The sequence below is a fragment of the Klebsiella sp. JB_Kp042 genome, assembly GCF_040065275.1.
Classification (GTDB): Bacteria; Pseudomonadota; Gammaproteobacteria; order Enterobacterales; family Enterobacteriaceae; genus Klebsiella; species Klebsiella quasipneumoniae.
In genome coordinates this window covers 1-57087 of sequence record NZ_JBEAJL010000088.1, presented here as the reverse complement: position 1 = coordinate 57087, position 57087 = coordinate 1, and the positions used below count along the sequence as shown (strand labels likewise).

Annotated in this window: 52 protein-coding genes and 1 pseudogene (1 of these 53 only partly in view); 34 read left to right on the top strand and 19 right to left on the bottom strand. The window is 58.5% G+C overall.

Annotated features, from left to right (window positions below; genetic code table 11):
- Together nagA and nagB are read right to left on the bottom strand one after the other, a co-directional pair.
- Positions 1 to 990, bottom strand: partial view of an N-acetylglucosamine-6-phosphate deacetylase gene (gene nagA, locus ABLV54_RS16305; RefSeq protein WP_032455137.1) — the 5' portion only. The gene continues 159 nt to the left of window position 1, outside the view; only the first 990 of its 1149 coding nucleotides appear in the window; the start codon lies at positions 988 to 990; the stop codon falls past the left edge of the window.
- Positions 991 to 1104: 114 nt separating this feature from the next.
- A complete protein-coding gene (nagB, locus tag ABLV54_RS16300) occupies positions 1105 to 1905 on the bottom strand; it encodes a glucosamine-6-phosphate deaminase (protein WP_012542446.1) in 801 nt (266 codons plus the stop codon).
- A gap of 316 nt (positions 1906 to 2221) precedes the next feature.
- Between nagB and nagE the strand changes: the two genes are divergently transcribed.
- Positions 2222 to 4177 (top strand): PTS N-acetyl glucosamine transporter subunit IIABC, encoded by a 1956-nt coding sequence (gene nagE, locus ABLV54_RS16295; protein ID WP_023288849.1) that lies wholly within the window; start codon positions 2222 to 2224, stop codon positions 4175 to 4177.
- A gap of 178 nt (positions 4178 to 4355) precedes the next feature.
- Positions 4356 to 6023, top strand: coding sequence for a glutamine--tRNA ligase (glnS, locus tag ABLV54_RS16290; RefSeq protein ID WP_004885933.1), 1668 nt, complete (start codon positions 4356 to 4358; stop codon positions 6021 to 6023).
- Positions 6024 to 6077: 54 nt separating this feature from the next.
- Here glnS and ABLV54_RS16285 read toward each other — a convergent pair.
- Positions 6078 to 6386, bottom strand: a pseudogene (locus ABLV54_RS16285) (methionine synthase).
- A gap of 75 nt (positions 6387 to 6461) precedes the next feature.
- Here ABLV54_RS16285 and chiP point away from each other — a divergent pair.
- Both chiP and chiQ read left to right on the top strand, forming a co-directional pair.
- Positions 6462 to 7865 carry a chitoporin gene (gene chiP / locus ABLV54_RS16280; RefSeq protein ID WP_023288850.1) on the top strand — a complete coding sequence of 468 codons (1404 nt, stop codon included), beginning with the start codon at positions 6462 to 6464 and terminating at the stop codon, positions 7863 to 7865.
- 47 nt (positions 7866 to 7912) lie between these two features.
- Positions 7913 to 8245 (top strand): ChiQ/YbfN family lipoprotein, encoded by a 333-nt coding sequence (gene chiQ / locus ABLV54_RS16275; RefSeq protein WP_050532982.1) that lies wholly within the window; start codon positions 7913 to 7915, stop codon positions 8243 to 8245.
- Positions 8246 to 8296: 51 nt separating this feature from the next.
- Here the strand turns inward: chiQ and ABLV54_RS16270 are convergent, their stop codons facing one another.
- The 8 genes from ABLV54_RS16270 to ybfF form a co-directional block, all read right to left on the bottom strand.
- On the bottom strand, positions 8297 to 9592 hold the full coding sequence (locus ABLV54_RS16270) for an MFS transporter (RefSeq protein WP_023288852.1): 1296 nt from the start codon (positions 9590 to 9592) through the stop codon (positions 8297 to 8299).
- Between the two features lie 54 nt (positions 9593 to 9646).
- Positions 9647 to 10786 (bottom strand): tricarballylate utilization 4Fe-4S protein TcuB, encoded by a 1140-nt coding sequence (gene tcuB / locus ABLV54_RS16265; protein WP_023288853.1) that lies wholly within the window; start codon positions 10784 to 10786, stop codon positions 9647 to 9649.
- Positions 10773 to 12176 carry an FAD-dependent tricarballylate dehydrogenase TcuA gene (tcuA, locus tag ABLV54_RS16260; protein WP_248861043.1) on the bottom strand — a complete coding sequence of 468 codons (1404 nt, stop codon included), beginning with the start codon at positions 12174 to 12176 and terminating at the stop codon, positions 10773 to 10775. Before tcuA ends, tcuB begins: the two co-directional genes overlap by 14 nt.
- Before the next feature lie 97 nt (positions 12177 to 12273).
- On the bottom strand, positions 12274 to 13200 hold the full coding sequence (tcuR, locus tag ABLV54_RS16255; RefSeq protein WP_023288855.1) for a tricarballylate utilization LysR family transcriptional regulator TcuR: 927 nt from the start codon (positions 13198 to 13200) through the stop codon (positions 12274 to 12276).
- Positions 13201 to 13327: 127 nt separating this feature from the next.
- A complete protein-coding gene (gene fur, locus ABLV54_RS16250) occupies positions 13328 to 13780 on the bottom strand; it encodes a ferric iron uptake transcriptional regulator (protein WP_004885952.1) in 453 nt (150 codons plus the stop codon).
- A 291-nt stretch (positions 13781 to 14071) separates the two neighbouring features.
- The gene (gene fldA, locus ABLV54_RS16245; RefSeq protein WP_002894765.1) at positions 14072 to 14602 is read right to left on the bottom strand and encodes a flavodoxin FldA; all 531 of its coding nucleotides are present in this window, start codon (positions 14600 to 14602) and stop codon (positions 14072 to 14074) included.
- Positions 14603 to 14753: 151 nt separating this feature from the next.
- Positions 14754 to 15047 carry a LexA regulated protein gene (ybfE, locus tag ABLV54_RS16240; RefSeq protein ID WP_002894767.1) on the bottom strand — a complete coding sequence of 98 codons (294 nt, stop codon included), beginning with the start codon at positions 15045 to 15047 and terminating at the stop codon, positions 14754 to 14756.
- 133 nt (positions 15048 to 15180) lie between these two features.
- The gene (gene ybfF, locus ABLV54_RS16235; RefSeq protein WP_048297063.1) at positions 15181 to 15954 is read right to left on the bottom strand and encodes an esterase; all 774 of its coding nucleotides are present in this window, start codon (positions 15952 to 15954) and stop codon (positions 15181 to 15183) included.
- 183 nt (positions 15955 to 16137) lie between these two features.
- Here ybfF and seqA point away from each other — a divergent pair, with 183 nt between their 5' ends.
- The 3 genes from seqA to ABLV54_RS16220 are packed head-to-tail and all read left to right on the top strand — an operon-like array spanning position 16138 to position 18851.
- Positions 16138 to 16686, top strand: coding sequence for a replication initiation negative regulator SeqA (gene seqA, locus ABLV54_RS16230; protein WP_032428668.1), 549 nt, complete (start codon positions 16138 to 16140; stop codon positions 16684 to 16686).
- A 32-nt stretch (positions 16687 to 16718) separates the two neighbouring features.
- Positions 16719 to 18359: a phosphoglucomutase (alpha-D-glucose-1,6-bisphosphate-dependent) gene (gene pgm, locus ABLV54_RS16225; protein WP_023288859.1), complete on the top strand. Its 1641-nt coding sequence runs from the start codon at positions 16719 to 16721 to the stop codon at positions 18357 to 18359.
- A 54-nt stretch (positions 18360 to 18413) separates the two neighbouring features.
- Positions 18414 to 18851, top strand: a complete 438-nt coding sequence (locus ABLV54_RS16220) for a hypothetical protein (RefSeq protein ID WP_049014755.1) — start codon at positions 18414 to 18416, stop codon at positions 18849 to 18851.
- Here ABLV54_RS16220 and kdpE read toward each other — a convergent pair.
- Genes kdpE through kdpF form a run of 6 tightly spaced genes read right to left on the bottom strand, consistent with a single transcriptional unit; the run spans position 18833 to position 26618 of the window.
- Positions 18833 to 19510 carry a two-component system response regulator KdpE gene (gene kdpE / locus ABLV54_RS16215; protein WP_002894776.1) on the bottom strand — a complete coding sequence of 226 codons (678 nt, stop codon included), beginning with the start codon at positions 19508 to 19510 and terminating at the stop codon, positions 18833 to 18835. The genes ABLV54_RS16220 and kdpE overlap by 19 nt on opposite strands.
- The gene (gene kdpD, locus ABLV54_RS16210; RefSeq protein ID WP_032455149.1) at positions 19507 to 22194 is read right to left on the bottom strand and encodes a two-component system sensor histidine kinase KdpD; all 2688 of its coding nucleotides are present in this window, start codon (positions 22192 to 22194) and stop codon (positions 19507 to 19509) included. The genes kdpE and kdpD overlap by 4 nt, the downstream gene beginning before the upstream one ends.
- The gene (gene kdpC, locus ABLV54_RS16205; RefSeq protein WP_050532980.1) at positions 22195 to 22770 is read right to left on the bottom strand and encodes a potassium-transporting ATPase subunit KdpC; all 576 of its coding nucleotides are present in this window, start codon (positions 22768 to 22770) and stop codon (positions 22195 to 22197) included. It lies immediately after the preceding gene.
- A 10-nt stretch (positions 22771 to 22780) separates the two neighbouring features.
- Complete coding sequence (kdpB, locus tag ABLV54_RS16200) at positions 22781 to 24829, bottom strand: potassium-transporting ATPase subunit KdpB (RefSeq protein ID WP_004885966.1); 2049 nt, start codon at positions 24827 to 24829, stop codon at positions 22781 to 22783.
- Positions 24830 to 24849: 20 nt separating this feature from the next.
- Entirely contained in the window at positions 24850 to 26529 is a 1680-nt protein-coding gene (kdpA, locus tag ABLV54_RS16195; protein ID WP_023288864.1) for a potassium-transporting ATPase subunit KdpA, read from the bottom strand.
- Complete coding sequence (gene kdpF, locus ABLV54_RS16190) at positions 26529 to 26618, bottom strand: K(+)-transporting ATPase subunit F (RefSeq protein WP_020323459.1); 90 nt, start codon at positions 26616 to 26618, stop codon at positions 26529 to 26531. Before kdpF ends, kdpA begins: the two co-directional genes overlap by 1 nt.
- A 307-nt stretch (positions 26619 to 26925) precedes the next feature.
- Here kdpF and ABLV54_RS16185 point away from each other — a divergent pair, with 307 nt between their 5' ends.
- Together ABLV54_RS16185 and phrB are read left to right on the top strand one after the other, a co-directional pair.
- On the top strand, positions 26926 to 27135 hold the full coding sequence (locus ABLV54_RS16185; RefSeq protein ID WP_004142243.1) for a DUF2517 family protein: 210 nt from the start codon (positions 26926 to 26928) through the stop codon (positions 27133 to 27135).
- Between the two features lie 182 nt (positions 27136 to 27317).
- Complete coding sequence (gene phrB / locus ABLV54_RS16180) at positions 27318 to 28760, top strand: deoxyribodipyrimidine photo-lyase (RefSeq protein WP_050532979.1); 1443 nt, start codon at positions 27318 to 27320, stop codon at positions 28758 to 28760.
- Here the strand turns inward: phrB and ABLV54_RS16175 are convergent.
- Complete coding sequence (locus tag ABLV54_RS16175; protein WP_050532978.1) at positions 28732 to 30210, bottom strand: MFS transporter; 1479 nt, start codon at positions 30208 to 30210, stop codon at positions 28732 to 28734. The genes phrB and ABLV54_RS16175 overlap by 29 nt on opposite strands.
- A 267-nt stretch (positions 30211 to 30477) precedes the next feature.
- On the opposite strand from ABLV54_RS16175, the gene ABLV54_RS16170 reads away from it, so the two are divergent.
- From ABLV54_RS16170 to nei, 6 genes are read left to right on the top strand one after another with little or no spacing between them, the layout of a single operon-like run.
- Positions 30478 to 31221, top strand: a complete 744-nt coding sequence (locus ABLV54_RS16170; protein WP_004885970.1) for a type 2 GTP cyclohydrolase I — start codon at positions 30478 to 30480, stop codon at positions 31219 to 31221.
- Positions 31222 to 31235: 14 nt separating this feature from the next.
- A complete protein-coding gene (gene pxpB, locus ABLV54_RS16165; RefSeq protein ID WP_050532977.1) occupies positions 31236 to 31892 on the top strand; it encodes a 5-oxoprolinase subunit PxpB in 657 nt (218 codons plus the stop codon).
- Positions 31886 to 32818: a 5-oxoprolinase subunit PxpC gene (gene pxpC, locus ABLV54_RS16160; protein WP_023288869.1), complete on the top strand. Its 933-nt coding sequence runs from the start codon at positions 31886 to 31888 to the stop codon at positions 32816 to 32818. Before pxpB ends, pxpC begins: the two co-directional genes overlap by 7 nt.
- A complete protein-coding gene (gene pxpA / locus ABLV54_RS16155; RefSeq protein WP_050532976.1) occupies positions 32808 to 33560 on the top strand; it encodes a 5-oxoprolinase subunit PxpA in 753 nt (250 codons plus the stop codon). Before pxpC ends, pxpA begins: the two co-directional genes overlap by 11 nt.
- A 29-nt stretch (positions 33561 to 33589) precedes the next feature.
- Positions 33590 to 34234 (top strand): pyroglutamyl-peptidase I, encoded by a 645-nt coding sequence (gene pcp, locus ABLV54_RS16150; protein ID WP_048334976.1) that lies wholly within the window; start codon positions 33590 to 33592, stop codon positions 34232 to 34234.
- Between the two features lie 15 nt (positions 34235 to 34249).
- Positions 34250 to 35041, top strand: a complete 792-nt coding sequence (gene nei, locus ABLV54_RS16145; RefSeq protein ID WP_023288872.1) for an endonuclease VIII — start codon at positions 34250 to 34252, stop codon at positions 35039 to 35041.
- Between the two features lie 85 nt (positions 35042 to 35126).
- Here nei and gltA read toward each other — a convergent pair whose 3' ends face one another.
- On the bottom strand, positions 35127 to 36410 hold the full coding sequence (gene gltA / locus ABLV54_RS16140; protein ID WP_023288873.1) for a citrate synthase: 1284 nt from the start codon (positions 36408 to 36410) through the stop codon (positions 35127 to 35129).
- Between the two features lie 640 nt (positions 36411 to 37050).
- Between gltA and sdhC the strand changes: the two genes are divergently transcribed.
- From sdhC to cpoB, 19 genes are all read left to right on the top strand, one after another.
- Positions 37051 to 37455 carry a succinate dehydrogenase cytochrome b556 subunit gene (sdhC, locus tag ABLV54_RS16135; protein WP_004142216.1) on the top strand — a complete coding sequence of 135 codons (405 nt, stop codon included), beginning with the start codon at positions 37051 to 37053 and terminating at the stop codon, positions 37453 to 37455.
- Positions 37449 to 37796 carry a succinate dehydrogenase membrane anchor subunit gene (sdhD, locus tag ABLV54_RS16130; protein WP_002894949.1) on the top strand — a complete coding sequence of 116 codons (348 nt, stop codon included), beginning with the start codon at positions 37449 to 37451 and terminating at the stop codon, positions 37794 to 37796. Before sdhC ends, sdhD begins: the two co-directional genes overlap by 7 nt.
- The gene (gene sdhA / locus ABLV54_RS16125; protein ID WP_004179067.1) at positions 37796 to 39562 is read left to right on the top strand and encodes a succinate dehydrogenase flavoprotein subunit; all 1767 of its coding nucleotides are present in this window, start codon (positions 37796 to 37798) and stop codon (positions 39560 to 39562) included. Before sdhD ends, sdhA begins: the two co-directional genes overlap by 1 nt.
- Before the next feature lie 15 nt (positions 39563 to 39577).
- Positions 39578 to 40294, top strand: coding sequence for a succinate dehydrogenase iron-sulfur subunit SdhB (sdhB, locus tag ABLV54_RS16120; RefSeq protein ID WP_023288874.1), 717 nt, complete (start codon positions 39578 to 39580; stop codon positions 40292 to 40294).
- 391 nt (positions 40295 to 40685) lie between these two features.
- Positions 40686 to 43493 carry a 2-oxoglutarate dehydrogenase E1 component gene (gene sucA, locus ABLV54_RS16115; protein WP_023288875.1) on the top strand — a complete coding sequence of 936 codons (2808 nt, stop codon included), beginning with the start codon at positions 40686 to 40688 and terminating at the stop codon, positions 43491 to 43493.
- Positions 43494 to 43507: 14 nt separating this feature from the next.
- Positions 43508 to 44734, top strand: a complete 1227-nt coding sequence (gene odhB, locus ABLV54_RS16110) for a 2-oxoglutarate dehydrogenase complex dihydrolipoyllysine-residue succinyltransferase (RefSeq protein WP_023288876.1) — start codon at positions 43508 to 43510, stop codon at positions 44732 to 44734.
- Positions 44735 to 44837: 103 nt separating this feature from the next.
- Positions 44838 to 46004 (top strand): ADP-forming succinate--CoA ligase subunit beta, encoded by a 1167-nt coding sequence (gene sucC / locus ABLV54_RS16105; RefSeq protein WP_002895039.1) that lies wholly within the window; start codon positions 44838 to 44840, stop codon positions 46002 to 46004.
- Positions 46004 to 46873, top strand: coding sequence for a succinate--CoA ligase subunit alpha (sucD, locus tag ABLV54_RS16100; RefSeq protein ID WP_004885990.1), 870 nt, complete (start codon positions 46004 to 46006; stop codon positions 46871 to 46873). Before sucC ends, sucD begins: the two co-directional genes overlap by 1 nt.
- Before the next feature lie 828 nt (positions 46874 to 47701).
- A complete protein-coding gene (gene cydA, locus ABLV54_RS16095) occupies positions 47702 to 49270 on the top strand; it encodes a cytochrome ubiquinol oxidase subunit I (protein ID WP_002895047.1) in 1569 nt (522 codons plus the stop codon).
- Positions 49271 to 49285: 15 nt separating this feature from the next.
- On the top strand, positions 49286 to 50425 hold the full coding sequence (gene cydB, locus ABLV54_RS16090) for a cytochrome d ubiquinol oxidase subunit II (RefSeq protein WP_004885993.1): 1140 nt from the start codon (positions 49286 to 49288) through the stop codon (positions 50423 to 50425).
- 15 nt (positions 50426 to 50440) lie between these two features.
- Positions 50441 to 50554 (top strand): cytochrome bd-I oxidase subunit CydX, encoded by a 114-nt coding sequence (gene cydX / locus ABLV54_RS16085; RefSeq protein ID WP_004100325.1) that lies wholly within the window; start codon positions 50441 to 50443, stop codon positions 50552 to 50554.
- A gap of 130 nt (positions 50555 to 50684) precedes the next feature.
- Positions 50685 to 50969 carry a cyd operon protein YbgE gene (ybgE, locus tag ABLV54_RS16080; RefSeq protein ID WP_008805691.1) on the top strand — a complete coding sequence of 95 codons (285 nt, stop codon included), beginning with the start codon at positions 50685 to 50687 and terminating at the stop codon, positions 50967 to 50969.
- Between the two features lie 149 nt (positions 50970 to 51118).
- Positions 51119 to 51523: a tol-pal system-associated acyl-CoA thioesterase gene (gene ybgC, locus ABLV54_RS16075; RefSeq protein ID WP_002895056.1), complete on the top strand. Its 405-nt coding sequence runs from the start codon at positions 51119 to 51121 to the stop codon at positions 51521 to 51523.
- A complete protein-coding gene (gene tolQ, locus ABLV54_RS16070) occupies positions 51520 to 52212 on the top strand; it encodes a Tol-Pal system protein TolQ (RefSeq protein WP_004152221.1) in 693 nt (230 codons plus the stop codon). The genes ybgC and tolQ overlap by 4 nt, the downstream gene beginning before the upstream one ends.
- 3 nt (positions 52213 to 52215) lie before the next feature.
- Positions 52216 to 52644 (top strand): colicin uptake protein TolR, encoded by a 429-nt coding sequence (tolR, locus tag ABLV54_RS16065; RefSeq protein ID WP_002895061.1) that lies wholly within the window; start codon positions 52216 to 52218, stop codon positions 52642 to 52644.
- Positions 52645 to 52743: 99 nt separating this feature from the next.
- Positions 52744 to 54084 (top strand): cell envelope integrity protein TolA, encoded by a 1341-nt coding sequence (gene tolA / locus ABLV54_RS16060; RefSeq protein ID WP_004885996.1) that lies wholly within the window; start codon positions 52744 to 52746, stop codon positions 54082 to 54084.
- 131 nt (positions 54085 to 54215) lie between these two features.
- Positions 54216 to 55508 (top strand): Tol-Pal system beta propeller repeat protein TolB, encoded by a 1293-nt coding sequence (tolB, locus tag ABLV54_RS16055; RefSeq protein WP_023288877.1) that lies wholly within the window; start codon positions 54216 to 54218, stop codon positions 55506 to 55508.
- Between the two features lie 34 nt (positions 55509 to 55542).
- Positions 55543 to 56067, top strand: a complete 525-nt coding sequence (pal, locus tag ABLV54_RS16050; RefSeq protein ID WP_002895068.1) for a peptidoglycan-associated lipoprotein Pal — start codon at positions 55543 to 55545, stop codon at positions 56065 to 56067.
- Positions 56068 to 56076: 9 nt separating this feature from the next.
- Positions 56077 to 56871 (top strand): cell division protein CpoB, encoded by a 795-nt coding sequence (gene cpoB / locus ABLV54_RS16045; protein WP_050532975.1) that lies wholly within the window; start codon positions 56077 to 56079, stop codon positions 56869 to 56871.
- The last annotated feature ends 216 nt before the right edge of the window (positions 56872 to 57087 follow it).

Below are 57087 nucleotides of genomic sequence, written 5' to 3'. Positions count from 1 at the left end.
TTCGTCCAGCGCCACACCGCAATGCTCAACCAGATTACGCACCCCTTCAATCATGGTCAGGGAAGATCCGCTGAGGGTGCCGTTTTCATCTACGCACAGCCCGTTGCGGTAGTATATTGTTTTCCCGGCAAAAATGAACTGGTCAATATTCGCCCCCGCCGGCGCGGTGGCGTCGGTGACCAGGCACAGTTTGTCGCCTTTCAGGCGCTTGGCGTTGCGCACGTTGGCGTAATCGACGTGCATCCCGTCGACAATAATACCGCAGTAGACATCCGGCTCGTCAAAAATCGCCCCGGCCAGACCCGGTTCGCGGCCGGTAATGTACGGCATTGCATTATACAGGTGGGTGGCGAAGGTAATGCCCGCGCGGAAGCCCACTTTCGCCTCTTTCAGCGTGGCGTTGGAGTGGCCCGCGGAGACGACGATCCCGGCGGCGACCAGTTTGCGGATCACTTCCGGCTCGACGCGCTCAGGGGCGAGGGTCACTTTGGTGATCACATCGGCGTTGTCGCACAGGAAATCGACCAGCGCCGCGTCCGGTTTACGCACGTAGTCGGGATTGTGGGTGCCTTTCTTAACGATATTCAGCCAGGGTCCTTCAAGATGCAGACCCAGCGCCTGGTTCGGGTGCTTTTGCAGGTATTCGCGCATCACGCGGACGCCTTGCTTCATCAGATCGTCGCTGGAGGTAATCAGCGTCGGCAGGAAGCTGGTGCAGCCTGAGCGTTCGTTGGCCTTCTGCATGATCTCCAGCGTTTCGACAGTGACCGCGTCAGGGCTGTCGTTAAACTGCACGCCGCCGCAGCCGTTGAGCTGGACGTCGATAAAACCGGGGGCGAGGATCGCGCCGTTGACTGAGCGCTGCTCGATGTCAGACGGCAAATCTGCCAGCGGACAAAGACGTTCGATAAGGCCATTAGCGATAACAACCGCATGGTCATCGAGAATTTCATGACCGGTATAAACCCGGCCCTGGGTTAATGCATACATTACGACCCCCGGTATATACGTCTCATCAGGCCCGGGAACGTTCGTTTGCCGCCGGCCTGATGATGCATACAAAGAAAAAGATGGTCCCGCGCAAAGTCGCGGGACGCGACTACATTACAGACCTTTAATATTTTCAGCTTCTAATTCGTTGAAATATTTCAGCGTCTTCACTTTCAGCTCCATGGTGGACGGTTCGTCGCAGACGATCACCGCCTTCGGATGCAGCTGCAGACAGGTAATGGTCCACATGTGGTTGACGTTACCTTCAACTGCCGCCTGCAGCGCCAGCGCTTTCTGATGGCCCAGCACCAGAATCATGACTTCTTCTGCATCCAGCAGGGTGCCCACGCCGACGGTCAGCGCATATTTCGGCACCAGATCCACGTCGCCGTCGAAGAAGCGGGAGTTCGCCACACGGGTGTCATGGGTCAGGGTCTTAATACGGGTGCGGGACGCCAGAGAAGAGGCCGGTTCGTTGAACGCGATGTGGCCATCGTTGCCCACGCCGCCCATAAACAGGTGGATTTTACCGTAGGAACGAATTTTTTCTTCATAGCGACGGCATTCCGCATCGATGTCCGGCGCGTTACCATTCAGCAGGTTGATATTTTCTGCCGGAATATCAACGTGGTCAAAGAAATTACGGTGCATGAAGCTATGATAGCTTTCCGGATGCTCTTTCGGCAGGCCAACGTATTCATCCATGTTGAAGGTGACAACGTGTTTGAAGCTAACCTGGCCTGCTTTATGCATTTCAACCAGCGCCTTGTAGGCGGTGAGCGGGGTGCCGCCGGTCGGCAGACCCAGCACGAACGGACGGTCCGCGGTTGGTTTGAATGCATTAATGCGGTTCACGATATGGCGGGCAGCCCATTTACCGACCTGCTCAGCGGTTACCAGGGGGATCAGTCTCATTCTTCACCTCTATAGTTAAAAGTAGAATCTGGCGGATTGGCGCCAGCACTCTGAGGAGAGTATTGCAGCAACTGCGCCGACCGGGGTCAATCCGTGTTGATTTTTTGAATGATAAAATAAGTTTTCGATGTTAGCCAGTCTAAGGGAGGGGTGAATACGATATTTGGTGATAATTATCACAAAAAATACCCGTTTAATTTGCGATACGAATTAATTTTTCACACACTTTGCCGGTAAGTGATAAAACCGACCTTGTTACACAATAAAAAAGTGGCTTTGAAAATGAGCCTCATCGGGGTCTCATAGGGGGAATAAGATGAATATTTTAGGTTTCTTTCAGCGACTGGGTAGGGCGTTACAGCTCCCTATCGCAGTGCTGCCGGTCGCGGCATTGCTGCTGCGTTTCGGGCAACCAGACCTGTTGAATGTACCCTTCATCGCGCAAGCGGGTGGGGCTATCTTCGACAACCTGGCGCTGATCTTTGCTATCGGTGTGGCGTCAAGCTGGTCCAAGGATAACGCCGGTTCTGCGGCGCTGGCCGGTGCAGTAGGTTATTTCGTGATGACCAAAGCGATGGTCACCATCAATCCGGAAATCAACATGGGCGTACTGGCCGGTATTATTACCGGTCTGGTAGCAGGGGCGGTGTACAATCGCTGGGCCGGCATCAAGCTGCCGGACTTCCTGAGCTTCTTCGGCGGCAAACGCTTCGTGCCGATCGCCACCGGCTTCTTCTGTTTGATCCTCGCGGCGCTCTTCGGCTACGTCTGGCCGCCGGTGCAGCACGCTATCCATGCGGGCGGCGAGTGGATCGTTTCCGCAGGGGCGCTGGGTTCCGGTATCTTCGGCTTTATCAACCGTCTGCTGATCCCGACCGGTCTGCATCAGGTGCTGAACACCATCGCCTGGTTCCAGATTGGTGAGTTCACGAACGCCGCAGGCGCCGTGTTCCACGGCGACATCAACCGCTTCTACGCCGGCGACGGCACCGCGGGGATGTTCATGTCCGGCTTCTTCCCGATCATGATGTTTGGTCTGCCGGGCGCGGCGCTGGCGATGTATCTGGCCGCTCCGAAAGCGCGTCGTCCGATGGTGGGCGGTATGCTGCTGTCTGTTGCCATCACCGCGTTCCTGACCGGGGTAACCGAGCCGCTGGAATTCCTGTTCATGTTCCTGGCTCCGCTGCTGTACCTCCTGCACGCGGTACTGACCGGTATCAGCCTGTTCATCGCAACGGCGCTGGGCATTCATGCGGGCTTCTCCTTCTCCGCAGGCGCCATTGACTACGTGCTGATGTACAGCCTGCCGGCCGCCAGCAAAAACGTCTGGATGCTGCTGGTGATGGGCGTGGTGTTCTTCTTCGTCTACTTCCTGCTGTTCAGCGCGGTGATCCGCATGTTCAACCTGAAAACGCCGGGTCGTGAAGACAAAGCTGCTGACGTGGTAACGGAAGAAGCGAACAGCAACACTGAAGAAGGCCTGACCCAGCTGGCGACCAGCTATATCGCCGCGGTGGGCGGAACGGACAACCTGAAAGCGATTGACGCCTGTATCACCCGTCTGCGCCTGACCGTGGGCGATTCGGCGAAAGTCAACGACGCCGCCTGTAAACGTCTCGGCGCGTCCGGGGTGGTGAAACTGAATAAGCAAACCATCCAGGTTATCGTCGGCGCGAAGGCAGAGTCTATCGGCGATGAGATGAAAAAAGTGGTGACCCGCGGCCCGGTAGCGGCAGCGGCAGCCGCGCCGGCTGGCAACGTCGCCACCGCAGCGCCCGCGGCTAAACCGCAGGCGGTAGCGAACGCGAAGACCGTTGAGTCGCTGGTTTCGCCGATTACCGGTGACGTGGTGGCCCTCGAACAGGTGCCGGACGAAGCCTTCGCCAGCAAAGCCGTCGGCGACGGTATCGCGGTGAAACCGACCAGCAACATCGTGGTGGCCCCGGCCGCCGGTACCGTGGTGAAAATTTTCAATACTAACCACGCGTTCTGCCTCGAAACCAACAACGGTGCGGAAATCGTTGTCCACATGGGTATCGACACCGTGGCGCTGGAAGGCAAGGGCTTCAAACGTCTGGTTGAAGAGGGCGCGGACGTGAAGGCGGGCGAGCCGATTCTGGAAATGGATCTGGACTTCCTCAACGCCAACGCGCGCTCGATGATTAGCCCGGTGGTCTGCAGCAACAGCGATGACTACAGCGCGCTGGTGATACTGGCGAGCGGTAAGGTCGTTGCCGGCCAGACGCCGCTGTATGAGATTAAAGGCAAGTAAGGCTCCTGAGTTGAGTTTATGCCTCAGCGGCGAAGGGAAACCTTCGCCGCTTTTTTTTGCAGCAATCGGCCCCATAATCCTCTTCTGATACCTATTTTACGTAACTAATAGTTGTCACTACGCCCTGCTTGTAAGATCATGTGCCGTTATACGTTGTTTACGCTTTGAGGAACCCGTGATGAGTGAGGCAGAAGCCCGCCCGACTAACTTTATCCGTCAGATCATTGATGAAGATCTGGCTACCGGTAAGCACACCACCGTTCACACCCGCTTCCCGCCGGAGCCGAACGGTTATCTGCACATTGGCCATGCGAAATCCATCTGCCTGAACTTCGGCATCGCCCAGGATTATCAGGGCCAATGCAACCTGCGTTTCGATGACACCAACCCGGTGAAAGAAGATATCGAATACGTGGAGTCGATTAAAAACGACGTGCAGTGGTTAGGTTTCCACTGGTCCGGGGACGTTTGCTACTCGTCTGATTACTTTGATCAGCTGCATCAGTATGCGGTTGAGCTGATCAACAAAGGCCTGGCCTATGTTGATGAACTCTCTCCTGATGAAATTCGTGAATATCGCGGCACCCTGAAAGCGCCGGGTAAGAACAGCCCGTATCGCGACCGCAGCGTGGAAGAAAACCTGGCGCTGTTCGAAAAAATGCGCAGCGGCGGCTTCGAAGAGGGCAAGGCCTGCCTGCGCGCGAAGATCGATATGGCGTCGCCGTTCATCGTGATGCGCGATCCGGTGCTGTATCGCATTAAGTTCGCTGAGCATCATCAGACCGGCAACAAGTGGTGCATCTACCCGATGTACGACTTCACCCACTGCATCAGCGATGCGCTGGAAGGCATTACCCACTCGCTGTGTACCCTGGAGTTCCAGGACAACCGTCGTCTGTACGACTGGGTGCTGGACAACATCAGCATCCCGGTTCACCCGCGCCAGTACGAATTCTCGCGCCTGAATCTTGAATACACGGTGATGTCCAAGCGTAAGCTGAACCAGCTGGTGACCGAGAAGCACGTGGAAGGTTGGGACGATCCGCGTATGCCGACCATCTCCGGTCTGCGTCGTCGCGGCTACACCGCCGAATCCATCCGCGAATTCTGCAAGCGCATCGGCGTGACCAAGCAGGACAACACCATTGAGATGGCGTCGCTGGAGTCCTGCATTCGCGAAGATCTCAACGAAAACGCGCCGCGCGCGATGGCAGTGATCGATCCGGTGAAACTGGTTATCGAGAACTACCCGCAGGGCGAAAGCGAAATGGTGGCGATGCCGAACCATCCGAACAAGCCGGAGATGGGCAGCCGCGAAGTGCCGTTCAGTGCGGAAATCTGGATCGACCGCGCGGACTTCCGTGAAGAAGCCAACAAGCAGTACAAGCGTCTGGTGCTGGGCAAAGAAGTGCGTCTGCGCAACGCCTACGTCATCAAAGCGGAACGCGTGGAGAAAGATGCCGAAGGCAATATCACCACTATCTTCTGCACCTACGATGCCGACACCCTGAGTAAAGATCCGGCTGATGGCCGCAAGGTCAAAGGCGTGATCCACTGGGTGAGCGCGGCGCATGCGCTGCCGGTAGAGATCCGTCTCTACGATCGCCTGTTCAGCGTACCAAACCCGGGCGCAGCGGAGGATTTCCTCGCGGTGATCAATCCGGAATCGTTGGTGATCAAACAGGGTTACGCGGAGCCGAGCCTGGCGCAGGCGGAAGCGGGTAAAGCTTACCAGTTTGAACGTGAAGGTTACTTCTGCCTCGACAGCCGCTATGCAACCGCAACCAGTCTGGTGTTTAACCGCACCGTCGGTCTGCGCGATACCTGGGCGAAAGCGGGCGAATAACCGTTTCCCTACCGTCAAAGCGCCGCACTCTGCGGCGCTTTTTTTGTTTCAGAATCAGCCAATTACTCTTTTTATTTTCGCGAAGCGAATTAATTCTGTTTCAAACCGGAAATAAATAACGCTTCTGATATTTCCTGTCTCATACAAAAAACCAATGTAATCGCGTTCAGGTTTTGCGTTTTTCCCTGATTTTGCAATGACTTCCATGACAAAATCATCAGAGATAAGACTGTAACAAAACGACATAAATTATGTGCGCTTTGTCATAATCTTAAGCTTTGCCTCACGAAAAACATTGATAATTCGCGTCACGAAAAATAGTCTATCTACAGTGGTTTCGCGGCCTTTTTCACCGCCCCACATTTTGCAGTGTTATTTATTTTTTTTAGCGAATGACCCCTGGTCTTCGCCTTTTAAAACGTCAAAGAGGATATGCACATGCGTACGTTTAGTGGCAAACGTAGTACGCTGGCGCTGGCTATTGCCGCCGTCACCGCGATGTCGGGCTGGGTTGTGATTCCGCAGGCCAGCGCAGCAGGCTTTATCGATGATTCTACTTTAACCGGCGGTATCTATTACTGGCAGCGTGAGCGTGACCGTAAAGATGTGACCGACGGCGACAAATACAAAACCAACCTTTCCCACTCCACCTGGAACGCCAACCTGGACTTCCAGTCCGGCTATGCCGCCGATATGTTTGGCCTTGATATTGCGGCGTTTACCGCGATTGAAATGGCGGAGAACGGCGACAGCGGCCACCCGAACGAAATCGCCTTCTCGTCGCGTAACAAAGCCTATGACGAAGACTACTCCGGCGATAAGAGCGGCATCAGCCTGTATAAAGCCGCTGCGAAATTTAAATACGGTCCGGCATGGGCGCGCGCGGGCTACATCCAGCCAACCGGTCAGACCCTGCTGGCGCCGCACTGGAGCTTTATGCCGGGTACCTATCAGGGGGCGGAAGCCGGGGCCAACTTCGACTATGGCACCGCGGGCGCGTTAAGTTTCTCCTACATGTGGACGAACGAGTATAAAGCGCCATGGCATATCGAGATGGATGATTTCTACCAGAACGATAAGAAGACCAAAGTCGATTATCTCCACTCCGTCGGCGCCAAATATGATTTCAAAAACGACCTGGTGCTGGAGGCGGCATTTGGTCAGGCTCAGGGCTATATCGATCAGTACTTTGCTAAAGCCAGCTACAAGTTTGACGTCGCCGGCGCGCCGTTGAGCACCAGCTACCAGTTCTACGGCACTCGCGATAAGGTCAGCAACGGCGGGGTCAACGACATCTATGACGGCACCGCATGGCTGCAGGCGTTAACCTTTGGCTATAAAGTGGCGGATGTGCTGGATCTGCGTCTGGAAGGGACCTGGGTGAAGGCCGATGGCCAGCAGGGCTACTTCCTGCAGCGTATGACCCCGACCTACGCCTCCTCCAACGGTCGTCTCGATATCTGGTGGGATAACCGTTCCGACTTCAACGCCAACGGCGAAAAAGCGGTCTTCTTCGGCGCGATGTATGACATGAAAAACTGGGATATGCCGGGCTGGGCGTTTGGCGCGTCTTATGTGTACGCCTGGGATGCGAAGCCGGGCAAAATGTCCTCCCCGGACGCCTACTATGACGCTGATTACCGTCTGAAAGAGTCGGCCTACAGCCTGGATGCGCTGTATACCGTGCAGGAAGGCCGGGCGAAGGGCACGCTGTTTAAACTGCACTTTACCCAGTACGACAACCATTCCGATATTCCGAGCTGGAGCGGCGGCTACGGCAACATCTTCCAGGATGAGCGCGACGTGAAGTTCATGGTTATCGCCCCGTTCACAATTTTCTGATGCCTGCGCGGCGGGCGTGAGCCTGCCGCACCTCTGGGAGAACGACAATGAAAAAAATGCTGCTTATTGCCATGATGGCATCGGCTCTGGTGGCCTGCACCACGTCGCCGGCGCCGAAAGAAGACACCAAACTGAAAGATGCCTATAGCGCCTGTATTAATACGGCGGAAGGCAATCCGGACAAAATTGAAGCCTGCCAGAGCGTACTGAATGTCCTGAAAGAGGATAAACAGCACCAGCAGTTTGCTAACCAGGAGAGCGTCCGGGTACTGGATTATCAGCAGTGTATCCAGGCTACCCGTACCGGTAACGATCAGGCGGTGAAAGCGCGCTGCGACCAGATCTGGAAAGAGATCCGCAGCAATAACACGGCCCATTAAGCCAGACGGCAGCGGCAAACGGGCGGAGTCTATCTCCGCCCGTTTGTTTTTTTAGCGCTGACTCTCCGCCGGCTGATAGCCGCGACTCAGGCGCACGAACAGCAGCGCGGTGGCGATGAACCCGCACAGCGCAGCGCACATCAGCCACCATCCCGGCGCGCTTTTATCGCCGGTAAGCTCGACCAGGGCAGTGGAGATAGCCGGCGTCAGGCCGCCGAAGATGGCGGTGGCGAGGCTGAAGGCCAGCGAAAAGCCCACGGTGCGGACATAAACCGGCATCACTTCGGTGAGCGCTGCCACCATCGCGCCGTTATACATGCCAAAGAAGAAGGAAAACCACAACAGGACCAGCGTCATACGGGTGAAATCCGGCGCGGCGGTGAGCCAGTGCATCACCGGCCAGGTGGTGAGCAGCGCCAGCACGGTAATCCCCATCAACACCGGGCGACGACCGATCCGATCGGAGATCGCGCCGCCAATCGGTAACCAGATAAAATTGGAGATGCCCACCAGCATGGTGACCAGCAGGCTGTCGCGGGCGCTGAGATGCAGCACTGCTCTGCCGTAGGTTGGCGTATAGACGGTAATAAAGTAGAAAGTGGTGGTGGTCATCGCTACCAGCAGCGTCCCCGCGGTAATAATGCGCCAGTTTCTGGCGATGGTGGTCAGGATCTCTTTGGTATCCGGGCGATGTTTACGCTGCAGGAATTCCTCGGTCTCCTGCAGCGAGCGGCGCAGCACGAAAATCAGCGGAATGATCATACAGCCAATAAAAAAGGGGATGCGCCAGCCCCAGGCGGCAATCTCCTCATGTTCCAGCGTGGCGTTCAGCGCATAGCCGATCAGCGCCGCCATGATGATAGCCACCTGCTGGCTGGCGGACTGCCAGCTGGTATAGAAGCCTTTATTGCCCGGCGTAGCGATTTCAGAGAGATAGACCGACACTCCGCCAAGCTCGACACCCGCCGAGAACCCCTGCAGCAGACGGCCCACTAACACGAGGATCGGCGCCAGCACGCCGATAGTCTGATAGCCAGGGACCAGGGCGATGAGTAGCGTCCCGCAGCCCATGATCGCCAGGGTGACCATCAGCCCTTTGCGGCGACCGATTCTGTCGATATAAGCGCCGAGCACCACCGCGCCGATAGGACGCATCAGGAAGCCCGAGCCAAATACCGCAAAGGTGAGCATCAGCGCCGCGAACTCGCTCTCCGCCGGAAAGAAGGTGCGGGCGATATAGGTGGCGTAAAAGCCAAACAGGAAGAAGTCGAACTGTTCGAGAAAATTACCGCTGGTCACGCGGAGGATAGCGCCGACGGTGCCGGCGCGGGTGGGTTGTTGGGTCATAGGGGGTGCTCTCCATTGTCATTATCTTGTTGTTATCGGGTGCAGAGGGGCAGGTCAGTCGCCGGCGACGCCCGCCTGTTTTCCGCGGCGTTTCTCAATCGCCCACTTGAGTAACGCCGCACAGCGATAAAATCCGTGGGCAAATTTTCCATACGGCAGGGTTAAGAACAGGGCCATCACCACCCCGAGGTGGATGGCGAGCAGGACGCCCATCCACGAAGTATCCCGCCCCGCCAGCAGCGCCAGGCCGGTGAAGCTGGTCAGCAGCAGCAGCAGAATAAATCCGCGATCCATCGGTTTCTGCCGCGCGTCGCCGTGCAGCGGCGAGCGGCGCAGGTTCAGCCACAGCAGGCCCGCCGGGCCGACCAGCAGGCCGATGCCGCCGAGGGTGCCGAGCAGCACCGGCAGGCTGAAGAACGGGTAGGGGGCTTCCTGGCCGGCGATATAGTGATAGCCCGTGGCCACCACGGTGGCGGCGAAACAGAGCATAAAGCCGTAGAAGGTGCAGTGGTGGAAACGGCGGCGCAGCAGGGTGAAGGCGTCATCGGCTTCGTTGCAGCCTTTCCCGTGGCCGCCGTCGAGATATTTCAGCGTCAGCGCATCATGGGATGCCTTCGCAATATCAATCGGTTGCGGCTGGCCCGGGGAGATCTCGCGCCAGAAGCGGATCACCCCGCTCATCAGTAAGCCAATCGCCAGCACAAAGACCGAACCAAACATCCACGCCAGCAGGTTATGGGGGAATATCTGGTAGAAGTCGCCCGCCAGCGGCGGATGGCGCAGCGAGCCTTTGAGCCCCATCGCCAGCAGCAGAAAGACAATCAGGCCGCCGACCAGCGCCAGCACGGTGGTCATGCCGGCCCGGCGGTACAGGCTGCCAAAGGCGGCGGGCTGGGCGTAGTGTTGATAGGTCTCGAGCCGGACTTCGGCCATCGCCTTCGGCACGTTAATGGCGAACTCGTGCGGCGGCGCATACTGGCAGGCATGCAGGCAAGCGCCGCAGTTATGGCACAGGTTAGCCAGATAGTTGATATCCGCCTTGCCAAAGGCCAGGCGCTGGGTCATCGCCGGGAACACGGCGCAAAACCCTTCGCAGTAGCGGCAGGCGTTACACACCTGCATCACCCGTTCGACTTCCGCCTCCGGTTCGGTGATGATCTGCGCGTCAATGATCAGCTTTTCAAGCGACTTCATGGTGTTTCTCCTGCTGCGCCGCCCGGGCGGCTTGCTGGCCGGCGATGCGGCCGAAGGTGGTGCCGATCGACATCCCGACGCCGGCGGTGTAGCCCTTGCCCAGCACGTTGCCGGCCATCATTTCCCCGGCGACGAACAGATTACGGCTGGGTTGACCGGCGAAATGGACGGCGGCGGTGTCGTCGACGTAGAGCCCGAGGTAGGTGAAGGTGATCCCCGGCCGCAGGGCGTAGCCGTAGTAAGGCGGCGTATCGATGGGGCGCGCCCAGTGGGTTTTCGCCGGCGTGAGGCCAGAGGTCGCGCAGTTATCCAGGCGGGTGTGATCGAACTGGCCCGGCGCGCAGGCGGCATTATAGTCGGCGATGGTTTGCTCTAAGCGTTCGCCGTCCAGCCCCAGCTGGCGGGCCAGTTCCGCGATGGTATTGGCCTGAGCGCCGGGAAAGACGGGGGGCATAAAGTGGCCGATGGCTTTGCTGTCGATGATCGAGTAGCCGATCTGTCCAGGCTGGTGGGCGACCAGTCGGCCCCAGATGGCGTAGCGTTTAGGCCAGAAATCTTCCCCCTCATCATAAAAGCGCACGGCATCGCGGTTGACCACCACCCCCAGCGAAACGCAGTCGACGCGGGTGCAGATCCCGCCGTCATAGAGCGGCGCCCGGGCGTCAATGGCGACGCAGTGGGACTGGGAAGGATCGCCGATGATATCGGCCCCGGCGTCGATCATAAACTTGAGCAGCACCCCCTGATTGAAGCGCGTGCCGCGGATGAGAAAGTTATCGGCGGGCCATTCGCCGCGGTCATTTTGCCCCCAGGCCTCGCGCAGCCACTCGCGGTTGGATTCAAATCCGCCGGCGGCGAGGACGCAGCTTCTCGCGACAATCCGTTCCTCGCCCGCCAGCGCGGCGACAAATTCACCGTTGCGCAGTTCCAGAGCCTGCACCGGCGTGTTGTAGCGGATCTGCACCCCCATCCGCTCTGCGCTGCGGTAATAGGCATTGACCAGCGCTTTGCCGCCGCCCATAAAAAAGGCGTTGGTGCGGGCCACGTGCAGGGCGCCGGAGAGCGGCGGCTGAAAGTTAACCCCGTGCTGACGCATCCAGTCCCGGCACTGTGACGAGGTGCGGATCACCAGCCGGGCCAGCGCTTCGTTGGTGTTCCCTTCGGTGACGCGCAGCAGATCCTGCCAGTACTCCTCTTCCGGATAGCTGTCGACCAGCACGTCCTGCGGCGCATCGTGCATACAGCGCAGGTTACGCGTGTGCTGCGAATTGCCGCCTCGCCACTCCCGCGGCGCCGCCTCCAGCAGCAGCACCGAGGCGCCGGCTTCCCGGGCGGTTAAGGCGGCGCATAGCGCGGCATTGCCGCCGCCAATGACCAGTACATCCACCATTATCGGCTCCCTTACAATTTAATTAATTGTTAAATTTGTAATGGGAATGTAGGCGGTAACGGCGGCGGGGCGCTATGGCGTAACGCTAAAGAGGGGTTTAGTTAACGTAAAGGGTGGCGCCTGGCCAGCGATCGGACTCCACCAGCTGGCGCATGACTTTGCTTAGTATGACCCGTGCCGCAAGGCCTGCCGGGGTGAGCTCATCATCCGACAGGCTGACCAGAAAGTTGGGGCGGCTGAGGACCGGATTAGCGATGCCGATCACCCTCAGCGCCTGATGGTCGAGATGGGAAATAGCGGCCCCGGGCTGCAGAGTGGCGCCCAGTCCGCTGCGCACGGCCTGCATCAGCAGGGCCAGACCGTCAATGTCCGCCACCACCTCAACGCTGAGGCTGTGCTGCTGGCAAACCGCCTCCAGCCTGCCGCGCAGGCCGTGGCCCTGGCTTGGCATAATCAGCGGCAGGGTGGTGAGCTGGTCAGGGGAAACAGGGTCATCCGGCAGCGAGGCCAACAGCGCATGGGTGCCAATCAGGAACAGGCGCTCTTCGAGCACCGGTCTGGCGCTCCAGCGCAGGATCTTCTCCTGCTGGAAGACGATGGCTAAATCCAGCTGGCGGGTGTTGATCATCCGCTCCAGATTCCCGGAGAGGCTTTCCACCAGGTGCAGGCGGACGTCGGGGTAGCTCTCGCGCATCGCGTTGATGAACGGTACGCCAAGAACGGAGGCGGTGCTGGGGGCCATGCCGACGCTGACGTGGCCCGACAGCCGCGCCTCGCGGGCGGCGAGGATGGCATCATCGGCATGACGCAGCGCCAGCTGCGCCTGTGAGTAGAAAGCGAGGCCCGCGCTGGTGGGCGTCACGCCGCGAGAGGTTCGCTGCAGGAGGCGAATGGACAGCTCATTTTCCAGACGCGCGATCTGCTGGCTGAGCGCCGAGACGCCGATATTCAGATCGAGCGCGGCGCGGCCCATGCTGCCGGTTTCAACAATGCGCGTAAAATAGCGTAGCTGGCGAAGTTCCATATCAACTCTCCGGACAAAGCGGGGACTCGCGAGGGTCGCCGCCGGGACGTGAGCGGGAAGCGCGGCAGAAGCGCCCATAAAAAAGCCAACCGGCTGGTTGGCTTTTCAGAGCAGGCGAAGCAGGGAATTACTTTTCCACTGCGTCGTGGGCGTGTTCGTCCTCGCGGCAATCACCTTCCGCACAGTGACCGTACAGATACAAACTGTGGTTGGTCAGGCGGATGCCGTGACGGGAAGCGATTTCACGCTGGCGCGCTTCGATAGAGTCATCACTGAATTCGATCACTTTGCCGCAGTCGAGGCAGATCAGGTGATCGTGGTGATGCTGCTGGGTCAGTTCGAAAACGGATTTACCGCCTTCAAAATTATGACGAGTCACGATACCGGCGTCATCAAACTGGTTGAGGACGCGGTAAACGGTCGCCAGACCAATCTCTTCGCCCATGTCGATCAGGCGTTTATATAAGTCTTCCGCACTGACATGATGGTTATCCGGTTCCTGCAGCACTTCAAGGATTTTCAGTCGAGGAAGTGTGACTTTCAGGCCAGCCTTCTTTAATGCGGTATTGTTGTCAGTCATGCGGAATCTGTCCTGTTGCTAAACGATCTACTTCCTTCAACGGAAGTCATACAGAAATTAACCCGACGTAATGCGTCTCATTATAGAACTGCCACTGGTAAATGAAAACTGCAAGCATCGGGCCTGGTTTGCTGTCAAAAACGAGGCACCAGCTACAAACTGCGTCACGTGCCTCGTAGAATCAGAGGACATTGTACAGATATGTGATTAAAAGTTAAAAACTTGTAGCTATTAGTTTGATTGCTTTTGTCTATTAATACGACGCAACTCAATGATTGCGCCGCTTAATGATCAGGCGTTTTTGATTTCTTCGAGGTGCAGCTCTTCAGCTACCTGCTTCACCCACTTCTCAACGCGCTCGTTGGTCAGTTCCGGCTGACGGTCTTCATCAATGGCGAGGCCGACGAAGTGGTCGTCATCCGCCAGGCCTTTGGAGGCCTCGAAGTGATAGCCGGCAGTCGGCCAGTGGCCAACGATGGTCGCGCCGCGCGGCTCAATGATGTCGCGGATGGTGCCCAGCGCATCGCAGAAGTACTCTGCGTAGTCTTCCTGGTCGCCGCAGCCGAACAGCGCCACCAGCTTGCCGTTAAAGTCGATCTCTTCCAGCGTCGGGAAGAAGTCGTCCCAGTCACACTGGGCTTCACCGTAGTACCAGGTCGGGATGCCGAGCAGCAGGATGTCGTGGGCTTCCAGATCTTCTTTGCTGCTTTTGGCAATGTCGTGAACATCAGCAACATCTTTACCAAGCTGCTTTTGAATCATTTTTGCAATATTTTCGGTGTTGCCGGTGTCGCTGCCAAAAAAGATGCCGATGATTGCCATGAGTAAAATAACCTCTTGAAACTTAAATGATGTGGTAGGGACGCGATGCCCACAGATAACGGCAATCATAGCAGAACAGGCAAGGACGCGGAAACAGCAATCACGCCCGACTGCACACTCTGCTACATGAATGCGGATTTTTCGCGGAAAGTTAGACTTTTCCCTGGCTGCGCAGGGCGGTTAATTGCGTCATCAGCATCTCTTCGATGAGATCGCTGCGGCTCATATTACGCGCTTCCGCCAGTTCGTTAAGCGCATCGACCGCGTCGGCGTTGAGCTTTAGCTCCACGCGCTTCAGCCCGCGCACTTTATCGCGTTTCAGCTGATTACGTTTGTTGATGCGCAGTTGTTCATCGCGCGACAGCGGATTGGTTTTTGGTCTTCCCGGGCGACGCTCGTTTGCGAACAAATCTAATGTCGTACGGTCCGTTTGTTCTTTTGCCATGATTCTGAGTGACTTCGGGGAAACAAGCTGCCGGGCTCTAGCCGGCGCAGATAGCGCGCCATCATACATCAGGCGAACGGCTGCGCCAACGACCGCGGGCATTCTGCGGCGCGGTCGGGCATATTTTAGCCAATCAGGCGCCAATGCTCGTGAGATAGCGGCGGATCGCGCGCAACACCGCTTCGGGTTTCTCGGCATGGACCCAGTGTCCGGCGCCGGCGATGACGTGGGCCCGGGCCTGCGGGAACTGGGCCAGCAGCGCGTCGCGGTAGGCGTCGGTCACGTAGGGTGAGTTACCGCCGGGAATAAACTGCGTCGGGTGCGGCCAGGCCGGGATGGTTTCCCAGCCGACGATATACGGGTACTGGTCCCACAGCACCGGGACGTTGAAGCGCCAGTCGCCGTCGACGAAAGATTTCAGCAGGAACTGAATCACCCCCTCTTCCTGCAGATGCTCGCGCATCACCTGCGCCGCCTGCTGGCGGGTGCTGGCGGCGGATTCGCTGACGGCGCGGATAGCGGCGAAGATCTCATCATGGCGGCGAACATGATAATCCACCGGGGCGATATCGATCGCCACCAGACCGTTGATGCGCTCCGGCGCCAGGGCGGTCAGCGCCATCACCGCTTTGCCGCCCATCGAATGGCCGATAAAGGTGGCGCGCTCAATCTGGTGCGCGTCGAGCGTATCGAGCAGATCCTGCGCCATCGCGGGGTAGGTCATCTCTGGCGACCGCGGCGACAAACCGTGGTTGCGCATATCGACCTGCAGAATATCGTGGTCGGCGACCAGGTCGCGGGCGAGGATGCCCAGGTTGTCCAGGCTGCCAAACAGACCGTGGACCAGCACGATCGGGGAGTGGTTGTGCGGATTCTGTGCAGATTGCGCTCGGCTATTTAATTTCATGGCAAAGTTCTTTTTTTCGCTCCGTCGGGTTAGGGTATTATGTTGGACATTCTGCCATCCGGCTGCAAGACCCAGAAGTTTTCTGAGTTTTACCGCCATCCTGGTTTGACGCTATCCGCGGTTGGGATTTGTACTTATAATCCCAACGATTTGTATTCAGAAAAGATATCGCACTGGATTAAGATGAAAACAATTGAAGTTGATGATGAACTCTATCGCTATATTGCCAGCCACACTCTGCATATCGGCGAGAGCGCATCCGACATTTTACGGCGCATGCTGAAATTTTCCGCCGTTTCCCAACCGGCTACACAGGTCAGCAAAGCCGCGCCGGCGCTGGCGCCCGCGCCTGCCGTTGAGGTGAAACCCGCTAACCCGGCGAAAGATAAAGTCCGCGCCATGCGCGAGATGCTGTTATCTGATGAATACGCCGAGCAGAAGCGCGCGGTGAACCGTTTTATGCTGGTGTTGACCACCCTCTACTCCCTGGACAGTAAAGCATTTGCCGAGGCGACGGAGTCTCTGCATGGCCGCACGCGCGTCTACTTTGCGGAAGATGCGCGTACGCTGCTGAAAAGCGGTAATCAGACCAAACCGAAACAGGTTCCTGGTACACCGTGGTGGGTGATCACCAATACCAATACCGGCCGTAAATGCAGCATGATTGAGCACATCATGCAGTCGATGCAGTTCCCTGCGGAGCTGATTGAAAAGGTTTGCGGCACGATCTAGCTTTTTAACATTTGCACCAGAAGGATCAGGCAATGGCAATCGATAAACGTGCGGGGCAGCCTGCGCAACAGAGTGATTTGATTAACGTCGCCCAACTGACTGCTCAGTACTACGTGCTGAAGCCTGAAGTCGGTAATGCGGAGCATGCGGTCAAATTCGGCACCTCCGGCCATCGCGGCAGCGCGGCGCGTCACAACTTCAACGAACCGCATATCCTGGCCATCGCCCAGGCGATTGCGGAAGATCGTGCGAAGAACGGGATCACCGGTCCGTGCTATGTCGGTAAAGATACCCACGCCCTGTCCGAGCCGGCGTTTATTTCGGTGCTGGAAGTGTTAACCGCCAACGGTGTTGACGTGATCGTGCAGGAAAACAACGGCTTCACCCCGACGCCGGCGGTCTCCAATGCGATTCTGGTGCATAACAAAAAAGGCGGTCCGCTGGCGGACGGCATTGTGATCACCCCGTCACACAATCCGCCGGAAGATGGCGGTATCAAGTACAACCCGCCAAACGGCGGTCCGGCTGATACCAACGTCACCAAAGTGGTGGAAAACCGCGCCAACGAACTGCTGGCCGCTGGCCTGCAGGGCGTGAAACGCCTTCCTCTGGACGCGGCGCTGGCTTCCGGCCACGTCAAAGAGCAGGATCTGGTGCAGCCGTTTATTGAAGGCCTGGCGGATATCGTCGACATGGCGGCGATCCAGAAAGCGGGCCTGACGCTGGGCGTCGATCCGCTGGGCGGTTCCGGTATCGAATACTGGAAGCGCATTGGCGAGCACTACAAGCTCAATCTGACCATTGTGAACGACCAGGTAGACCAGACCTTCCGCTTTATGCACCTCGATAAAGACGGCGCCATCCGCATGGACTGCTCCTCGGAATGTGCGATGGCGGGCCTGCTGGCGCTGCGCGATAAGTTCGATCTGGCGTTTGCCAACGACCCGGATTACGACCGTCACGGGATTGTCACCCCAGCCGGGCTGATGAACCCGAACCACTATCTGGCGGTGGCGATTAACTACCTGTTCCAGCATCGTCCGCAGTGGGGCAAAGAGGTGGCGGTCGGTAAAACCCTCGTCTCCTCGGCGATGATTGACCGCGTGGTGAACGATCTGGGCCGCAAGCTGGTGGAAGTGCCGGTGGGCTTTAAGTGGTTCGTCGACGGCCTGTTCGACGGCAGCTTCGGTTTCGGCGGCGAAGAGAGCGCCGGGGCCTCCTTCCTGCGCTTCGACGGCACGCCGTGGTCCACCGATAAAGACGGCATTATCATGTGCCTGCTGGCGGCGGAAATCACCGCAGTGACCGGCAAAAACCCGCAGGAGCACTATAACGAGCTGGCGGAGCGCTTTGGCGCGCCGAGCTACAACCGTCTGCAGGCTTCCGCGACCTCCGCGCAGAAAGCGGCGCTGTCTAAGCTGTCGCCGGAAATGGTCAGCGCTGACACCCTGGCGGGGGATCCGATCACCGCCCGTCTGACCGCAGCGCCGGGCAACGGGGCGGCGATTGGCGGCCTGAAAGTGATGACCGACAACGGCTGGTTCGCGGCGCGTCCGTCAGGCACCGAAGACGCCTACAAGATCTACTGCGAAAGCTTCCTCGGCGAAGAACATCGCAAACTGATCGAAAAAGAAGCGGTAGAGATTGTCAGTGAAGTGCTGAAGAACGCCTAAAGGCGCACGACCATCAGGCCCCTCGCGGGCCTGATTTTTTTCGCAAGGATAGCGATGAAAATACAACGGAAGTCCCTGTTTTTGTTCTGGGCGTGGATGGATCTCTTTTTCGTCCTGCAATTCTTATGGTGGAATATTGCCCACCGCCGACTCCCTTTTTACGACGACCTGCTGGCTTACCTCCAGCTGCTGCACGACTGGGGCGCTGCGGCGGTCTGGCTCTATCCGCTGAATGTGCTGCTGATTATCAGCATCCCGCTGTCGATGATCCTCTTTTTCCGTCAGAGCCGCTATGGGCTGTGGCTGGCCTGGGGGCAGGCGCCGCTCAGGCTGGTGTTTATGCAGCCCTCGCTTTCTGTGGGTCTGTGGCTGATTCAGGCCGCCGGCGTCCGGCATTTCGCGATCCTGGCAGGCTTCCTGCTGCTCTCTGAAGGGTTGAAAATCGCCAGCCTCTGGTACTGCAGAGGCGGGGCTCAGGGCATAAAGCGATAGCCAATCCCGGTTTCGGTCAGCAGATGCTGCGGGCGCGCCGGATCGGCCTCCAGCTTTTGCCGCAGGTGACCCATATAGATCCGCAGATAATGGCTGTGCTCCACGGCGTTAGGGCCCCACACCTGATTCAGCAGCTGGCGCTGGGTAAGCACTTTGCCGGGATTATTCAATAGCGCCGCCAGCAGGCGAAACTCGATGGGCGTCAGGTGGATCTCTTCGCTGCCGCGCAGGATGCGGCGGGCGGGGATATTGACCTCCAGGTCGGCGAAGCGCACCACCGGCTCGTCGGCCTGCGCCGCGCCGTGACGACGCAACGCGACGCGCAGGCGGGCCTGCAGCTCGCCGATGCCAAAGGGTTTACTTAAGTAGTCATCGGCGCCGGCATCCAGGGCGGCAATTTTGTCGTGCTCTTCGCTACGCGCTGACAGGACGATAATCGGCATCTGACTCCACTGGCGCAGGTCGCGAATAAAATCAATGCCGTCGCCATCCGGCAGGCCGAGATCGAGGATCGCGAGGTCGGGCTTACGGGTGGCGGCTTCGATCAGCCCGCGCTGCAGGGTTTCCGCTTCAAATACGCGCATGCCGTCGGCTTCCAGCGCGGTGCGCAGAAAGCGACGGATAGCGTGTTCGTCTTCGATAATCAGAACGTTAATCACAATTCCTCAGATAGCTCTTCCAGTTCAGGGGGCGTTTCTCCCGGCAGTGTAACACGGAATGAGGCGCCGCCTTCCGGCCGGTTGCTGGCGGAGATGGTCCCGCCGTGGACGTCGACGATGGCCTGACAGATGGCAAGGCCCAGCCCGACGCCGGGGATCGCCGACTCTTTGTTGCCGCGGGCGAATTTATCAAAGATAGCCTGTTCCTGACCCGCCGGGATCCCCGGACCATTATCCCATACCTCCAGCGACAGCTGCCGGGCGTCTGCTTCGGCGCGAATACCGATGTCCGCCCGGGCGCCGGCATACTTATGGGCATTCTCCAGCAGATTGATCAGCACCCGCTCGAACAGCGGCCCGTCGACATGCACCAGCTGCAGCGGGTCGGGTAAATCCAGTTGAACGTGCTGGCCGCCGAGGCTCGGCTCGAGCATACGCAGCGCGCTGCCGACCACTTCCTCCAGCGTCAGCCACTCCTTGTGCAGATTAAAGCCGCCGGACTGGATCCGCGCCATATCCAGCAGGTTGTTCACCAGCCGGGTGGTATTGAGCACATGCTGGCGGATTTCATTGGCCTGCGGGGCATGCTTCGAGCCCTCGCTGGCCAGATCGAGGGTCAGGATTTCCGCCTGGCCAAACAGCACGGTGAGCGGGGTACGCAGATCGTGGGACAGGGCGGCGAGCAGCGAGTTACGCAGGCTTTCGCGCTCGCTGGTCAGCCGGGCCTGCTCTTCGCTGGCGGTCAGGGTGAGACGCTCCAGGGCGCTGGCCACCAGCAGGGTGAAGGTCTCCAGCAGCCGCTGCTGCTCCGGGATCATCAGCTGGCGCAGATTCGCCGGCTCCACCACCAGCAGTCCCCAGGTGCGGGCGGCGCTCTTCAGGGGCAGGATCTGATACGGCACGCCGGGCAGGGTATCGGTGCCGGCGCCGGCGGGTTGCCCCTTATCAAAGCTCCAGCGGGCGATGGCGTCATCCCACGGCGTCAGCCCGGGCTGGTGGGTTAAGGGCAGCAGTTTCCCCTGGGCGTCCGGGAGCAGCAGCTGGCTGCGAGCCTGAAAGGTGGAGGCGATAAACCGCTCGCTGGTGGTGGCGATATCCTGCTGGCTACGACCCACCGCCAGCGCTTTGGACATTTCATACAGGTGGCGGGTACGCCGCTCGCGATAGCGCGCCACCCGCGCCTGGTAGCGCACGCCGGCGGTGAGGTTACCGATAAGCAGGCCAACGGTGAGCATCACGCCGAAGGTGAGCAGATACTGGACATCTGACACCGCCAGCGTGCCGCGCGGGGCGACAAAAAAGAGATCGAAACTGATAACGTTGATCACCGTCGCCAGCACCGACGGCCAGCGGCCATAGAGCAGGGCGATGATCACCACCCCCAGCAGATAGAGCATGACCAGGTTGGCGGCTTCGAAGGCCATCAGCCACTGCATGGCCACCAGAGTAATGATGGCGCACAGGGCCACCGCCAACGCGCAGCCCTGCAGCTGCAGCCGCCATTTCTCCAGCGCCGGACGAGTGTCGCTGGCGCGCGCCGGAAGGGGGAAGGGCTTTTCATCCAGGGCGATGACCACCAGATCGAGGTCCGGCGCGTGACGAGCCAGACGGTCGGCGAAGCCGCTGCGATCCCACCAGCGGCGCTTGCTCTGGCGGCCGATGACAATTTTTCCGAGGTTATGTTCGCGCGCGTAATGGAGGACCGCTTTCTCTTCAGACGGGTCGGAGAGGGTGGCGGTTTCGGCGCCCAGCTCCTGGGCCAGACGCAGCGCGGCGAGGATGGCCCGCCGCCGGGATTCCGGCAGGCGGTGCAGGGAAGGCGTTTCGACATATACCGCATGCCAGACGCTGCCCAGACGGGCGGCGAGGCGGGCGGCGGTACGCACCAGCTTTTCGCTGCCGGTGTTGTGCCCGATACAGAGCAGAATGGCGTCGCGGGTGTGCCAGACTTTCTCCTGGCCCTGGCGGTCGCGCCAGGCGCGCATCTGCTCATCGACGCGATCGGCGGTACGGCGCAGAGCCAGTTCGCGCAGCGCAATCAGGTTCCCTTTGCGGAAAAAGTTCTCGATAGCGCGCTCGGCCTGGCCGCCGATGTAGACTTTGCCCTCATTGAGCCGCTGGCGCAGATCGTCAGGGGGGAGGTCCACCAGCACCACGTCGTCCGCGGCGTCAAAAAAGGGATCGGGGACGGTCTCCCGCACCTGCACGCCGGTGATCCCGCTGACAACGTCGTTCAGGCTTTCCAGATGCTGAACGTTAACCGTGGTGAAGACGTCAATCCCGGCTTCCAGCAGTTCGTCCACATCCTGCCAGCGCTTCGGATGGCGGGAGCCGGGGGCATTACTGTGCGCCAGTTCATCCACCAGAATCAGCGCCGGGCGGCGGGCGAGGGCGGCGTCGAGGTCGAACTCATACACGTAGCGCCCGCGGTGAGCGAGCCGCCGCGGCGGCAGGGTGCTCAGGCCCTGCAGCATCGCGGCGGTCTCTTTCCGGCCGTGGGTCTCCGCCACGCCAATCAGAATATCCAGCCCCTGGGCCCGCAGCCGCTGCGCTTCCGCCAGCATCGCCCAGGTTTTCCCCACCCCGGCGCAGGCGCCGAAGAAGACTTTCAGTTTGCCGCGATGCGGGGCGGCGGTGTGCTGCAGCAGGCGGTCAGGGTCCGGACGCAGCGGCTCGTCACTCATTTACTTATCCTTCAGGGCATCCAGCGCCATATTGAGTTGCAGTATATTGACCACCGGCTGGCCAAGGAAGCTCAGCAGCGGCGTTTGTGTGGCCTGGTTAACCAGCGTGGTCACCTGGTCGACGCTCAGCTGGCGCGCTTTGGCCACCCGGGGCGCCTGCCACAGCGCGGCGGCCGGGGTCAGGTTGTTATCGAGACCGCTCGCCGAGGTGGTGACCAGTTCGACTGGCACCCGCGGGTCGGCATCCGGGTTCGCGGCGCGCAGGGCCTGCACCCGCTCGCTCACCGCCTTATCCAGCGCCGGGTTGCTGGCGGCGAGGTTGCTGCCGCCAGAGGCCATCGGGTTATCCGCTGTCTCCGCGGTGGCTGACGGGCGGCCCTGGAAATAGCCTGCGGCGGTAAAGTTCTGGCCAATCAGCGCCGAGCCGCGCACCTCGCCGTTCAGGCGGATCAGCGAGCCATTGGCCTGTGAGTTAAACCACCACTGTCCCAGGCTGGTGGTCAGCAGAGGATAAACGCCGCCGGTGAGCAGGGTTAACAGAATAAATAGCACAAGTGCTGGACGAATCAATGACATAGTTTGTTCCTCACACCAGACCGCTCAGGGTCAGCAGCAGGTCAATGGCTTTAATACCGATAAAAGGCACCAGCAGACCGCCGAGGCCGTAGATCCACAGGTTGCGGCGCAGCATCGCCGAGGCGGAGAGCGGGCGATAGCTCACCCCTTTCAGGGCCAACGGGATCAGGAAGACGATGATCAGCGCGTTGAAGATAACGGCGCTGAGGATCGCCGACGATGGCGAATGCAGGCCCATCACGTTCAGCATCGCCAGCTGGGGATAGACCGCGGCAAATGCCGCCGGAATAATGGCGAAATATTTCGCCACGTCGTTGGCAATACTGAAGGTGGTCAGCGAGCCGCGCGTCATCAGCATCTGTTTGCCGATATGGACCACCTCAATCAGTTTGGTGGGGTTGGAATCCAGGTCGACCATGTTGCCCGCCTCTTTCGCCGCCTGGGTGCCTGAGTTCATGGCCACCGCGACGTCGGCCTGGGCCAGCGCGGGCGCGTCGTTGGTGCCGTCGCCGGTCATCGCCACCAGCCGACCTTCCGACTGATACTGGCGGATCAGCGCCAGCTTGGCTTCCGGCGTCGCTTCGGCGAGGAAATCGTCGACGCCGGCCTCGGCTGCGATCGCCGCGGCGGTAAGGCGGTTATCGCCGGTGATCATCACCGTTTTAATGCCCATTTTGCGCAGCTGGGCGAAACGCTCTTTGATGCCGCCTTTGACGATATCTTTAAGCGAAATAATCCCCAGCACCTTTTCACCTTCGGCAACCACCAGCGGCGTTGCCCCCTGGCGGGCGACCTCTTCCACCTGCTTCTCGACATCGGCAGGGAAGTGGCCGCCGTTGGCCTCCACGTGACGGCGAATCGCGTCCACCGAGCCTTTACGGATCATGCGCTGATCGATATTGATACCGCTCATCCGCGTTTGCGCGGTAAAGGGGACAAAGGTGGCGTGCAGCGACTGCAGATCGCGTTCGCGCAGGTTGAAGCGCTGCTTCGCCAGCACCACGATGCTGCGTCCCTCAGGGGTTTCGTCCGCCAGCGAGGAGAGCTGGGCGGCGTCGGCGAGGGTTCGTTCTTCCACACCGCGCGCCGGCAGGAAAGCGGAGGCCTGGCGGTTGCCGAGCGTAATGGTCCCGGTTTTATCCAGCAGCAGGACATCGACATCGCCTGCTGCCTCCACCGCGCGGCCGCTGGTGGCGATCACGTTGGCGCCCAGCATACGGCTCATCCCGGCGACGCCGATCGCCGACAGCAGACCGCCGATAGTGGTCGGGATCAGGCACACCAGCAGAGCGACCAGCACGGTGACGCTCACCGCATTGCCGCTCCAGGCCGAGAAGGGCCAGATGGTGGCGGTGGCCAGCAGGAACACCAGCGTCAGGGCGATCAGCAGGATCGTCAGGGCGATTTCGTTCGGCGTTTTACGGCGCTGGGCGCCTTCCACCATGGCGATCATCCGGTCGAGGAAGGTTTCTCCCGGGTTGACGCTGCAGCGGATCACCAGCCAGTCGGAGAGGATGCGCGTCCCGCCGGTCACCGAGGCGAAATCGCCGCCGGATTCGCGGATCACCGGCGCGGATTCGCCGGTAATGGCGCTTTCGTCCACCGAGGCGCCGCCTTCGATGACTTCGCCATCGCAGGGGATAATATCCCCGGCTTCCACCAGCACCACGTCGCCTTTGCGCAGATCTTCCGCCGGCACATGGTCGACCGTCGCGTCATGCTGCGGGGCGCGCAGCTTACGGGCGAAGGCCGTTTTTTTCACCCCTTTCAGGCTATTGGCCTGGGCTTTGCTGCGGCCTTCCGCCATCGCTTCGGCAAAGTTGGCGAACAGCACGGTAAACCATAACCAGATACTGATGGCGGCGGTAAACGTGGCGCTGCCGGTCAGGGCGCCGCCAGCCATGGCGATGGCCAGCAGGGTGGTTAACAGGCTGCCCACCCAGACGATAAACATCACCGGATTGCGCCACTGCACCATCGGGCTGAGTTTTTTCACGGCATCCAGCAGCGCCTGGCGCACCAGCGTCGGCTCCAGCAGGGCTAATTGTTTGCGACTCATAACAGGGGGCTCCGCATCGCTCAAAGTAAGGAAAAGTGTTCGGCCAGCGGGCCAAGCGCCAGCGCAGGAATAAAGGTCAGGGCGCCCACCAGCAGCACGGTGCCGATCAGTAGACCGATAAACAGGGCGTCGTGGGTGGCCAGGGTACCGGGGCTGGCCGGTTGAATTTTCTTCGTCACCAGCGAGCCGGCGATAGCCATCACCGGAATGATGACGGCGAAGCGTCCAGCCAGCATGCAGAACGCCAGCAGCAGGTTCCAGAAGGGCGTCGCCGCGCCCAGGCCGGCGAAGGCGCTGCCGTTGTTATTGGCCGCCGAGGTGACGGCGTACAGCACTTCGCTAAAGCCGTGCGCGCCGGGGTTGAACATCCCGGCGCGGCCGGCCTCGGTCATCATCGCCAGCGCCGTGCCGAGCAGTACCAGCGTCGGGGTGACCAGAATGGCCAGGGCGATCATTTTCATTTCCCGGACATCGATTTTCTTCCCGAGGTACTCCGGGGTGCGGCCGACCATCAGCCCGGCGATAAACACCGCCAGCATAACGAACAGCAGCATGCCATAGAGACCCGAGCCGACGCCGCCGAACACCACTTCGCCAATCTGCATCAGCCACATCGGCACCATCCCGCCCAGCGCGGTGAAGGAGTCATGCATGGCGTTGACCGCGCCGCAGGAGGCGGCGGTGGTGATCACCGCGAACAGACTGCTGGCGAGAATACCGAAGCGGCTCTCTTTACCTTCCATATTCAGGCTGCTGTCGGCGCCCAGCGTCAGCAGGTGCGGGTTGCCGCGGGTTTCCGCCCACATCACCACGGCGACGCAGAGGATAAAGATCAGCGTCATCGCCCACAGAATAGCGCGCCCCTGGCGGCGATCGCTCACCACCTCGCCGAAGGCGAAGCACAGCGCCGCCGGGATCAGGAAGATGGCCAGCATCTGCACGAGATTGGTCAGCGCCGTCGGGTTTTCAAACGGATGGGCGGAGTTAGCGTTAAAGAAACCGCCGCCGTTGGTGCCCAGCAGCTTAATCGCTTCCTGTGAGGCGACAGGCCCCATCGGCAGCAGCTGGTGCGCCCCTTCGAGGGTGGTAAAGGGCTGGTAAGCCTGCAGGTTCTGCGGCACGCCTTGCTGAATAAAGAACAGGGCCGCCAGCAGAGAGAGCGGCAGCAGCAGCCACAGGGTAATGCGCGTCAGGTCGACCCAGGCATTGCCGAGGGTGGACATTTTCTGTCGGGCGAAGGCGCGGGTCAGGGCGAAGACCACGGCGATGCCGGTGGCGGCGGAGAGGAAATTCTGCACCGTCAGCCCCACCATCTGGCTGAGATAGCTCATGGTGCTTTCGCCGGCGTAAGCCTGCCAGTTGGTATTACTGACAAAGCTGACCGCGGTGTTGAGCGCCAGATCCCACGGCAGCCCCGGCAGGTGCTGCGGGTTAAAGGGCAGCACGCCCTGGAGCATCAGCAGGGCAAACAGCGCCAGGCCGCCGAGGGCGTTAAACAGCAGGATCGCCAGCAAATACTGCAGCCAGCCCATCTCTTCGGCGCGGATCCCGGCCACGCGCCACAGAACGCGCTCGACGCCGGCCAGGCCGGGAAGCGGGATGTCGTTCACCATTCTCGCCAGACACATCCCCAGCGGGCGCGCCAGCGCCAGCAATACCAGCAGATAGCTGGCTAATAATAAAAATCCCTGGGCAGCCATCAGAATGCCTCCGCATGTATCAAGGCATAAACCAGATAAGCCAGTAACAGGAACACCAGCCCAACGCCAGTGAGTACGCCTGCAGTCACAATCCACCTCCGGGTGTGTTTTTGATTTACCAGGAGAATAGAAATTACGGCGCAAAGATTTCGCAAAAATCCGCGGGCGCGGTGTAAAAAAAGTATAAAAATGGCAAAGGCACAATTTAACTGATGGTTAGTATTAATTTAACTTTTTCGTAACTAATTTACGGGATGAATGTAAATTAAGTATAAATACGTGCTTTTTAGTGGTCGGATGAGTAGTAAAATTACAACCAACGCGGTACTATTTTGCTCAAACAAACATGGTAATTTTTTACCGGCGCGACTTGCCGGCCTGACAAAGGGGAGAGAAATGATGGCGTTGTACAAAGCTTATCCTGCTCATATTATTTTGCTGCGTCGGGCTTTCGCCGTCGTGGCTGGCGTCGCGGCGCTGCCGGTGATGCTGTTCTGGAAAGATCGCGCCCGCTATTACAGCTGGCTGCACCGGGTGTGGTCGAAAACCAGCGAGCAGCCGGTGTGGATGGCGCAGGCGGAAAAAGCCGCTCACGACTTCTACTGATTCGCCCTGCTGCAATGAAAGCCAATAACCGCCGGTTGCCCCCGGCGGTTTTTTTTCGTCGCTTGTCTACACTCGTTGCAAGCGCCGCAGCGGGATTGGCAGGTGCTTATTTTGCCGGAGCGCGCTATTTTTTCCGGCTTAGATCATGAGATGAGTTTTGCTGACGGATAATGAGGAGTGATATGGCCACCCATCTGGTCTGGTTACGCACGGATTTACGCATTCACGATAACCTGGCGCTGGCCGCCGCCTGCCGCGATCCGCAGGCGCAGGTGCTGGCGCTCTATATTGCCACCCCGGGGCAGTGGCGCGAGCATCATATGGCGCCGCGGCAGGCCGCTTTTATCGCCAGCCATTTGCACAGTCTGCACGCCGCGCTGGCGGAGCGTGGCATACCGTTGTGGGTAGAAGAGGCGGACGATTTTAGCGCCAGCGTCGAGCGGCTGGCCCAGTTTTGCCAGCAGCACCAGGTCAGTCACCTGTTCTACAACTATCAGTACGAATTCAATGAACGCCAGCGCGATGCCGCCGTTGAGAACACCTTGAGCGAAGTGATTTGCCAGGGATTTGACGACAGCGTCCTGTTGCCGCCCGGCAGCGTACTGACCGGCGGCGGCGAAATGTATAAAGTCTTCACTCCGTTTAAGAATGCGTTTATTCGCCGGCTGCGGGAAGGGCTGCCGGCGTGCGTGGCCGCGCCAAAGCCGCGCGAGGCACCCGCCCGCCAGGCGCCGCCGCCGCCGGAGCTCAACTATCCGCAAACGCCGTTCGATGGGCTGCTGTTTGCCGCGGATGAAAAAACGGCGCTGGCGCGGCTGCGCGCGTTTTGTCAGCAACCGGCGGCGGATTATGAGGGGCAGCGCGACTTCCCGGCCGTGGAAGGGACCAGTCGCCTGTCGCCCTGCCTGGCCACCGGGGTGCTGTCGCCGCGCCAGTGCCTGCATCGGCTGCTGACGGAACACCCCGCCGCGCTGGACGGCGGGGCAGGCGCCACCTGGCTTAATGAGCTGATTTGGCGCGAGTTTTACCGCCATCTGATGGTCTACTATCCGAAACTCTGTAAAGGACGGCCGTTTGTCGCCTGGACCGATAAGGTCGCCTGGCGCGAAGAGGATGGCGCCCTGCAGGCCTGGCAGCGCGGGGAGACCGGCTATCCGATTGTCGATGCCGCCATGCGCCAGCTTAACGCCACCGGCTGGATGCATAACCGGTTGCGCATGATCGTCGCCAGCTTCCTGACTAAAGATCTGCGCCTCGACTGGCGGGCAGGGGAGCGCTATTTCATGAGCCAGCTGATTGATGGCGACCTGGCGGCGAACAACGGCGGCTGGCAGTGGGCGGCTTCGACGGGCACCGACGCCGCGCCCTATTTCCGCATATTTAATCCCACCACCCAGGGCGAGAAGTTTGATAAGCAGGGGGTGTTTATGCGTCGCTGGCTGCCGGAGCTGGCAAAGGTGCCGGAGAAGGCGCTGCATCAGCCGTGGGCGTGGGCGGATAAACAGGGGGTTACGCTGGATTATCCGCGCCCGATAGTCGATCACAAGCAGGCGCGGCAGGAGACGCTGGCGGCCTGGGAGGCCGCCAGAAAGGGGATTACTCCACCGCCAGACGGCGGGTCCTGACCTTCAGCGAGTGATACAGCCAGATGACCAGCACCACGCCGACGCAGGCCAGCGCGCCCCAGGTGATCTGGCTGAAGACGTTGATGTAGGCGTCAATGGAGTAGTTCATCGCCCCGGCGGCGTCGAATGACGCCTGCGAGGTCTGGTCGGCGATAACGCCGGCCAGATAGTTGGCGATAGCCCCGGAGAGCAGCATATAGATGCCGGTCAACACCCCGGTGACCCCCGGGATCTCAATGCGGGTGATTTGCGACATCGCGACCGGGTCGATAAACAGTTCGGCAAAACCCATCACCGCCAGCCCCAGCACCATCAGCGGCATGGACGACTGACCATAGGCCGCCGACCAGCGGGCGCTGAGGGTTAGGATGCAGAACCCGGCGCTCATCAGGCCCAGACCGAGGGCAAATTTTCCCCAGATGCGCACGGTGCGATTACCGCCGACGCTCTCTTTCACCAGCCACGCCAGCACCATGCCGCAGAGCATCACCGCGAAGGCGTTGAGCGACTGGAACATAGCGGTAGGGACTTCGTAGCTCATGATATGGCGGTTAACGAAGCGGTCAATATACAGGCTGATGGAGCTGCCGCCCTGTTGGGCGAAGGCCCAGAACAGCAGGCTGAAAGCGGTCAGGACGACGATCAGGCGCAGATCCTTGCGCTGTTTATCGGTCTCGGCGCGCAGGTAGATCCGCGCCAGCACCGCGAGGCCAATGGCCGTGGCCACGATCAGGGCATATACCGACCACTCCTGCCAGAACAGCACGGCAATCAGCAGCGGAGCAGTGACCAGCAGCACCAGCAGCCAGCCCCAGTTCGGCAGCAGGAAGCGACGGGCGCACAGCGCCTGGCGGTTCACGCCGGCGGTATGCTGGAAGTGACGGTTGCCGCAGAGGAAAATCACCAGTCCCGCCACCATGCCGATGGCCGCCAGGGCAAAGCCCATCGCCCAGCTATACTCCTCCTGGACGTAGCCGCAGGCGATCGGCGCGATGATCGAGCCGATATTGCCCGCGGCATACATCAGCGAGAAACCGCCATCGCGACGCGGATCGGCGGGTTCGTACAGCTCGCCCAGCAGACAGCTGACGTTGGATTTAAACAACCCGTAGCCGCAGACGATGATCGCCAGCGACAGGTAGAGGAAGACCGGGGCGGTTTCGCTGGCCCCGAGCACCAGATGGCCAATGGCCATCAGCAGCGCGCCGAGCATGACCGCCATCCGGTTGCCTAACAGCTTATCGGCCAGATAGCCGCCGAGGATCGGCGTCACATAGACCAGCGAACAGTAGGCGCTGAACAGGGCGTAAGCGTGGTTATCGTCATATTTAAGCTGATTGGTGAGATAGAGGATCAGCAGGGCGCGCATGCCGTAGAAGCTAAAGTATTCCCAGATTTGCAGCGCCACGACGTAGTAAATCGCCCGCGGTTGCGATGATGTTGTCTTCATGAGAAGTGTGTTTCCTGGCGTAAAGCGAAAGTCGATCGTTCTGCATGAATAGCGTTTAATTAGTCATATTCATGGCTTGAGGGGCTTTCTGATTATTTAATATGCTTTATTAGTGCATAAATATACACGAATGCGCGGCGGGATGAATAGACAAATTGCGCTATTCGGTAAAAAGTCATCGTCAGTGTCGGAGGCGGACTATCGACGACCCGAATGGATCTGGTTATGTTATGCCTTTGTATACCCTGATTATCTGCTGGAGTGGCGATGAAAAATAGCGAACTGGAACAACTGATAAACGACAAGCTCAATAGCGCAGCCATCAGTGACTTCGCCCCTAACGGTCTGCAGGTGGAAGGGCGCGACACGGTGCACAAGATCGTCACCGGAGTCACGGCCAGCCAGGCGCTGCTGGATGAGGCCGTCCGCCTGCAGGCGGATGCGGTAATCGTCCATCACGGCTATTTCTGGAAAAACGAATCGCCAGTGATCCGCGGCATGAAGCGCCGGCGCCTGAAAACCCTGCTGGCCAACGATATCAATCTCTACGGCTGGCACCTGCCGCTGGATGCCCATCCCGAGCTGGGCAATAACGCGCAGCTGGCGCATCTGCTGGGGATTAACGTGCTGGGCGAAATCGAACCGCTGGTGCCCTGGGGCGAACTGTCGATGCCGGTGTCCGGCCTCGAGCTGGCCTCGTGGATTGAAGCGCGGCTGGGACGCAAGCCGCTGTGGTGCGGCGATACCGGGCCGGACACCGTCAGCCGCGTCGCCTGGTGTACCGGGGGCGGCCAGAGCTTTATCGACGCCGCGGCGCGCTTTGGCGTGGACGCGTTTATCACCGGCGAGGTGTCGGAACAAACCATCCACTCTGCCCGCGAGCAGGGCCTGCATTTTTATGCCGCCGGCCACCACGCCACCGAGCGGGGCGGCATTCGCGCCCTCAGCGAATGGCTGACGGAAACCACCGACCTGGATGTCACCTTTATTGATATTCCTAACCCTGCCTGACGGGAGAGAGAAAAGTGCAGCGAGCGCGTTGTTATCTGTTAGGAGAAACGGCTGTCGTGCTGGAGCTGGAGCCGCCGGTTACCCTTGAAAGCCAGCAACGGATCTGGGGATTAGCCCAGCGTCTGGCGAACCATGAAGAGGTGATTGACGCCATTCCCGGCATGAACAATATCACTGTGGTGCTCCGCCGCCCGCAGGAGGTGGCGTGGGAGGCGATAGACCGTCTGCAGCGCTGGTGGGAGGAGAGCCTCGCGATCGAGCCTGAGTCGCGCTCGCTGTCTGTTCCGGTCGTCTACGGCGGCGAGGCCGGACCGGACCTCGGTGTAGTGGCGCAGCACAGCGGCCTGAGTGAAAAACAGGTCGTGGAGCTGCACACCTCGGTGGAATATCTGGTCTGGTTTATTGGTTTTCAGCCGGGATTTCCCTACCTGGGCGGGCTGCCTGCGGCGCTGGCGACACCGCGTCGCGCCGAACCGCGCGTGCTCGTCCCGGCCGGATCGGTGGGTATCGGCGGCGCGCAAACCGGTATCTATCCGCTGGCGACGCCCGGCGGCTGGCAGCTGCTGGGGCGCACCGCGCTGACGCTGTTCGACCCGGCGCGGAAGGAGCCTGCGCTACTGCGCGTGGGCGATAAAATTCGCTTTGTGCCGCAAAAGGAGGGGGTATGTTGACCTTGATCCGCGCCGGCCTGTACACCTCGGTACAGGACGGTGGACGAGAAGGCCTGCGCCAGTCTGGCATCAGCCGCTGCGGCGCCCTGGATTATCCCTCGCTGGTGATTGCCAATCTGCTGGTTGGCAACGAGGCGAATGCCGCCGGGCTGGAGATTACCCTCGGCCAGGTGGAGATCGAATTTGCCCGCAGCGGCTGGTTTGCGCTGACCGGCGCCGCCTGCGAAGCGACGCTGGACGGTAAAGCGGTCTGGGTGGGCTGGCGCACCGCCTACCGGGCCGGGCAGCGGCTGGTGCTGAAAACGCCCCAGCATGGCATCCGTAGCTATCTGGCGGTGGCGGGCGGGATTGCGGTCCCCGAGGTCCTTGGCTCGCGCTGCACGGATCTCAAGGCGGGGATTGGCGGTCTGGAAGGACGCCGCCTGCAGGATGGCGACAAGCTGAAGCTCGGGAAAGCCGCCCGCCGCTTCACCACCCCGCGCGGCGTCAAGCAGCTGCCGCTGGGCAACCGCATTCGTGCGCTGCCCGGGCCGGAGTACCATGAATTTGACGAGGCCTCGCAGGCGTCATTCTGGCGCGCCCCCTGGAAGCTCAGTCCGCAGAGTAACCGCATGGGGTACCGCCTGCAGGGGCAGCCGCTGAAACGCACCACCGATCGTGAAATGCTGTCGCACGGCCTGCTGCCGGGCGTGGTGCAGGTGCCGCACAACGGCCAGCCCATTGTGCTGATGAACGACGCGCAAACCACCGGCGGCTATCCGCGGATCGCCTGCATTATCGATGCCGATATGTACCAGCTGGCGCAGATCCCGCTGGGGCAGCCGATCCATTTCGTGGCCTGCTCGCTGGAGGAGGCGCTGAAGGCGCGGGCCGATCGCCAGCGTTATCTTGAACAACTGGCCTGGAGACTCCACGATGATGATTGATCTTAATGCCGATCTCGGGGAAGGCGGGGCGAACGATAGCGCGCTGCTCCAGCTGGTGTCATCGGCGAATATCGCCTGTGGTTTTCACGCCGGCGACGCCGGGCTGATGGTGCAGAGCGTGCGCGAGGCGCTGAAGTACGGCGTGGCGGTGGGCGCCCATCCGGGATATCCCGACCGGGAAAATTTTGGCCGTACGGCGATGGATCTGCCGCCGGAAACGGTCTATGCCCAGACGCTGTATCAGATTGGCGCTCTGGCGGCGATCGTTCAGTCGCAGGGCGGCGAGATGCAGCACGTGAAGCCGCACGGCATGCTCTACAACCAGGCGGCCAAATCGCCGCCGCTGGCCGACGCGATCGCCCGCGCGGTCCGCGATGTTAACCCGCAGCTGGTGCTGGTGGGTCTGGCGGGCAGCGAATTGATCCGCGCCGGTCAGCGCTATGGTCTGACGACGCGTCAGGAGGTGTTTGCCGATCGCGGTTATCTGGCCGACGGCAGCCTGGTGCCGCGCAGCCAGCCCGGGGCGCTGATTGACAGCGAAGAGCAGGCCCTGGCGCAAACCCTCGAGATGGTGCAACACCACCGGGTGCGCAGCGTCAGCGGCGAATGGGCGAACGTGGTGGCGCAGACGGTATGTCTGCACGGTGATGGTCCGCATGCCCTCGATTTTGCCCGCCGCTTACGGGCGGCGTTCGCCGGGCGCCATATTCTGGTCAGCGCTCAGCCTGAGGCTGAGATATGACAATCGGCATGACCGCGAAGGAGAGGATGGTGGCGGGAGTATTACTCACCGGTTTCGAACCCTTTGACGGCGAGACGGTGAACCCTTCCTGGGAAGTGGTGCAGCAGCTTGACGGCACTATGATTGCTGGCCAGCCGGTGACCGCCCGGCAGCTTCCCTGCGTGTTTGGCGAGGCGCTGTCGGCGCTCGACGCGGCGATAGAAGACCTGCAGCCGAAGCTGGTTATCGCGGTGGGGCAGGCCGGCGGTCGGGTCGATATCAGCGTCGAACGTGTGGCGATCAACGTCGATGATGCGCGTATCCCCGATAACAAAGGCCAGCAACCCATCGACACGCCGATCGTCGACGGCGGGCCGGCGGCGTGGTTCAGCACCTTGCCGATCAAAGCGATCGTCAGCGCGCTGCGCGATCGCGGGATCCCGGCCTCGGTGTCGCAAACCGCCGGCACCTTCGTCTGCAACCACGTCATGTACGGCCTGTTGCATAGGCTGCAGGGTCAGGCTGAGGTGAGAGGCGGTTTTATCCATATTCCATGGCTACCGGCGCAGGCGGCGGCCCATCCCGGCGAGCCGAGTATGGCGATCGCCACCGTGCGGGAGGCGCTGGAGACGGCCATTGCCGTGGCCCTGCGCCAGCCGGTGGACAGTAAACTGGGCGGCGGCGCCACCCACTGACAAAAGGATGACAGTATGCCGGAAGGTCCGGAGATCCGCCGCGCGGCGGATACACTGGAGGCGGCAATCAAAGACGAACCCTTAACCGACGTCTGGTTCGCCTTTCCCCGGTTGCAACCCTACCAAACCCCGCTGATTGGTCAGCGGGTTACCCATATCGACACCCGGGGCAAAGCCCTGCTGACCCGCTTCTCCGGCGGCCTGACCCTGTACAGCCATAATCAGCTGTACGGCGTCTGGCGCGTGGTTGACGCTGGCGAACAGCCCGCCTCTAACCGGGTGCTGCGCGTCAGGCTCCAGACCGCCAGCAAGGCGATTTTGCTCTACAGCGCGTCGGACATTGAGATGCTCACAGCGGAGCAGGTGGCCAACCATCCGTTCTTGCTGCGCATCGGTCCGGACGTACTGGATATGACGTTAACCGCGGAGCAGGTGAAAGCGCGGCTGCTGTCGGCCAAATTCCGCCATCGTCAGTTTTCCGGCCTGCTGTTGGATCAGGCTTTTCTTGCCGGGCTGGGAAACTATCTGCGGGTGGAAATCCTCTGGCAGGTGGGGCTGACCGGGCAGCATAAGGCCTCGGAGCTGAATGCAATACAACTGGATGCGCTGGCGCACGCGCTGCTCGATATCCCGCGGCTTTCTTATCGCACCCGCGGCCAGCCCGATGACAACAAGCACCACGGCGCGCTGTTCCGCTTTAAGGTGTTCCATCGCGATGGTGAACAGTGCGAGCGCTGCGGGGGCGTGATTGAGAAGACGATGCTCTCCTCGCGGCCCTTTTACTGGTGCCCGCACTGCCAGCATTAAGCCGGCGGCCAGGCAGCGCCAGACCTCATCGTCAGGCATAAAAAAACGCGCCATCAGGCGCGTTTTTATCATCCGGACAGCGAGATTAACGCTTGATGTCGGACTGGAAATCGCGTTTTTCGTAGCCGGTATAGAGCTGACGCGGACGGGCGATTTTCATGCCATCGCTGTGCATTTCGTTCCAGTGCGCAATCCAGCCCACGGTACGCGCCATGGCGAAGATAACGGTAAACATGGAGGACGGAATACCCATCGCTTTCAGGATGATACCGGAGTAGAAGTCGACGTTCGGGTAGAGTTTCTTCTCGATGAAGTACGGGTCGTTCAGCGCGATATGCTCCAGCTCCATGGCCACCTGCAGCAGGTCGTCTTTGGTGCCCAGCTCTTTCAGCACTTCATGGCAGGTTTCACGCATCACGGTGGCGCGCGGGTCGTAGTTTTTGTACACACGATGGCCGAAGCCCATCAGGCGGAAAGAGTCATTCTTGTCTTTCGCACGACGAACAAATTCCGGAATGTGCTCAACGGAGCTGATCTCTTCCAGCATTTTCAGCGCCGCTTCGTTGGCGCCGCCGTGCGCCGGTCCCCACAGGGAGGCGATGCCGGCTGCGATACAAGCGAACGGGTTAGCGCCGGAAGAGCCCGCAGTACGTACCGTCGAGGTCGAGGCGTTCTGTTCGTGATCGGCGTGCAGGATCAGAATACGGTCCATTGCGCGCTCCAGCACCGGATTGACTTCGTACTCTTCGCACGGCGTGGCGAACATCATGCGCAGGAAGTTGCCGGCGTAGGAGAGGTCATTGCGCGGATAAACAAACGGCTGGCCGATAGAATACTTGTAACACATGGCTGCCATGGTCGGCATTTTGGACAGCAGGCGATAGGCGGCAATTTCACGGTGACGCGGGTTATTCACGTCGAGGGAGTCGTGATAGAACGCCGCCAGGGCGCCGGTGATCCCGCACATAACGGCCATCGGGTGAGAATCGCGACGGAACGCATGGAACAGACGAGTAATCTGCTCATGGATCATGGTGTGGCGGGTGACGGTGGTTTTGAATTCGTCATATTCGGCCTGGGTCGGTTTTTCACCGTTTAGCAGAATGTAACAAACTTCAAGATAGTTTGATTCGGTCGCTAACTGGTCGATCGGGAAGCCACGGTGCAGCAGGATCCCCTCGTCACCATCGATAAACGTAATTTTAGATTCACAGGAAGCGGTAGATGTGAAACCTGGGTCAAAGGTAAATACGCCTTTTGAACCAAGACTACGAATATCAATAACATCCTGACCGAGCGTGCCTTTTAGCACATCCAGTTCAATAGCAGTGTCACCACCCAGGGTGATTTTTGCTTTAGCATCAGACATTTATGGTCTCCTTAGCGCCTTTATTGCTTAAGACTGCCGGGTGGTGGATTTGCTTTCGGCCCGCGCCCGTATACGTTACCAGTTTGTTATGTTGCACACAGCTCTGCGTCAGCGAAAAGGGCAGGGTACAGAGCAACGGCGCTTGATGGCACGTTCTTCAGGGCTGCGGTGAAACAACAGCAAATCAGCGTTTTAGCAGTCCGAATATTAAAACCTGTATACCACTAATAACTGTCCTGATTACATCGGTCAATACTGACACACTGTTACATAACTTATTCTCAGGTGAAAGCATGACCTCATAACTTTTGAGCATTATTGCATTTAACTGGTAATGGTTGTAACAAGAATGTTTAATATTTGTCAAATCAGGTGATTAAAAATTAAAAAAATGTTGTTATCGTGACCTTGATCACTGTTCCGGAGAAAACCCAACAAACTATATGTAGGTTAATTGTAATGATTTTGTGAACGGCCTATACTGCGGCCAGGTCTCCGGAACACCCTGCAATCCCGAGCCACCCAGCGTTGTTTAGTGATGTTTTAATGCCTGAAAAGACGTTTTAACATGACTTCTGGTTATAGAAAGGACGCTGTCTGACCCGCAAGCAGACCGGAGGAAGGAAACAATAAGAACAGCATGTGGGCGTTATTCATGGTAAGAAATGTGAAAAAACAAAGACCTGTCAATCTGGATCTACAAACGATACGGTTCCCAATCACGGCGATAGCGTCCATTCTCCATCGCGTTTCCGGTGTCATCACCTTCGTGGCGGTCGGAATTCTGCTTTGGCTGCTGGGCACCAGCCTCTCCTCCCCTGAAGGTTTTCTGACGGCGGCCTCGATCATGGATAGCTTCTTTGTGAAGTTCATCATGTGGGGCATTCTCACCGCGCTGGCCTATCACGTCGTTGTTGGTATCCGCCATCTGATGATGGACTTTGGCTACCTGGACGAAACCCTCGAAGCAGGGAAACGTTCCGCCAAGATTTCTTTTGTTATTACTGTCGTGCTTTCACTTCTCGCAGGAGTCCTCGTATGGTAAGCAACGCCTCAGCACTGGGACGCAACGGCGTACATGACTTTATTCTGGTCCGTGCTACCGCCATCGTTCTGACCCTCTACATCATCTACATGGTTGGCTTCTTCGCGACCACCGGTGAAATCTCATGGGAAGTGTGGACCGGATTCTTTGCCTCCGGCTTCACTAAAGTCTTCACTCTGCTGGCTCTCGTTTCCATTCTTATCCATGCCTGGATCGGGATGTGGCAGGTGTTAACGGACTACGTTAAACCACTGGCTCTGCGCCTGGTTCTGCAACTGGCTATCGTTGTAGCGCTGGTGGCTTACGTTCTTTATGGATTTGTTGTGGTGTGGGGTGTGTAATGAAATTGCCAGTCAGAGAGTTTGATGCTGTTGTCATCGGTGCCGGCGGCGCAGGTATGCGCGCGGCGCTGCAAATTTCCCAGAGCGGACAGACCTGTGCGCTGCTCTCCAAAGTTTTCCCGACCCGTTCGCACACCGTATCCGCGCAGGGTGGTATCACCGTCGCGCTCGGTAACTCCCATGAAGATAACTGGGAATGGCATATGTACGACACCGTAAAAGGGTCGGACTATATCGGCGACCAGGACGCCATCGAATATATGTGTAAGACCGGCCCGGAAGCGATTCTCGAGCTGGAGCATATGGGCTTGCCGTTCTCCCGTCTTGACGACGGCCGTATTTATCAGCGCCCGTTCGGCGGCCAGTCGAAGAACTTCGGCGGCGAGCAGGCGGCGCGTACCGCGGCGGCGGCTGACCGTACCGGCCACGCCCTGCTGCACACCCTGTACCAGCAGAATCTCAAAAACCACACCACTATCTTCTCCGAATGGTATGCCCTCGATCTGGTGAAAAACCAGGACGGCGCGGTGGTGGGTTGTACCGCCCTGTGCATCGAGACCGGCGAAGTGGTCTACTTTAAAGCCCGCGCCACCGTGCTGGCGACCGGCGGCGCAGGCCGTATCTATCAGTCCACCACCAACGCCCACATCAACACCGGTGACGGCGTCGGGATGGCCATTCGCGCCGGCGTGCCGGTGCAGGATATGGAAATGTGGCAGTTCCACCCGACCGGTATCGCCGGGGCCGGGGTGCTGGTTACCGAAGGCTGTCGCGGCGAAGGCGGTTATCTGCTGAATAAACACGGCGAGCGCTTTATGGAGCGTTATGCGCCGAACGCGAAAGACCTGGCGGGTCGTGACGTGGTGGCGCGTTCCATCATGATCGAGATCCGCGAAGGCCGCGGCTGCGACGGTCCGTGGGGCCCGCACGCGAAACTGAAACTGGATCACCTGGGTAAAGAGGTTCTGGAATCTCGTCTGCCGGGTATCCTTGAGCTGTCCCGCACCTTTGCTCACGTCGATCCGGTGAAAGAGCCGATCCCGGTTATCCCAACCTGCCACTACATGATGGGCGGTATTCCGACCAAAGTGACCGGCCAGGCGCTGACCGTCAATGAGAAGGGCGAAGACGTGGTGATCCCGGGTCTGTTCGCGGTGGGCGAAATCGCCTGCGTATCGGTCCACGGCGCCAACCGTCTGGGCGGCAACTCGCTGCTCGACCTGGTGGTCTTCGGCCGCGCGGCGGGCCTGCATCTGCAGGAGTCTATCGCCGAGCAGGGCACGCTGCGCGACGCCAGCGAATCCGATATCGAAGGCTCGCTGGACCGCCTCAACCGCTGGAACAACACCCGTTCCGGTGAAGATCCGGTGGCGATCCGCAAAGCGCTGCAGGAATGTATGCAGCATAACTTCTCGGTGTTCCGCGAAGGCGATGCGATGCACAAAGGTCTGGAACAGCTGAAAGTGATCCGCGAGCGCCTGAAAAACGCCCGTCTCGACGATACCTCCAGCGAGTTCAACACCCAGCGCGTTGAGTGCCTGGAGCTGGATAACCTGATGGAAACCGCGTACGCGACCGCCGTATCCGCTAACTTCCGTACCGAGAGCCGTGGCGCTCACAGCCGCTTCGACTTCCCGGATCGTGATGATGAAAACTGGCTGTGCCATTCCCTGTATCTGCCAGAGTCGGAATCCATGACGCGTCGTAGCGTCAACATGGAACCGAAACTGCGTCCGGCATTCCCGCCGAAGATTCGTACTTATTAATGCGGAGACAGGAAAATGAAACTCGAGTTTTCAATTTATCGCTATAACCCGGATGTTGACGACGCTCCGCACATGCAGGATTACACCCTCGACGCGGAAGAAGGTCGTGACATGATGCTGCTGGATGCGCTGATCCAGCTGAAAGAAAAAGATCCGTCGCTGTCGTTCCGCCGCTCCTGCCGTGAAGGGGTCTGCGGTTCCGATGGCCTGAACATGAACGGGAAAAACGGTCTGGCGTGCATCACGCCGATCTCCGCGCTGAATCAGCCGGGCAAGAAGATTGTTATCCGCCCGCTGCCAGGATTACCGGTTATCCGTGATTTGGTGGTGGACATGGGGCAATTCTATGCACAATATGAGAAGATTAAGCCTTACTTGTTGAATAATGGGCAAAATCCTCCGGCTCGCGAGCATCTGCAGATGCCTGAGCAGCGTGAGAAGCTCGATGGCCTGTACGAGTGTATTCTGTGCGCATGTTGTTCGACCTCGTGCCCGTCGTTCTGGTGGAACCCGGACAAGTTCATCGGCCCGGCAGGCCTGCTGGCCGCGTATCGCTTCCTGATCGACAGTCGCGATACCGAAACCAGCGAGCGTCTGGACGGCCTGAGCGATGCTTTCAGCGTATTCCGCTGTCACAGCATTATGAACTGCGTCAGTGTGTGTCCTAAGGGGCTGAACCCGACGCGCGCCATCGGCCATATTAAGTCGATGCTGCTGCAGCGCAGCGCGTAAGTTGTTTTAGTTGCCGGATGGCGACGTAAACGTCTTATCCGGCCTACAGGAGCATATTTTGTAGGCCTGATAAGCGAAGCGCCATCAGGCAATAGAAATAGCAGGAAATCTTTAAAAACCGCCAAATATGTACCAGTAATCAAGGCGTTCAGAGCGAGGTAAGGCGGCAACTGAACGCATCCCCGGGAGCATAGTGAACTATGTGACCGGGGTAAGTGAAGGCAGCTAACGCAACCGCAGCCTGAACGCCGAAGATTAATGGCAGTTTTTAAAGGTTCCTTAGCGGATAGAAACCACAACTCGTCCGCAACAAGTGAACCCCGGCACGTGCACTCGGTGTGCGTGGTAGTTTCTACGGCGAAATAAGCATATGAATGCTTAAGGGATCACGATGCAGAACGGCGCAATGAAAGCCTGGCTGGACTCTTCTTACCTCTCTGGTTCGAACCAGAGCTGGATAGAACAGCTCTATGAAGACTTCTTAACCGATCCTGACTCTGTTGACGCCAACTGGCGTTCAATGTTCCAGCAGTTACCTGGCACCGGAGTTAAACCGGATCAATTTCATTCCAAAACGCGTGATTATTTCCGTCGACTGGCGAAGGATGCCTCACGTTACACTTCTTCGATTTCCGACCCAGACACCAATGTGAAGCAGGTTAAAGTCCTGCAGCTCATCAACGCATACCGTTTCCGTGGCCACCAGCATGCGAATCTCGATCCGCTGGGGCTGTGGAAGCAAGAGAGAGTGGCGGATCTCGATCCGGCCTACCACGATCTGACCGAGGCCGATTTCCAGGAAAGCTATAACGTAGGTTCATTTGCCATCGGTAAAGACACGATGAAGCTGGGCGAGCTGATTGCCGCCCTTAAGCAAACCTACTGCGGCTCCATCGGCGCGGAATACATGCATATCACCTCTACCGAAGAAAAACGCTGGATCCAGCAGCGCATTGAATCGGTAGCCGGCAAAGCGAGCTTTACTGCGGAAGAGAAAAAACGTTTCCTCGGCGAACTGACTGCCGCGGAAGGACTAGAGCGCTACCTCGGCGCCAAATTCCCGGGGGCGAAGCGCTTCTCGCTGGAGGGTGGCGACGCCCTGATCCCCATGCTCAAAGAGATGATCCGCCATGCGGGTAAGAGCGGCACCCGTGAAGTGGTGCTGGGCATGGCGCACCGTGGCCGTCTCAACGTGCTGGTCAACGTGCTGGGTAAAAAACCGCAGGACCTGTTCGACGAGTTTGCCGGCAAACATAAAGAACACCTTGGTACCGGCGATGTGAAGTACCACATGGGCTTCTCTTCCGATATAGAAACCGAAGGCGGTCTGGTGCACCTGGCGCTGGCGTTTAACCCGTCGCACCTCGAGATCGTCAGCCCGGTGGTGATCGGTTCCGTACGCGCCCGTCTGGATCGTCTGGACGAGCCGAGCAGCAACAAGGTTCTGCCGATCACTATCCACGGCGACGCTGCGGTGACCGGCCAGGGCGTGGTTCAGGAAACCCTGAACATGTCCAAAGCCCGCGGTTACGAAGTGGGCGGGACCGTGCGCATCGTTATCAACAACCAGGTGGGCTTCACGACCTCTAACCCGCTGGATGCGCGTTCGACCCCGTACTGCACCGACATCGGTAAAATGGTGCAGGCGCCGATTTTCCACGTCAACGCCGACGACCCGGAAGCGGTCGCTTTCGTCACCCGTCTGGCGCTGGATTTCCGCAATACCTTCAAACGCGATGTCTTCATCGACCTGGTGTGCTACCGCCGTCACGGCCATAACGAAGCCGATGAGCCGAGCGCAACCCAGCCGCTGATGTATCAGAAGATCAAAAAGCACCCGACTCCGCGCAAAATCTATGCTGACAAGCTGGAGCAGGACAAGGTCGCGACCCTGGAAGATGCTACCGAGCAGGTTAACCTCTACCGCGATGCGCTGGATGCCGGCGAATGCGTGGTGAAGGAATGGCGTCCGATGAACATGCACTCCTTTACCTGGTCGCCGTACCTCAACCATGAGTGGGACGAGAGCTATCCGGATAAAGTGGAGCCGAAGCGTCTGCAGGAGCTGGCCAAACGCATCAGTACGGTGCCGGAAGGTATCGAAATGCAGTCCCGCGTGGCGAAAATTTACGCCGACCGCCAGGCGATGGCGGCAGGTGAGAAGCTGTTCGATTGGGGCGGCGCTGAAAACCTGGCCTACGCCACGCTGGTTGACGAAGGTATTCCGGTGCGTCTGTCCGGGGAAGACTCCGGTCGCGGCACCTTCTTCCACCGTCATGCGGTGATCCATAACCAGACCAATGGTTCAACCTACACCCCGCTGCAGCATGTCCATAACGGTCAGGGCCAGTTCCGCGTTTGGGACTCCGTGCTGTCTGAAGAAGCGGTGCTGGCGTTTGAATATGGTTACGCCACTGCAGAGCCGCGCACCCTGACCATCTGGGAAGCGCAGTTTGGCGACTTCGCCAACGGCGCGCAGGTGGTGATCGACCAGTTCATCTCCTCCGGTGAGCAGAAGTGGGGCCGGATGTGCGGCCTGGTGATGCTCCTGCCGCACGGCTACGAAGGCCAGGGCCCGGAGCACTCCTCCGCCCGTCTGGAGCGTTATCTGCAGCTGTGCGCTGAGCAGAATATGCAGGTATGCGTGCCGTCCACGCCGGCGCAGGTGTACCACATGCTGCGTCGTCAGGCGCTGCGCGGTATGCGTCGTCCGCTGGTGGTGATGTCGCCGAAGTCGCTGCTGCGTCATCCGCTGGCGGTCTCCAGCATGGATGAGCTGGCAAACGGCACTTTCCTGCCGGCCATCGGTGAAATCGATCAACTTGATCCGCAGGCTGTGAAGCGCGTGGTGCTGTGCTCTGGTAAGGTTTACTACGACCTACTGGAACAGCGCCGTAAAAACGAGCAAAAAGATGTCGCTATCGTTCGTATCGAGCAGCTCTATCCGTTCCCGCATCAGGCGGTGCAGGATGCGCTGAAAGCGTATGCGCACGTACATGATTTTGTCTGGTGCCAGGAAGAGCCGCTCAACCAGGGCGCATGGTACTGCAGCCAGCATCACTTCCGTGAAGTGATTCCGTTTGGGGCCTCTCTGCGTTATGCAGGCCGCCCGGCCTCCGCCTCTCCGGCGGTAGGGTATATGTCCGTTCACCAGAAACAGCAACAAGATCTGGTCAATGACGCGCTGAACGTCGATTAATTAAAGGATACACAATGAGTAGCGTAGATATTCTGGTTCCCGACCTGCCTGAGTCCGTAGCTGACGCAACCGTCGCCACCTGGCACAAAAAACCGGGCGACGCGGTCGTCCGTGACGAAGTCCTGGTCGAAATCGAAACTGACAAAGTGGTACTGGAAGTACCGGCATCAGCGGACGGCATTCTGGATGCAGTGCTGGAAGACGAGGGCGCTACCGTCCTGTCTCGCCAGATCCTTGGCCGCCTGCGCGAAGGTAACAGCGCAGGTAAAGAAAGCAGCGAAAAAGCCGATGCGAAAGCGTCCACGCCGGCGCAGCGTCAGCAGGCCTCTCTGGAAGAGCAGAACAACGATGCGCTGAGCCCGGCGATCCGTCGTCTGCTGGCTGAACACAACCTCGACGCGGCGGCCATCAAAGGCACCGGCGTCGGCGGCCGCCTGACCCGCGAAGATGTCGAGAAACATCTGGCGAAAGCCCCGGCGGCGGCAGAAGCCAAAGCGCCAGCCGCTGCCCCGGCAGCCGCGCCGGCGCCGCAGCTGGGCCACCGCTCTGAAAAACGCGTCCCGATGACCCGCCTGCGTAAACGCGTGGCCGAGCGTCTGCTGGAAGCGAAAAACTCCACCGCCATGCTGACCACGTTCAACGAAGTCAACATGAAGCCAATCATGGATCTGCGTAAGCAGTACGGCGACGCGTTCGAAAAACGTCACGGCATCCGTCTGGGCTTTATGTCCTTCTACGTGAAAGCGGTGGTGGAAGCGCTGAAACGCTATCCGGAAGTGAACGCCTCTATCGATGGCGACGACGTGGTGTACCACAACTACTTCGACGTCAGCATGGCCGTATCCACTCCACGCGGCCTGGTCACCCCGGTTCTGCGTGACGTTGACCTGCTGGGCATGGCGGATATCGAAAAGAATATTAAAGAGTTGGCGGTGAAAGGCCGTGACGGCAAGCTGACCGTAGACGACCTGACCGGCGGTAACTTCACCATTACCAACGGCGGCGTGTTCGGCTCCCTGATGTCCACGCCGATCATCAACCCACCGCAGAGCGCCATCCTGGGTATGCATGCCATTAAAGACCGTCCGATGGCGGTGAATGGCAAGGTAGAGATCCTGCCGATGATGTACCTGGCGCTCTCCTACGACCACCGTCTGATCGACGGACGTGAATCGGTAGGCTTCCTGGTGGCGATTAAAGAGCTGCTGGAAGATCCGACCCGTCTGCTGCTGGACGTGTAGTCAGCAAGCGTATTACCTACCGTAGGCCGGATAACACGCGTTAACGCCGTTATCAGGCCTACAGGTTTAAAGATAATTACACCCTGAAGGATGGACTGAACACATGAACTTACATGAATATCAGGCAAAACAACTTTTTGCCCGCTATGGCTTACCGGCGCCGGTGGGTTATGCCTGTACTACTCCGCGTGAAGCAGAAGAAGCCGCTTCAAAAATCGGCGCGGGTCCGTGGGTAGTGAAATGTCAGGTTCACGCTGGTGGCCGCGGCAAAGCGGGCGGTGTGAAAGTGGTGAAGAGCAAAGAAGAGATCCGCGCATTTGCCGAGCACTGGCTGGGCAAACGTCTGGTGACCTATCAAACAGATGCGAACGGCCAACCGGTTAACCAGATCCTGGTTGAAGCGGCGACCGATATTGACAAAGAGCTGTACCTGGGCGCGGTCGTTGACCGTAGCTCCCGTCGCGTAGTGTTCATGGCCTCTACCGAAGGCGGCGTGGAAATCGAAAAAGTGGCGGAAGAGACCCCGCACCTGATCCACAAGATCGCCATCGATCCGCTGGCGGGCCCGATGCCTTATCAAGGTCGTGAACTGGCGTTCAAACTGGGTCTGGAAGGTAAACAGGTTCAGCAGTTCACCAAGATCTTCATGGGTCTGGCGACCATTTTCCTGGAGCGCGACCTGGCGCTGATCGAAATCAACCCGCTGGTTATCACTAAGCAGGGCGACCTGATCTGCCTCGACGGCAAACTGGGCGCTGACGGCAATGCGCTGTTCCGCCAGCCGGATCTGCGCGAAATGCGCGACCAGTCGCAGGAAGATCCGCGTGAAGCGCAGGCGGCGCAGTGGGAACTGAACTACGTCGCGCTGGACGGCAACATCGGCTGCATGGTTAACGGCGCAGGCCTGGCGATGGGTACCATGGACATCGTTAAACTGCACGGCGGCGAACCGGCTAACTTCCTCGACGTGGGCGGCGGTGCGACCAAAGAGCGCGTCACCGAAGCGTTCAAAATCATCCTCTCTGATGACAACGTGAAAGCGGTGCTGGTGAACATCTTCGGCGGTATCGTGCGTTGCGACCTGATCGCTGACGGCATCATCGGTGCGGTAGCGGAAGTTGGGGTTAACGTTCCGGTCGTGGTTCGTCTGGAAGGTAACAACGCCGAACTGGGCGCGAAAAAACTGGCTGACAGCGGCCTGAATATTATTGCAGCGAAAAGTCTGACGGACGCAGCACAGCAGGTTGTTGCCGCAGTGGAGGGGAAATAATGTCAGTTTTAATTAATAAAGATACCAAGGTTATCTGCCAGGGCTTCACCGGTAGCCAGGGGACCTTCCACTCTGAACAAGCGATCGCTTACGGTACGCAAATGGTTGGCGGCGTGACGCCAGGCAAAGGCGGCACCACTCACCTGGGCCTGCCGGTGTTCAACACCGTGCGCGAAGCCGTTGAAGCGACCGGCGCCACCGCGACCGTGATCTACGTTCCGGCGCCGTTCTGCAAAGATTCCATTCTGGAAGCGATTGACGCGGGCATTAAGCTGATTATCACCATCACCGAAGGTATCCCGACGCTGGATATGCTGACCGTGAAAGTGAAACTGGACGAAGCGGGCGTGCGCATGATCGGCCCGAACTGCCCAGGCGTGATCACGCCGGGCGAATGCAAAATCGGCATCATGCCGGGTCACATTCACAAGCCGGGTAAAGTGGGCATCGTTTCCCGTTCCGGTACCCTGACCTATGAAGCAGTTAAGCAGACCACCGACTACGGCTTCGGTCAGTCTACCTGCGTCGGTATCGGCGGCGACCCGATCCCGGGCTCTAACTTCATCGATATCCTGAAGCTGTTCCAGGAAGACCCGCAGACCGAAGCGATTGTGATGATCGGTGAGATCGGCGGTAGCGCGGAAGAAGAAGCGGCTGCCTACATCAAAGAGCACGTGACCAAGCCGGTTGTCGGTTACATCGCGGGCGTGACCGCGCCGAAGGGCAAGCGTATGGGCCATGCTGGCGCCATCATCGCTGGCGGTAAAGGTACTGCCGATGAGAAATTCGCAGCCCTGGAAGCAGCCGGTGTGAAAACCGTTCGCAGCCTGGCCGATATCGGCGAAGCGCTGAAAGCTATCATCAAGTAAACCCTCTCTGCTTATCCGCAAGCAGAAATCTGTCCGATTTCGACATGGTTGGCCACCGTCAGGTGGCCTTTTTTTTGGCCGTTATCCGCTTCTCCCGAAAGCCGCTGCGTTAGCAAACCCTGCGTTTGGCAAAAACCTTATCTATCATATTGATTTTATGAATTATTTCATAAATATTATCGACGCGTGGTTGTCGGAAATGAAAATTTGCCCTGGTCGTACCGCAGGGTAACGAAACAGACAGTAAAAAAAAGAGTGGGGGAGGGGATAAGAAAGCAGGAAAAAATACTGTGAGCGGTCTAGCATTAATCGGATCGGCTCTTTTTTTTATTTTTTTCCTGTGGCGTTAAATAATATTACCTATGATTCTCATCTTTCCCTTTTTAGTAACCAATCAAGGCATACTTTAAACACAGCATTAACATTGGGTTTACCAATATTCTTTATTGAGCTACATAATTAACACGCAGAGTAAAAATTGATTTATATCAATACTTAATGCTTGGAAAAATCCTTCAAAAAACGTTAAATTGTCTCAAGTCAAATTGGCCTAAACCGGCCATCTTCGCTATATATTGATCACCGTCGAAAAATGTAAAACTGGAACAATAAAAACATATTTATTGTAAGGTTATTGCGGCGTAATATATTGGGGAATCAATTGGGTTTTTCGTTAACGTATTTGTAACCTTGTCCTGGCGTGGTTTCACTTTCGGTTGAAACCCGCTCCGGGCGGGCGACAAATAAAAATTTGTATTGGGGCATGCGTATGAGCCAGAGCTTCTCGGTTCATTTTCGGAGTCTTCATGCGATGAGCAAGGAGTCATGATGTTAGATATAGTCGAACTGTCGCGCTTACAGTTTGCCTTGACCGCGATGTACCACTTCCTGTTTGTGCCACTGACGCTCGGTATGGCGTTCCTGCTGGCCATCATGGAAACGGTCTACGTCCTTTCCGGCAAACAGATTTATAAAGATATGACCAAATTCTGGGGCAAGTTGTTTGGTATCAACTTCGCGCTGGGTGTGGCGACCGGTCTGACCATGGAGTTCCAGTTCGGGACTAACTGGTCGTATTACTCACACTACGTGGGCGATATCTTCGGCGCGCCGCTGGCCATTGAAGGTCTGATGGCCTTCTTCCTCGAATCCACCTTTGTAGGTCTGTTCTTCTTCGGTTGGGATCGTCTGGGTAAAGTTCAGCATATGGCCGTCACCTGGCTGGTCGCTCTGGGCTCCAACCTCTCCGCGCTGTGGATCCTCGTCGCTAACGGCTGGATGCAGAACCCTATCGCATCGGACTTCAACTTTGAAACCATGCGTATGGAGATGGTCAGCTTCTCCGAACTGGTGCTCAACCCGGTTGCTCAGGTGAAATTCGTTCACACTGTGGCGTCTGGCTATGTCACCGGTGCGATGTTTATCCTGGCTATCAGCTCCTGGTACATGCTGAAAGGCCGTGACTTTGCCTTTGCTAAGCGCTCCTTCGCCATCGCAGCCAGCTTCGGTATGGCGGCGATCCTCTCCGTTATTGTGCTGGGTGACGAATCCGGTTACGAAATGGGTGACGTGCAGAAAACCAAACTGGCGGCTATCGAAGCAGAGTGGGAAACCCAGCCTGCGCCGGCGGCCTTTACCCTGTTTGGTATTCCCGATCAGAATGCGCAAACTAACCACTTCGCTATCCAGATCCCCTACGCGCTGGGCATCATTGCCACCCGCTCGGTGGATAAGCCGGTTATCGGTCTGAAGGATCTGATGGTTCAGCACGAAGAGCGTATCCGTAACGGCATGAAAGCCTACGCGCTACTGGAGCAACTGCGCGCCGGTTCCACCGACCAGGCCGTTCGCGACCAGTTCAATAACGTGAAGAAAGATCTCGGCTATGGTCTGCTGCTGAAACGCTATACCCCGAACGTCGCTGACGCCACGGAAGAGCAGATCGCCAAAGCCACCAAAGACTCTATTCCAAGCGTCGCACCGCTGTACTTCGCCTTCCGTATCATGGTGGCGTGCGGCATCCTGATGCTGTTGATTATCGGCGCCTCCTTCTGGAGCGTGATTCGTAACCGTATCGGCGAGAAAAAATGGCTGCTGCGCGCCGCGTTCTATGGCCTGCCGCTGCCGTGGATTGCCGTGGAGTCGGGCTGGTTTGTTGCCGAATACGGCCGTCAGCCATGGGCGATTGGTGAAGTCCTGCCGACGGCGGTGGCCAACTCGTCGCTGACCGCGGGCGATCTGATCTTCTCTATGTTGCTGATCTGCGGTCTGTACACGCTGTTCCTGGTGGCTGAACTGTTCCTGATGTTCAAGTTTGCCCGCAAAGGACCTAGCAGCCTGAAAACCGGCCGCTATCACTTTGAACAGTCCTCTGCGGCTATTCAGTCGGCACGCTAAGACAGGAGTCGTCAAATGATCGATTATGAAGTATTGCGTTTTATCTGGTGGCTGCTGATTGGCATCCTGCTGATTGGCTTCGCCGTCGCCGACGGGTTCGACATGGGGGTGGGCATGCTCACCCGCTTCCTCGGCCGTAACGACACCGAGCGTCGGATTATGATCAACGCCATCGCCCCGCACTGGGACGGTAACCAGGTGTGGCTGATCACCGCCGGCGGCGCGCTGTTCGCTGCCTGGCCGATGGTCTACGCCGCGGCGTTCTCCGGTTTCTATGTGGCGATGATTCTGGTGCTGGCCTCGTTGTTCTTCCGTCCGGTCGGTTTCGACTACCGTTCCAAGATCGAGGACACCCGCTGGCGCAACATGTGGGACTGGGGCATCTTCATCGGCAGCTTCGTGCCGCCGCTGGTGATTGGCGTGGCCTTCGGCAACCTGCTGCAGGGCGTGCCGTTCCATGTCGACGAATACCTGCGTCTGTTCTATACCGGTAACTTCTTCCAGCTGCTGAACCCGTTTGGTCTGCTGGCCGGTATCGTCAGCGTGGCGATGATCCTCACCCAGGGCGCGACCTACCTGCAGATGCGTACCGTAGGCGAACTGCATCTGCGCACCCGCACCGTCTCCACGGTGGCGGCGCTGGTGACGCTGGTCTGCTTCGCGCTGGCGGGCGTGTGGGTCTACTACGGCATCGACGGCTATGTGGTGAAATCGGTGATTGACCATACCGGCCCGTCTAACCCGCTGACCAAAGAAGTGGTGCGTGAGGCTGGCGCGTGGATGGTGAACTTTAACAATATGCCAGCGCTGTGGGCGATCCCTGCCCTGGGCGTGGTGCTGCCGCTGCTGACCGTCGTTTCGACCAAAGCGGATAAAGGCGCCTGGGCATTCCTGTTCTCCTCGCTGACCCTGGCCTGCATCATTCTGACTGCCGGTATCGCGATGTTCCCGTTCATCATGCCGTCCAGCACCATGCTGAACGCCAGCCTGACGATGTGGGACGCGACCTCCAGCCAGCGGACGCTGAACCTGATGACCTACGTGGCGATTGTCTTCGTGCCGATCATTCTGGGCTACACCAGCTGGTGTTACTGGAAGATGTTTGGCCGCATCACCCGTGAAGACATCGAAAAGAACACCCACTCGCTGTACTAAGGTAAGGAGCTATATATGTGGTACTTCGCATGGATTTTGGGAACGCTTCTTGCCTGTGCCTTTGGGGTGATTACCGCGCTGGCGCTTGAGCACGTGGAAGCCACCAAAGCAGGTAAAGAAGAACACTGATGAGTATTATCGTGATGCGATATACGAAATCATTCGGGTTGCATCGAGGCGGCAAGTCTGTGAATCCCCAGGAGCTTACACCAGTAAGTGACTGGGGTAAGCAGACGTAGCCAACAAAGAGGCGACGTGAATGATAAAGTATATGTATGCGATAATGGACAAGCGCCCGTTAAGGGCGCTTTCCTTGTTGATGGCGCTGCTGCTGGCAGGCTGCATTTTCTGGGATCCGTCGCGCTTTGCCGCGAAGACCAGCGAGCTGGAAATCTGGCACGGTTTCTTGCTGATGTGGGCGGTTTGCAGCGGCGTAATTCACGGCGTGGGCTTCCGCCCGCGTGCCGTTCACTGGCAGGGGATTTTTTGTCCGCTTATCGCTGATATCGTGCTCGCTTTAGGTCTCTTCTTTTTCTTCTTTTGAATAAGAGATCTCTGTTAATGCTATGGGCTTGCATAAGCCCATAAAAATTTACTCCCCGTTTACTTTCCCCCATTCCAAACCACCTTTCCCGCGCGTATAGTAGCGAAGTTTGAAAGCTCTAACCTTTTTTTGCATTACCGGGATGTAAAGTGAATACAACGCTGTTTCGATGGCCGGTTCGGGTCTACTACGAAGATACCGACGCCGGTGGTGTGGTTTACCACGCCAGTTACGTCGCTTTTTATGAAAGAGCACGCACAGAGATGCTGCGCCACCATCACTTTAGTCAACAGGTTCTGTTGGCTGAACGCGTTGCCTTCGTGGTTCGCAAAATGACGCTGGAGTATTTTGCCCCCGCCAGACTCGACGACATGCTCGAAGTCCAGACGGAAATTACCTCGATGCGCGGCACCTCTTTGGTTTTTACGCAGCGAATCGTCAACGCCGAGAATACAGTGTTAAACGAAGCTGAGGTTCTCATTGTGTGCGTTGATCCACTCTTAATGAAGCCACGTGCGCTTCCCAAGTCTATTGTCGCGGAGTTTAAGCAGTGACTGACATGAATATCCTTGATTTGTTCCTGAAGGCGAGCCTTCTGGTTAAACTTATCATGTTGATTTTGATTGGTTTTTCTATCGCTTCCTGGGCTATCATTATTCAGAGAACGCGTATCCTTAACTCGGCCGCGCGCGAAGCTGAAGCGTTCGAGGACAAATTCTGGTCCGGGATTGAACTGTCCCGTTTGTATCAGGAGAGCCAGGGGCGTCGCGATAATCTGACCGGTTCGGAGCAGATCTTCTACAGCGGCTTCAAAGAGTTTGCGCGCTTGCATCGGGCCAACAGCCATGCGCCGGAGGCGATCGTCGAAGGGGCATCGCGCGCGATGCGTATTTCGATGAACCGCGAGCTGGAAACGCTGGAGACCCATATTCCGTTCCTCGGCACCGTAGGCTCCATCAGCCCGTATATCGGTCTGTTCGGCACCGTCTGGGGGATCATGCACGCCTTTATCGCCCTTGGCGCGGTGAAGCAGGCCACCCTGCAGATGGTGGCGCCGGGTATCGCCGAAGCGCTGATCGCCACCGCGATCGGTCTGTTCGCCGCTATCCCGGCGGTGATGGCGTACAACCGCCTGAACCAGCGGGTGAACAAGCTTGAACTGAATTACGACAACTTTATGGAAGAGTTCACCGCTATTCTGCACCGTCAGGCCTTTACCACCAGCGAAAGCAATAAGGGGTAAGCCATGGCCAGAGCACGTGGACGCGGACGTCGCGAACTGAAGTCCGAGATCAACATCGTTCCGCTGCTGGATGTCCTGCTGGTGCTGTTGCTGATCTTTATGGCAACGGCGCCGATCATTACGCAGAGCGTGGAAGTCGATCTGCCGGACGCCACGGAATCGCAAGCGGTGAAAAGCAATGACGATCCGCCGGTGATTGTGGAAGTCTCCGGGGTAGGGCAGTACAGCGTGAAAGTGGGGCAGGAGACGCTGTCCCAGCTGCCGCCGGAGCAGGTGATTGCCGAAGCGAAGCGTCGTCTTGAAGCCAATGAGAAAACGGTATTCCTGATCGGCGGTGCGAAAGACGTCCCTTACGATGAAATTATTAAAGCGCTGAACCTGTTGCATAGCGCAGGGGTTAAATCGGTCGGCTTGATGACCAAACCTATTTAATCGCTTCAGGTAGGTGCGTCCGCACGGCGTTCGGCGGCGAGTATCGCTCGCCGTCGGTGCGCATCGCGGGTACAGGCGAACAGTTTTTGGGAACCGATAGTGTCAAAGGCAACCGAACAAAACGACAAGCTTAAACGAGCGATCATCATTTCAGTCGCGCTGCACATCATACTGATCGCGCTGCTGATATGGAGTTCGTTTGACGAGCATCTGGATGCCTCTGCCGGCGGCGGCGGGGGATCGTCGATTGATGCCGTCATGGTCGATCCGGGGGCGGTGGTAAACAATTATAACCGTCAGCAACAGCAGCAGGCCAGCGCACGTCGCGCCGCTGAACAGCGTGAAAAACAGGCGCAGCAGCAGGCGGAAGAGTTACGTGAGAAGCAGGCGGCGGAACAGGAACGGCTGAAACAGCTCGAACAGGAGCGGCTGCAGGCGCAGGAAGCGGCGAAAGAAGCGAAGGAACAACAGAAGCAGGCTGAGGAAGCCGCTGCCAAGGCTGCCGCGGCGGCGAAAGCCAAAGCGGATGCGCAGGCCAAAGAAGCGCAGGAAGCGGCGGCCAAAGCGGCCGCCGAGGCGAAAGCGAAGGCGGATGCCCAGGCGAAAGCGGCTGAACTGGCGGCAGCGAAAGCGGCTGCTGACGCGAAGAAACAGGCCGAAGCTGCCGCCGCAAAAGCGGCTGCCGATGCGAAGAAACAGGCGGAAGCCGAAGCGGCGAAAGCCGCGGCAGAGGCGCAGAAGAAAGCGGAAGCGGCAGCGGCGAAGAAAGCGCAACAGGAAGCGGAGAAGAAGGCTCAGCAGGAAGCGGCTAAGCAGGCAGCGGCTGAAAAAGCGGCAGCAGAAAAAGCCGCCGAAAAAGCCGCTGAGAAGGCCGCCGCGCAAAAAGCGGCCGCGGAGAAGGCCGCCGCCGAGAAAGCCGCCGCCGCTGAAAAAGCCGCAGCAGCCAAAGCGGCTGCTGCTGAGAAGGCGGCGGCCGATAAAGCGGCCAAAGCGGCAGCAGCAAAAGCCGCGGCAGCGAAGAAAGCGGCTGCCGCGAAAGAAGCGGACGGCGTGGACGACCTGCTCGGCGATCTGAGCTCAGGTAAGAATGCGCCGAAAGGTAGCACCAGCGGTAGCACAGGTGGCTCTTCACCTGCTAAAGGAAGTAAACCGGGGCAGGGCGGTGCGTCTCAGGCAGAGATTGCCAGCTATATTTCGCAGGTGCAGGCCGCGATTAAAGGACATCTCTATGACTGGGATACGTACAAGGGTAAAGTATGTACGTTGCGCGTAAACCTGGCTCAGGATGGAACGTTGTTGAGTGTGAAATCGGAAGGCGGCGATCCGGCGTTCTGCCAGCAAATGCTGGCGGCCACCAGTCGGATGAGCAAATTCCCTAAACCGCCGTCGCAGGCTGTTTATGAAACGTTCAAAAATGCGCCACTGGACTTCAAACCTTAAGCGCTTTTTCCCCTGCGTCAGCGGGGGGAAAGAAAATAGGGCGGTCATGGGTTTTGGTAGTTTTGTGTATTTGAGTTTGTTAACATTCTGCTAAATTATCGTGGGCTTTCCGCCCGGATAAGGGAGATATGATGAAGCAGGCATTACGAGTAGCATTTGGTTTTTTAATGCTGTGGGCGGCGGTGCTGCACGCAGAAGTACGTATCGAGATCACCCAGGGGGTGGACTCGGCGCGCCCCATCGGCGTGGTACCGTTCCAGTGGGCCGGCCAGGGCGCTGCGCCGGAAGATGTTGGCGGTATCGTGGCGGCTGACCTGCGCAACAGCGGTAAATTCAACCCGCTGGATCGCTCGCGTCTGCCGCAGCAGCCGACCAGTGCCCAGGAAGTGCAGCCTGCTGCCTGGTCTGCGCTGGGCATTGACGCCGTGGTCGTCGGTCAGGTGACGTCAAACCCGGATGGTTCTTACCAGGTAGCGTATCAGCTGGTGGATACCGGCGGTGCGCCGGGCACAACGCTGGCGCAAGGCTCTTTCAAAGTCACTAAACAGTACCTGCGCTATGCCGCGCACACTGCCAGCGACGCGGTATTTGAAAAGCTGACCGGTATTAAAGGCGCCTTCCGGACTCGTATCGCCTACGTGGTGCAGACCAATGGCGGTCAGTTCCCGTATGAGCTGCGCGTTTCCGATTATGATGGCTACAACCAGTTTGTGGTTCACCGCTCCTCCCAGCCGCTGATGTCCCCGGCCTGGTCACCGGACGGTTCAAAACTGGCTTACGTCACCTTCGAGAGCGGTCGCTCTGCGCTGGTGGTGCAGACCCTGGCGAACGGCGCTGTGCGTCAGATTGCCTCCTTCCCGCAGCACAACGGCGCGCCGGCGTTCTCGCCGGATGGTTCTAAACTGGCCTTCGCGCTGTCGAAAACCGGTAGCCTGAACCTGTACGTGATGGATCTGGGCTCGGGTCAGATTCGTCAGGTGACCAACGGTCGCAGCAACAACACCGAACCAAGCTGGTTCCCGGACAGCCAGAACCTGGCCTTTACCTCTGACCAGGCCGGTCGTCCGCAGGTGTATAAAGTCAATATTAATGGCGGCACGCCGCAGCGTATCACCTGGGAAGGTTCGCAGAACCAGGACGCTGACGTGAGCGCGGATGGTAAAACGATGGTAATGGTCAGCTCGGCCGGCGGCCAGCAGCACATTGCCAAACAAGATCTGGAAGCGGGTGGTGTACAGGTTCTGTCATCAACGTTTTTAGACGAAACGCCAAGTCTGGCACCTAACGGCACTATGGTAATCTACAGCTCTTCTCAGGGGATGGGATCCGTGCTGAATCTGGTTTCTACAGATGGGCGTTTCAAAGCGCGTCTTCCGGCAACTGATGGACAGGTAAAATCGCCTGCCTGGTCGCCGTATCTGTGATAATAAATAATTGATTATTAAAGGAATCAAAGAAATGCAACTGAACAAAGTGCTGAAAGGGCTGATGATCGCTCTGCCGGTTATGGCAATCGCGGCATGTTCTTCTAACAAGAACGCCAGCAACGACCAGAGCGGTGAAGGCATGCTGGGTGCCGGCACTGGTATGGACGCTAACGGTAACGGCGGCAACATGTCTTCTGAAGAGCAAGCTCGTCTGCAGATGCAGCAGCTGCAGCAGAACAACATCGTTTACTTCGATCTGGACAAGTACGATATCCGTTCTGACTTCGCTGCAATGCTGGACGCGCACGCTAACTTCCTGCGCAGCAACCCGTCCTACAAAGTGACTGTAGAAGGTCACGCGGATGAGCGCGGTACCCCGGAATACAACATCGCGCTGGGTGAGCGTCGTGCTAACGCCGTTAAGATGTATCTGCAGGGCAAAGGTGTTTCTGCCGATCAGATCTCCATCGTTTCTTACGGTAAAGAAAAACCAGCAGTACTGGGTCATGACGAAGCGGCATATGCCAAAAACCGTCGCGCCGTACTGGTTTACTAAGAGAATTGCATGAGCAGTAACTTCAGACATCATTTATTGAGTCTGTCGTTACTGGTTGGCATAGCGGCCCCCTGGGCCGCTTTTGCTCAGGCGCCAATCAGTAGTGTCGGCTCAGGCTCGGTCGAAGACCGTGTCACTCAACTCGAGCGTATTTCCAATGCTCACAGCCAGCTTTTAACCCAACTCCAGCAACAACTCTCTGATAACCAGACTGACATTGATTCTCTCCGTGGTCAGATCCAGGAGAACCAGTATCAGCTGAATCAGATCGTTGAGCGTCAGAAGCAGATTCTGCTGCAGATTGACGGGCTGACGAGCGGAGGTGGCGCAGCGGCGGCTGGCGCCCAGGCGTCGTCTTCCGGCGATCAGAGCGCGGCTACCGCCAGCGCAGCGCCAGCGGCCTCGTCAGGCGCTCCGGCGATGACCGGCGATGCGAACACCGATTACAATGCGGCCATTGCCCTGGTGAAGGATGCTTCACGCCAGGATGACGCCATGGTGGCGTTTCAGAACTTCGTTAAAAAGTACCCGGATTCAACTTATCAGCCGAACGCCAACTATTGGCTCGGACAGTTGAACTACAATAAGGGGAAAAAAGACGATGCGGCGTTTTACTTCGCCTCGGTGGTGAAGAACTACCCGAAATCGCCAAAAGCGCCGGACGCCATGTTTAAGGTCGGCGTGATCATGCAGGACAAAGGTGATACCGCGAAAGCGAAAGCGGTTTACCAGCAGGTGATCAGCAAATTCCCCGGCACCGACGGTGCGAAACAAGCGCAAAAACGACTTAATGCTCTTGGTTGATTACGGCATGACCAGAAATCGCGTTATTTCTGGTCTTGTCGCCTGAATCGCCAGCAGTTAAGTGATCTTTATCGAAATTTTAGTTGCGCTGAATTCTGAAATCAGTAATATATGCCGCCGTTGCCAAGGGATATCAAACAAGCCCAAAGCGACGCCAGAGTGGGTCGTTAGCTCAGTTGGTAGAGCAGTTGACTTTTAATCAATTGGTCGCAGGTT

Excerpts from the sequence above, each read along its gene's own strand:
- kdpA (WP_023288864.1), bottom strand. The coding sequence starts at position 26,529 with ATGGCTGCCCAGGGATTTTTATTATTAGCCAGCTATCTGCTGGTATTG.
- sdhC (WP_004142216.1), top strand. The coding sequence starts at position 37,051 with ATGTGGGCGTTATTCATGGTAAGAAATGTGAAAAAACAAAGACCTGTC.
- sucC (WP_002895039.1), top strand. The coding sequence starts at position 44,838 with ATGAACTTACATGAATATCAGGCAAAACAACTTTTTGCCCGCTATGGC.
- pgm (WP_023288859.1), top strand. The coding sequence starts at position 16,719 with ATGGCAATCGATAAACGTGCGGGGCAGCCTGCGCAACAGAGTGATTTG.
- chiP (WP_023288850.1), top strand. The coding sequence starts at position 6,462 with ATGCGTACGTTTAGTGGCAAACGTAGTACGCTGGCGCTGGCTATTGCC.
- ABLV54_RS16185 (WP_004142243.1), top strand. The coding sequence starts at position 26,926 with ATGATGGCGTTGTACAAAGCTTATCCTGCTCATATTATTTTGCTGCGT.
- ABLV54_RS16175 (WP_050532978.1), bottom strand. The coding sequence starts at position 30,210 with ATGAAGACAACATCATCGCAACCGCGGGCGATTTACTACGTCGTGGCG.
- tolB (WP_023288877.1), top strand. The coding sequence starts at position 54,216 with ATGAAGCAGGCATTACGAGTAGCATTTGGTTTTTTAATGCTGTGGGCG.
- tcuA (WP_248861043.1), bottom strand. The coding sequence starts at position 12,176 with ATGGTGGATGTACTGGTCATTGGCGGCGGCAATGCCGCGCTATGCGCC.
- ybfE (WP_002894767.1), bottom strand. The coding sequence starts at position 15,047 with ATGGCAAAAGAACAAACGGACCGTACGACATTAGATTTGTTCGCAAAC.
- fur (WP_004885952.1), bottom strand. The coding sequence starts at position 13,780 with ATGACTGACAACAATACCGCATTAAAGAAGGCTGGCCTGAAAGTCACA.
- sdhA (WP_004179067.1), top strand. The coding sequence starts at position 37,796 with ATGAAATTGCCAGTCAGAGAGTTTGATGCTGTTGTCATCGGTGCCGGC.
- nagE (WP_023288849.1), top strand. The coding sequence starts at position 2,222 with ATGAATATTTTAGGTTTCTTTCAGCGACTGGGTAGGGCGTTACAGCTC.
- sdhB (WP_023288874.1), top strand. The coding sequence starts at position 39,578 with ATGAAACTCGAGTTTTCAATTTATCGCTATAACCCGGATGTTGACGAC.
- chiQ (WP_050532982.1), top strand. The coding sequence starts at position 7,913 with ATGAAAAAAATGCTGCTTATTGCCATGATGGCATCGGCTCTGGTGGCC.
- cydX (WP_004100325.1), top strand. The coding sequence starts at position 50,441 with ATGTGGTACTTCGCATGGATTTTGGGAACGCTTCTTGCCTGTGCCTTT.
- sucD (WP_004885990.1), top strand. The coding sequence starts at position 46,004 with ATGTCAGTTTTAATTAATAAAGATACCAAGGTTATCTGCCAGGGCTTC.
- tolR (WP_002895061.1), top strand. The coding sequence starts at position 52,216 with ATGGCCAGAGCACGTGGACGCGGACGTCGCGAACTGAAGTCCGAGATC.
- sucA (WP_023288875.1), top strand. The coding sequence starts at position 40,686 with ATGCAGAACGGCGCAATGAAAGCCTGGCTGGACTCTTCTTACCTCTCT.
- kdpC (WP_050532980.1), bottom strand. The coding sequence starts at position 22,770 with ATGTCATTGATTCGTCCAGCACTTGTGCTATTTATTCTGTTAACCCTG.
- kdpD (WP_032455149.1), bottom strand. The coding sequence starts at position 22,194 with ATGAGTGACGAGCCGCTGCGTCCGGACCCTGACCGCCTGCTGCAGCAC.
- ABLV54_RS16270 (WP_023288852.1), bottom strand. The coding sequence starts at position 9,592 with ATGACCCAACAACCCACCCGCGCCGGCACCGTCGGCGCTATCCTCCGC.
- nei (WP_023288872.1), top strand. The coding sequence starts at position 34,250 with ATGCCGGAAGGTCCGGAGATCCGCCGCGCGGCGGATACACTGGAGGCG.
- kdpB (WP_004885966.1), bottom strand. The coding sequence starts at position 24,829 with ATGAGTCGCAAACAATTAGCCCTGCTGGAGCCGACGCTGGTGCGCCAG.
- phrB (WP_050532979.1), top strand. The coding sequence starts at position 27,318 with ATGGCCACCCATCTGGTCTGGTTACGCACGGATTTACGCATTCACGAT.
- ybgE (WP_008805691.1), top strand. The coding sequence starts at position 50,685 with ATGATAAAGTATATGTATGCGATAATGGACAAGCGCCCGTTAAGGGCG.
- cydB (WP_004885993.1), top strand. The coding sequence starts at position 49,286 with ATGATCGATTATGAAGTATTGCGTTTTATCTGGTGGCTGCTGATTGGC.
- ABLV54_RS16220 (WP_049014755.1), top strand. The coding sequence starts at position 18,414 with ATGAAAATACAACGGAAGTCCCTGTTTTTGTTCTGGGCGTGGATGGAT.
- glnS (WP_004885933.1), top strand. The coding sequence starts at position 4,356 with ATGAGTGAGGCAGAAGCCCGCCCGACTAACTTTATCCGTCAGATCATT.
- ABLV54_RS16170 (WP_004885970.1), top strand. The coding sequence starts at position 30,478 with ATGAAAAATAGCGAACTGGAACAACTGATAAACGACAAGCTCAATAGC.
- pal (WP_002895068.1), top strand. The coding sequence starts at position 55,543 with ATGCAACTGAACAAAGTGCTGAAAGGGCTGATGATCGCTCTGCCGGTT.
- odhB (WP_023288876.1), top strand. The coding sequence starts at position 43,508 with ATGAGTAGCGTAGATATTCTGGTTCCCGACCTGCCTGAGTCCGTAGCT.
- nagB (WP_012542446.1), bottom strand. The coding sequence starts at position 1,905 with ATGAGACTGATCCCCCTGGTAACCGCTGAGCAGGTCGGTAAATGGGCT.
- cpoB (WP_050532975.1), top strand. The coding sequence starts at position 56,077 with ATGAGCAGTAACTTCAGACATCATTTATTGAGTCTGTCGTTACTGGTT.
- cydA (WP_002895047.1), top strand. The coding sequence starts at position 47,702 with ATGTTAGATATAGTCGAACTGTCGCGCTTACAGTTTGCCTTGACCGCG.
- tcuR (WP_023288855.1), bottom strand. The coding sequence starts at position 13,200 with ATGGAACTTCGCCAGCTACGCTATTTTACGCGCATTGTTGAAACCGGC.
- ybfF (WP_048297063.1), bottom strand. The coding sequence starts at position 15,954 with ATGAAATTAAATAGCCGAGCGCAATCTGCACAGAATCCGCACAACCAC.
- gltA (WP_023288873.1), bottom strand. The coding sequence starts at position 36,410 with ATGTCTGATGCTAAAGCAAAAATCACCCTGGGTGGTGACACTGCTATT.
- pxpC (WP_023288869.1), top strand. The coding sequence starts at position 31,886 with ATGTTGACCTTGATCCGCGCCGGCCTGTACACCTCGGTACAGGACGGT.
- tcuB (WP_023288853.1), bottom strand. The coding sequence starts at position 10,786 with ATGAAGTCGCTTGAAAAGCTGATCATTGACGCGCAGATCATCACCGAA.
- fldA (WP_002894765.1), bottom strand. The coding sequence starts at position 14,602 with ATGGCAATCATCGGCATCTTTTTTGGCAGCGACACCGGCAACACCGAA.
- sdhD (WP_002894949.1), top strand. The coding sequence starts at position 37,449 with ATGGTAAGCAACGCCTCAGCACTGGGACGCAACGGCGTACATGACTTT.
- seqA (WP_032428668.1), top strand. The coding sequence starts at position 16,138 with ATGAAAACAATTGAAGTTGATGATGAACTCTATCGCTATATTGCCAGC.
- pxpA (WP_050532976.1), top strand. The coding sequence starts at position 32,808 with ATGATGATTGATCTTAATGCCGATCTCGGGGAAGGCGGGGCGAACGAT.